Source organism: Pseudomonas sp. I2 (genome assembly GCF_040984075.1).
GTDB lineage: Bacteria > Pseudomonadota > Gammaproteobacteria > Pseudomonadales > Pseudomonadaceae > Aquipseudomonas > Aquipseudomonas guariconensis_B.
Window position 1 is genome coordinate 57,672 of record NZ_JBCGFQ010000011.1, and the last position, 53,878, is coordinate 111,549.

Annotated in this window: 59 protein-coding genes (2 of these 59 only partly in view); 34 read left to right on the plus strand and 25 right to left on the minus strand. The window is 67.6% G+C overall.

The annotated features are described in order from the left end of the window. The 3 genes from WCE05_RS07770 to WCE05_RS07780 form a co-directional block, all read left to right on the plus strand. Window positions 1-20: the 3' end of a hypothetical protein gene (locus WCE05_RS07770; protein ID WP_225787818.1), read on the plus strand. The gene continues 148 nt to the left of window position 1, outside the view; only the last 20 of its 168 coding nucleotides appear in the window; its start codon lies off the left edge, out of view; it ends in the stop codon at window positions 18-20. A 377-nt stretch (window positions 21-397) separates the two neighbouring features. Further along, entirely contained in the window at window positions 398-1,690 is a 1,293-nt protein-coding gene (locus tag WCE05_RS07775; protein WP_368815699.1) for an MFS transporter, read from the plus strand. Window positions 1,691-1,817: 127 nt separating this feature from the next. Next, window positions 1,818-2,144 (plus strand): hypothetical protein, encoded by a 327-nt coding sequence (locus tag WCE05_RS07780; protein WP_368815700.1) that lies wholly within the window; start codon window positions 1,818-1,820, stop codon window positions 2,142-2,144. A 22-nt stretch (window positions 2,145-2,166) separates the two neighbouring features. Here WCE05_RS07780 and WCE05_RS07785 read toward each other — a convergent pair whose 3' ends face one another. Continuing rightward, window positions 2,167-3,099 carry a LysR family transcriptional regulator gene (locus tag WCE05_RS07785; RefSeq protein ID WP_253101441.1) on the minus strand — a complete coding sequence of 311 codons (933 nt, stop codon included), beginning with the start codon at window positions 3,097-3,099 and terminating at the stop codon, window positions 2,167-2,169. A gap of 124 nt (window positions 3,100-3,223) precedes the next feature. Between WCE05_RS07785 and WCE05_RS07790 the strand changes: the two genes are divergently transcribed. Continuing rightward, window positions 3,224-3,493 (plus strand): DUF2790 domain-containing protein, encoded by a 270-nt coding sequence (locus WCE05_RS07790; RefSeq protein ID WP_368815701.1) that lies wholly within the window; start codon window positions 3,224-3,226, stop codon window positions 3,491-3,493. A 19-nt stretch (window positions 3,494-3,512) separates the two neighbouring features. On the opposite strand, the gene WCE05_RS07795 is transcribed toward WCE05_RS07790, so the two are convergent. Further along, complete coding sequence (locus tag WCE05_RS07795) at window positions 3,513-4,208, minus strand: tRNA (adenine(22)-N(1))-methyltransferase TrmK (protein ID WP_368815702.1); 696 nt, start codon at window positions 4,206-4,208, stop codon at window positions 3,513-3,515. A 170-nt stretch (window positions 4,209-4,378) separates the two neighbouring features. Between WCE05_RS07795 and WCE05_RS07800 the strand changes: the two genes are divergently transcribed. The 3 genes from WCE05_RS07800 to WCE05_RS07810 all read left to right on the plus strand — a co-directional run bounded on the left by WCE05_RS07800 (window position 4,379) and on the right by WCE05_RS07810 (window position 7,705). Beyond that, window positions 4,379-4,759, plus strand: coding sequence for a RidA family protein (locus tag WCE05_RS07800; RefSeq protein WP_225787823.1), 381 nt, complete (start codon window positions 4,379-4,381; stop codon window positions 4,757-4,759). 202 nt (window positions 4,760-4,961) lie between these two features. Continuing rightward, a complete protein-coding gene (locus WCE05_RS07805) occupies window positions 4,962-6,962 on the plus strand; it encodes a U32 family peptidase (protein ID WP_368815703.1) in 2,001 nt (666 codons plus the stop codon). 188 nt (window positions 6,963-7,150) lie between these two features. Beyond that, window positions 7,151-7,705: a TetR/AcrR family transcriptional regulator gene (locus WCE05_RS07810; RefSeq protein WP_225787825.1), complete on the plus strand. Its 555-nt coding sequence runs from the start codon at window positions 7,151-7,153 to the stop codon at window positions 7,703-7,705. 110 nt (window positions 7,706-7,815) lie between these two features. Here WCE05_RS07810 and WCE05_RS07815 read toward each other — a convergent pair whose 3' ends face one another. From WCE05_RS07815 to WCE05_RS07835, 5 genes are all read right to left on the minus strand, one after another. Further along, the gene (locus WCE05_RS07815) at window positions 7,816-10,950 is read right to left on the minus strand and encodes a multidrug efflux RND transporter permease subunit (RefSeq protein WP_368815704.1); all 3,135 of its coding nucleotides are present in this window, start codon (window positions 10,948-10,950) and stop codon (window positions 7,816-7,818) included. A gap of 17 nt (window positions 10,951-10,967) precedes the next feature. Beyond that, the gene (locus WCE05_RS07820; RefSeq protein WP_368815705.1) at window positions 10,968-12,107 is read right to left on the minus strand and encodes a MexC family multidrug efflux RND transporter periplasmic adaptor subunit; all 1,140 of its coding nucleotides are present in this window, start codon (window positions 12,105-12,107) and stop codon (window positions 10,968-10,970) included. A 222-nt stretch (window positions 12,108-12,329) separates the two neighbouring features. Then, window positions 12,330-13,712, minus strand: coding sequence for an aspartate aminotransferase family protein (locus WCE05_RS07825; RefSeq protein WP_225787828.1), 1,383 nt, complete (start codon window positions 13,710-13,712; stop codon window positions 12,330-12,332). A 22-nt stretch (window positions 13,713-13,734) separates the two neighbouring features. Beyond that, the gene (locus WCE05_RS07830) at window positions 13,735-15,225 is read right to left on the minus strand and encodes an aldehyde dehydrogenase (RefSeq protein WP_225787829.1); all 1,491 of its coding nucleotides are present in this window, start codon (window positions 15,223-15,225) and stop codon (window positions 13,735-13,737) included. A gap of 68 nt (window positions 15,226-15,293) precedes the next feature. Continuing rightward, the gene (locus WCE05_RS07835) at window positions 15,294-16,142 is read right to left on the minus strand and encodes a LuxR C-terminal-related transcriptional regulator (RefSeq protein ID WP_368815706.1); all 849 of its coding nucleotides are present in this window, start codon (window positions 16,140-16,142) and stop codon (window positions 15,294-15,296) included. A 338-nt stretch (window positions 16,143-16,480) separates the two neighbouring features. Between WCE05_RS07835 and WCE05_RS07840 the strand changes: the two genes are divergently transcribed. From WCE05_RS07840 to WCE05_RS07900, 13 genes are all read left to right on the plus strand, one after another. Next, complete coding sequence (locus WCE05_RS07840) at window positions 16,481-17,551, plus strand: enoyl-CoA hydratase/isomerase family protein (protein WP_253090797.1); 1,071 nt, start codon at window positions 16,481-16,483, stop codon at window positions 17,549-17,551. Window positions 17,552-17,567: 16 nt separating this feature from the next. Continuing rightward, entirely contained in the window at window positions 17,568-18,719 is a 1,152-nt protein-coding gene (locus tag WCE05_RS07845; RefSeq protein ID WP_253080126.1) for an acyl-CoA dehydrogenase family protein, read from the plus strand. Window positions 18,720-19,348: 629 nt separating this feature from the next. Then, window positions 19,349-20,410 (plus strand): 3-deoxy-7-phosphoheptulonate synthase, encoded by a 1,062-nt coding sequence (locus WCE05_RS07850; protein WP_368815707.1) that lies wholly within the window; start codon window positions 19,349-19,351, stop codon window positions 20,408-20,410. A gap of 80 nt (window positions 20,411-20,490) precedes the next feature. Next, on the plus strand, window positions 20,491-20,772 hold the full coding sequence (locus WCE05_RS07855; RefSeq protein ID WP_225787834.1) for a peptidylprolyl isomerase: 282 nt from the start codon (window positions 20,491-20,493) through the stop codon (window positions 20,770-20,772). A gap of 167 nt (window positions 20,773-20,939) precedes the next feature. Further along, on the plus strand, window positions 20,940-22,739 hold the full coding sequence (locus tag WCE05_RS07860) for an extracellular solute-binding protein (protein WP_225787835.1): 1,800 nt from the start codon (window positions 20,940-20,942) through the stop codon (window positions 22,737-22,739). Next, entirely contained in the window at window positions 22,736-23,794 is a 1,059-nt protein-coding gene (locus tag WCE05_RS07865; protein WP_225787836.1) for a microcin C ABC transporter permease YejB, read from the plus strand. The genes WCE05_RS07860 and WCE05_RS07865 overlap by 4 nt, the downstream gene beginning before the upstream one ends. Continuing rightward, entirely contained in the window at window positions 23,794-24,810 is a 1,017-nt protein-coding gene (locus WCE05_RS07870) for an ABC transporter permease (protein WP_225787837.1), read from the plus strand. Before WCE05_RS07865 ends, WCE05_RS07870 begins: the two co-directional genes overlap by 1 nt. 61 nt (window positions 24,811-24,871) lie before the next feature. Continuing rightward, window positions 24,872-26,266, plus strand: coding sequence for a sigma-54-dependent Fis family transcriptional regulator (locus WCE05_RS07875; protein WP_253090798.1), 1,395 nt, complete (start codon window positions 24,872-24,874; stop codon window positions 26,264-26,266). Between the two features lie 292 nt (window positions 26,267-26,558). Continuing rightward, a complete protein-coding gene (locus WCE05_RS07880; protein ID WP_225787839.1) occupies window positions 26,559-27,950 on the plus strand; it encodes a GntP family permease in 1,392 nt (463 codons plus the stop codon). Window positions 27,951-27,962: 12 nt separating this feature from the next. Continuing rightward, entirely contained in the window at window positions 27,963-28,733 is a 771-nt protein-coding gene (hbdH, locus tag WCE05_RS07885) for a 3-hydroxybutyrate dehydrogenase (protein ID WP_368815708.1), read from the plus strand. A 54-nt stretch (window positions 28,734-28,787) separates the two neighbouring features. Continuing rightward, on the plus strand, window positions 28,788-29,267 hold the full coding sequence (gene eco / locus WCE05_RS07890) for a serine protease inhibitor ecotin (protein ID WP_253090799.1): 480 nt from the start codon (window positions 28,788-28,790) through the stop codon (window positions 29,265-29,267). A 79-nt stretch (window positions 29,268-29,346) separates the two neighbouring features. Next, on the plus strand, window positions 29,347-31,305 hold the full coding sequence (locus WCE05_RS07895; protein WP_368815709.1) for an acetoacetate--CoA ligase: 1,959 nt from the start codon (window positions 29,347-29,349) through the stop codon (window positions 31,303-31,305). A 34-nt stretch (window positions 31,306-31,339) separates the two neighbouring features. Further along, window positions 31,340-31,615: a peptidylprolyl isomerase gene (locus WCE05_RS07900; protein WP_225787843.1), complete on the plus strand. Its 276-nt coding sequence runs from the start codon at window positions 31,340-31,342 to the stop codon at window positions 31,613-31,615. Window positions 31,616-31,618: 3 nt separating this feature from the next. Here the strand turns inward: WCE05_RS07900 and WCE05_RS07905 are convergent, their stop codons facing one another. Next, complete coding sequence (locus WCE05_RS07905; protein ID WP_225787844.1) at window positions 31,619-32,242, minus strand: LysE family translocator; 624 nt, start codon at window positions 32,240-32,242, stop codon at window positions 31,619-31,621. 134 nt (window positions 32,243-32,376) lie between these two features. On the opposite strand from WCE05_RS07905, the gene WCE05_RS07910 reads away from it, so the two are divergent. Together WCE05_RS07910 and WCE05_RS07915 are read left to right on the plus strand one after the other, a co-directional pair. Continuing rightward, window positions 32,377-33,198: an AraC family transcriptional regulator gene (locus WCE05_RS07910; RefSeq protein WP_225787845.1), complete on the plus strand. Its 822-nt coding sequence runs from the start codon at window positions 32,377-32,379 to the stop codon at window positions 33,196-33,198. Window positions 33,199-33,352: 154 nt separating this feature from the next. Then, window positions 33,353-33,973 (plus strand): LysE family translocator, encoded by a 621-nt coding sequence (locus WCE05_RS07915; RefSeq protein WP_253080136.1) that lies wholly within the window; start codon window positions 33,353-33,355, stop codon window positions 33,971-33,973. Here WCE05_RS07915 and WCE05_RS07920 read toward each other — a convergent pair. Next, on the minus strand, window positions 33,951-34,646 hold the full coding sequence (locus tag WCE05_RS07920) for a metallophosphoesterase (protein ID WP_253080137.1): 696 nt from the start codon (window positions 34,644-34,646) through the stop codon (window positions 33,951-33,953). The genes WCE05_RS07915 and WCE05_RS07920 overlap by 23 nt on opposite strands. 77 nt (window positions 34,647-34,723) lie before the next feature. Here WCE05_RS07920 and WCE05_RS07925 point away from each other — a divergent pair, with 77 nt between their 5' ends. The 3 genes from WCE05_RS07925 to WCE05_RS07935 all read left to right on the plus strand — a co-directional run bounded on the left by WCE05_RS07925 (window position 34,724) and on the right by WCE05_RS07935 (window position 36,303). Then, entirely contained in the window at window positions 34,724-35,239 is a 516-nt protein-coding gene (locus WCE05_RS07925) for a DUF3016 domain-containing protein (protein WP_225787848.1), read from the plus strand. Window positions 35,240-35,320: 81 nt separating this feature from the next. Next, complete coding sequence (locus WCE05_RS07930) at window positions 35,321-36,064, plus strand: carbon-nitrogen hydrolase family protein (RefSeq protein WP_225787849.1); 744 nt, start codon at window positions 35,321-35,323, stop codon at window positions 36,062-36,064. Next, entirely contained in the window at window positions 36,061-36,303 is a 243-nt protein-coding gene (locus WCE05_RS07935; protein WP_225787850.1) for a hypothetical protein, read from the plus strand. The genes WCE05_RS07930 and WCE05_RS07935 overlap by 4 nt, the downstream gene beginning before the upstream one ends. A gap of 12 nt (window positions 36,304-36,315) precedes the next feature. Here the strand turns inward: WCE05_RS07935 and WCE05_RS07940 are convergent, their stop codons facing one another. The 5 genes from WCE05_RS07940 to WCE05_RS07960 all read right to left on the minus strand — a co-directional run bounded on the left by WCE05_RS07940 (window position 36,316) and on the right by WCE05_RS07960 (window position 38,531). Beyond that, a complete protein-coding gene (locus tag WCE05_RS07940) occupies window positions 36,316-36,816 on the minus strand; it encodes a methylated-DNA--[protein]-cysteine S-methyltransferase (RefSeq protein ID WP_253090805.1) in 501 nt (166 codons plus the stop codon). 158 nt (window positions 36,817-36,974) lie between these two features. After that, a complete protein-coding gene (locus WCE05_RS07945) occupies window positions 36,975-37,301 on the minus strand; it encodes a hypothetical protein (protein WP_368815710.1) in 327 nt (108 codons plus the stop codon). Window positions 37,302-37,435: 134 nt separating this feature from the next. Next, window positions 37,436-37,675, minus strand: coding sequence for a hypothetical protein (locus WCE05_RS07950; protein ID WP_225787853.1), 240 nt, complete (start codon window positions 37,673-37,675; stop codon window positions 37,436-37,438). 143 nt (window positions 37,676-37,818) lie between these two features. After that, window positions 37,819-38,049, minus strand: a complete 231-nt coding sequence (locus WCE05_RS07955) for a metallothionein (protein WP_225787854.1) — start codon at window positions 38,047-38,049, stop codon at window positions 37,819-37,821. 2 nt (window positions 38,050-38,051) lie between these two features. Further along, complete coding sequence (locus WCE05_RS07960) at window positions 38,052-38,531, minus strand: phosphotransferase system, HPr-related protein (protein ID WP_225787855.1); 480 nt, start codon at window positions 38,529-38,531, stop codon at window positions 38,052-38,054. A gap of 162 nt (window positions 38,532-38,693) precedes the next feature. On the opposite strand from WCE05_RS07960, the gene ligD reads away from it, so the two are divergent. The 6 genes from ligD to WCE05_RS07990 are packed head-to-tail and all read left to right on the plus strand — an operon-like array spanning window position 38,694 to window position 44,505. Beyond that, a complete protein-coding gene (ligD, locus tag WCE05_RS07965; protein WP_368815711.1) occupies window positions 38,694-41,189 on the plus strand; it encodes a DNA ligase D in 2,496 nt (831 codons plus the stop codon). Continuing rightward, window positions 41,189-41,437: a hypothetical protein gene (locus tag WCE05_RS07970; RefSeq protein WP_225787857.1), complete on the plus strand. Its 249-nt coding sequence runs from the start codon at window positions 41,189-41,191 to the stop codon at window positions 41,435-41,437. Before ligD ends, WCE05_RS07970 begins: the two co-directional genes overlap by 1 nt. Continuing rightward, on the plus strand, window positions 41,434-42,477 hold the full coding sequence (locus WCE05_RS07975) for an acyl-CoA dehydrogenase family protein (protein WP_225787858.1): 1,044 nt from the start codon (window positions 41,434-41,436) through the stop codon (window positions 42,475-42,477). Before WCE05_RS07970 ends, WCE05_RS07975 begins: the two co-directional genes overlap by 4 nt. Continuing rightward, entirely contained in the window at window positions 42,474-43,229 is a 756-nt protein-coding gene (locus tag WCE05_RS07980) for a PIG-L deacetylase family protein (RefSeq protein ID WP_225787859.1), read from the plus strand. Before WCE05_RS07975 ends, WCE05_RS07980 begins: the two co-directional genes overlap by 4 nt. A gap of 17 nt (window positions 43,230-43,246) precedes the next feature. Next, complete coding sequence (locus tag WCE05_RS07985; protein WP_368815712.1) at window positions 43,247-43,846, plus strand: class I SAM-dependent methyltransferase; 600 nt, start codon at window positions 43,247-43,249, stop codon at window positions 43,844-43,846. Next, entirely contained in the window at window positions 43,843-44,505 is a 663-nt protein-coding gene (locus tag WCE05_RS07990) for a glycosyltransferase family 2 protein (RefSeq protein ID WP_225787861.1), read from the plus strand. The genes WCE05_RS07985 and WCE05_RS07990 overlap by 4 nt, the downstream gene beginning before the upstream one ends. Before the next feature lie 74 nt (window positions 44,506-44,579). On the opposite strand, the gene WCE05_RS07995 is transcribed toward WCE05_RS07990, so the two are convergent. The 3 genes from WCE05_RS07995 to WCE05_RS08005 form a co-directional block, all read right to left on the minus strand. Next, window positions 44,580-45,413 carry a Ku protein gene (locus WCE05_RS07995; RefSeq protein ID WP_368815713.1) on the minus strand — a complete coding sequence of 278 codons (834 nt, stop codon included), beginning with the start codon at window positions 45,411-45,413 and terminating at the stop codon, window positions 44,580-44,582. 10 nt (window positions 45,414-45,423) lie between these two features. Further along, the gene (locus tag WCE05_RS08000; RefSeq protein WP_225787863.1) at window positions 45,424-45,561 is read right to left on the minus strand and encodes a PSPA7_2676 family Cys-rich small protein; all 138 of its coding nucleotides are present in this window, start codon (window positions 45,559-45,561) and stop codon (window positions 45,424-45,426) included. Between the two features lie 82 nt (window positions 45,562-45,643). Next, window positions 45,644-46,549 carry an SDR family oxidoreductase gene (locus WCE05_RS08005; RefSeq protein ID WP_253101412.1) on the minus strand — a complete coding sequence of 302 codons (906 nt, stop codon included), beginning with the start codon at window positions 46,547-46,549 and terminating at the stop codon, window positions 45,644-45,646. Between the two features lie 190 nt (window positions 46,550-46,739). Here WCE05_RS08005 and WCE05_RS08010 point away from each other — a divergent pair, with 190 nt between their 5' ends. The 3 genes from WCE05_RS08010 to WCE05_RS08020 are packed head-to-tail and all read left to right on the plus strand — an operon-like array spanning window position 46,740 to window position 48,214. Next, complete coding sequence (locus WCE05_RS08010) at window positions 46,740-47,243, plus strand: CinA family protein (protein ID WP_225787865.1); 504 nt, start codon at window positions 46,740-46,742, stop codon at window positions 47,241-47,243. Between the two features lie 12 nt (window positions 47,244-47,255). Next, window positions 47,256-47,762: a hypothetical protein gene (locus WCE05_RS08015; protein ID WP_368815714.1), complete on the plus strand. Its 507-nt coding sequence runs from the start codon at window positions 47,256-47,258 to the stop codon at window positions 47,760-47,762. 8 nt (window positions 47,763-47,770) lie between these two features. Next, window positions 47,771-48,214 carry a DUF421 domain-containing protein gene (locus tag WCE05_RS08020; RefSeq protein WP_253080146.1) on the plus strand — a complete coding sequence of 148 codons (444 nt, stop codon included), beginning with the start codon at window positions 47,771-47,773 and terminating at the stop codon, window positions 48,212-48,214. 48 nt (window positions 48,215-48,262) lie between these two features. Here WCE05_RS08020 and WCE05_RS08025 read toward each other — a convergent pair whose 3' ends face one another. From WCE05_RS08025 to WCE05_RS08060, 8 genes are all read right to left on the minus strand, one after another. Then, window positions 48,263-48,496, minus strand: a complete 234-nt coding sequence (locus WCE05_RS08025) for a PLD nuclease N-terminal domain-containing protein (protein ID WP_225787868.1) — start codon at window positions 48,494-48,496, stop codon at window positions 48,263-48,265. A gap of 29 nt (window positions 48,497-48,525) precedes the next feature. Then, window positions 48,526-49,677 carry a carboxylate-amine ligase gene (locus WCE05_RS08030; protein ID WP_368815715.1) on the minus strand — a complete coding sequence of 384 codons (1,152 nt, stop codon included), beginning with the start codon at window positions 49,675-49,677 and terminating at the stop codon, window positions 48,526-48,528. Window positions 49,678-49,684: 7 nt separating this feature from the next. After that, window positions 49,685-50,638 carry a class I SAM-dependent methyltransferase gene (locus WCE05_RS08035; RefSeq protein WP_253090810.1) on the minus strand — a complete coding sequence of 318 codons (954 nt, stop codon included), beginning with the start codon at window positions 50,636-50,638 and terminating at the stop codon, window positions 49,685-49,687. Next, window positions 50,638-51,975 carry an iron-containing redox enzyme family protein gene (locus tag WCE05_RS08040; protein ID WP_368815716.1) on the minus strand — a complete coding sequence of 446 codons (1,338 nt, stop codon included), beginning with the start codon at window positions 51,973-51,975 and terminating at the stop codon, window positions 50,638-50,640. Before WCE05_RS08040 ends, WCE05_RS08035 begins: the two co-directional genes overlap by 1 nt. Window positions 51,976-51,995: 20 nt before the next feature. After that, on the minus strand, window positions 51,996-52,190 hold the full coding sequence (locus WCE05_RS08045) for a hypothetical protein (RefSeq protein ID WP_225787872.1): 195 nt from the start codon (window positions 52,188-52,190) through the stop codon (window positions 51,996-51,998). Between the two features lie 63 nt (window positions 52,191-52,253). After that, entirely contained in the window at window positions 52,254-52,418 is a 165-nt protein-coding gene (locus WCE05_RS08050) for a general stress protein (protein WP_225787873.1), read from the minus strand. A 159-nt stretch (window positions 52,419-52,577) separates the two neighbouring features. Further along, entirely contained in the window at window positions 52,578-53,873 is a 1,296-nt protein-coding gene (locus WCE05_RS08055) for an NTP/NDP exchange transporter (RefSeq protein WP_253090812.1), read from the minus strand. A 4-nt stretch (window positions 53,874-53,877) separates the two neighbouring features. Next, window position 53,878: a 1-nt sliver of an aldo/keto reductase gene (locus WCE05_RS08060; RefSeq protein ID WP_368815717.1), read on the minus strand. Its footprint extends 908 nt past the window's final position; just 1 of its 909 coding nucleotides falls inside the window; the start codon falls outside the window, past its right edge — the gene reads right to left on this strand; its stop codon straddles the right edge of the window (only 1 of its three bases is visible, at window position 53,878).

A 53,878-nucleotide genomic window follows, 5' to 3' on the forward strand; every position in this document is an offset into this window, starting at 1 on the left:
ATCCGGAATCCGGGGCCTGATAGCGTCGGGCCCGTCACCGGTGAATGCGTTGCCCTGACCGGCCCCTTCGTAGGTTTGCCCGCGAAGGGGCCGCCTCGACACCCCACGCACAGGGCTGCGTCGTTTCGCCGCAGGCCCAGGCCCCTTGGGCAAATCCCGCGCAAGGCATAGAATCGCGCCGCCTTTTCACCCGTCGCCTCGTACGGTGGCAACCCGCAGCAACGACAGCGTCCACGCCTGAACACATGATCGCGCATGTGCAACAGGCTCAACCGCCCCGCCCGGCCACCTTCCCCAGGTGCCAGCGGTTGAGTCTTGCCCTGGTCGCATCCTCCCCGGCCAGGCATGCAGGCACGAAAAGGCGCCTATACCGCTTTTCGAATACTTTGAGGTACCTATGTCTGCGCGTCTGCTGGCCATGGCGCTGGCACCCCTGCTCGGGTTGTTCATCGTTGCCCTGGGCAATGGCTTCCTGTCCTCCCTGACCACCCTGCGCCTGGGCGCAGCCGGCGAATCGGCGACGATGATCGGCATCGTCTCGTCGGCCTACTTCATCGGCCTGACCCTCGGGGCGATCTTCAACGACCGGCTGATCCTGCGCATCGGTCACATCCGCGCCTACACCAGCTTCGCCTCGCTGATCGGCGCGACCATCCTCCTGCAGGGCCTGTTCTACGACACCACCTGGTGGTTCGCCTTGCGCCTGGTCAACGGCTGGGCCTCGGTCGGTGTGTTCCTGGTCATCGAGAGCTGGCTGCTGCTGGCCGGCGATGCGAAGATCCGCGGGCGCCTGCTGGCGCTGTACATGATCGCCTTCTACGGCGCCGGCGTGCTCGGCCAGGCGGCCTTGGGCGAGATCACCGGCTGGGGCGACACCGCGCCGTTCATGGTCGCCGGCATGCTGGCCTCGCTGTCGGTGTTGCCGATCGTGATCCTGCCACGGGTGTCGCCGCTGCTGGAGCAGGTCGAGCCGCTCAAGCCCCGCCAGTTGCTGGGGGTGGCACCTACCGGGCTGGTCGGCTGTTTCGGCTCGGGGATCGCCATCGCCGCCGTGTATGCCCTGCTGCCGCTGTACCTGCAGCGCATCGGCCTGGACGTGGGCGAGGTCGGCAACATGATGGCCTGGGTGATCCTCGGCGCGATGCTGCTGCAATACCCGGTGGGGCGTTGGTCCGACCGCAAGGACCGCCAGGACGTGCTGATCGCCCTGGGCGCGCTGTGCACGGTGCTGTCGGTGGTGATCGTGCTGCTGCCGCCTGCTTCGGCGCTGCTGCCGGCCATGCTGTTCCTGCTGGGCGGCGGCGTGTTCGCCCTCTACCCGGTGGCAGTCAGCCATGCCGCCGACCGGGCACCGGCCGATGCGCTGGTGCCGATGATCCAGGGCTTGCTGCTGATCAACTCGCTGGGCTCGGCCCTGAGCCCGCTGGCCATCTCGCCGGTGATGACTTCCTACGGCGAGGCTGGGCTGTTCTGGGCCTTCGCGGTGGTCAACCTGTGCATGGTGACCTTCTTCCTCTGGCGTCGCGGCAAGCGCCCGGCGCCCGAGCACCCCGCCCCGTTCGCCCCGTCGACGACCTTCTCGCCGACCGGTGCCGAACTGCGGGTGACGGAGGACCTGATGCACGCGGCGCAGGAGCATCCGCCGATGGCGGACGCCCTGGGTGGGGAAAACCCTGTGCCGGTCAAGTAGGCTGGGGCTTGGTGTTCCTGGGGCCGCTCTGCGGCCCCAACTGGCATGACCACCCGTCGCCCTGCGGGCACCCCACCCTCACTCCGACAGCCGAACGAATGACGATCATCCCCACAGGAGATTCATCATGGTCCGTATTCGTCCGCTCTCCTTCCTCCTCGCCCTCGGCCTGGGTATCGCCTCCACCGCCAGCCTCGCCGCCACCGACGTGAACGGCACCGGCGCCCAGCCTCAGACCGAACACGCCTCCGGCGACCACTCCAAAGGCAGCACCGCTGGCGAAGGCAGCAGCACCAATACCCCCGGCGGCACCCAGGGCAACGACAGCAGCGACAGCGCTAGCCAGCCCGACGCGGTCGATGGCCGCACGGGTGGCTCGGGCAGTACGGGCGAAGCCACCGGCTCGGGCGCCGGCAGCTCCGGCGGCACCGCCGAGGACCAGGACAGCCGCTAATGGCTAGCGGGCGGGGCGGCGCTCAGCGCCAGTAGCGTGGCTCGTCCACCACCCGCTCGTGCTCCGCGAACAGCAGCGGCAACTGCTCCTTGAGAAAGTCCAGCCAGGTGCGCACCTTGGCATCCAGGTAATGCCGCGACGGATAGATCGCGTAGATCTCCCGCTGACGCAGCCGGTGTGGCGCCAGCAAACGGCACAGGCGCCCCTCCTCGATGGCCAGGCTGGCCGAGTAGTACGGCAGCAGGCCCACCCCCATCCCCAACTCGGTGGCCTTGAGCATGGCATCGGCCACATTGGTGAGGAAGGTGTCCTGGGGCACGATCACGCAGCTCTCCGGCGCCTGGCCGAACGCCCAGTCCTCTTCGAACAACGGGTCCACGGTGCGCAGGCAGATGTGCTGGTGCAGGTCTTCCGGCCGCTTGGGGACCCCGTGGCGGGCCAGGTAGTCCGGCGAGGCGCAGAGGATGCTGTAGATGCTGCCCAGGGGGATGGCGATCAGTTGGGAGTCCGGCAGGCCCTGGCCCATGGTGATCACCACGTCGTGCCCCTCCGCCAGCGGGTCCGGATTGCGCTGGGAGAGGGTCAGCTCCATCACCACTTCGGGGCAGGATGCGTTGTAGCGGGCGACCAGCGGCATCATCAGCAGGCCCAGGCCGTGGGTGCAGTGGAAACGCAGGTGGCCACGGGGCGTGAGGTGGGCGCCACGCGCTTCGTCGACGGCCTCCTCGGTCAGCAGCATGATCTGCCGCGAGCGCTCGAGGAAGCGCTCGCCCGCCTCGCTCATGCGCAGCCGGCGGGTGGTGCGGTGCAACAGGCGCGTCTGCAGTTGGCTTTCCAGCTCCGCGACGATCCGCGACACCTGCGCCGCCGAGATGTCCAGGGCGTTGGCGGCCGCGGCGAAACTGCCGCACTCCACCACCCGGGCAAAGGTTCGCATGGCATGCAGCATATCCATGATTGCGTCGCTCCCTCAGGCCTATTCGTACATTCCGGGCAGGAATCTATCACGAAATAGCCCATTTATTGTGAATGACCAATGAATACATCATTAGTCATACATTCAAGATAAGGAGCCCATCATGAAACGCTCGATCGCTTTCCTTGCCCTGTTCGCCTCCCTTGCCTCGTTCGGGGCCTTTGCCGAGCAGGCCGTCAACCCGCCGGTCACCGCCAGCAGCGAGACCTACGAATACGGCATGCCGCTGGACATCGCCAAGGTCGTTTCCATCACCCCCGCCAACAATGCCGCCGATTGCCAGGTGGGCACCGCGCACATGGTGTATGTCGACCATCAAGGCCAGACCCGCGAGATCGACTACCGGGAAATGGGCAACTGCTCGCAGCTCTGACACCCTGCCGCCCGCCGCTTCACGCCAGTAACTGCTCGATCCACCGCACCTGCATCGCCACTTCCCGCGCCTTCTCCTGCGGCACCGCCTGTCGCGCACGGGCGAAATGCGCCATGACCCGCCGCTTGCGCTTGAGGTTCAGGCCCCATTTGGCGAGGAACGCCGGGCTGCGCTGCTGCATCAGCAAGGGGCCGAAATACAACTCCTGGGGGGAGTACGCCACCGCTGTGCAACGCTCGGCCACGATGATCTCGTAGGTGAATTCGTTTTCCTCCAGCAACTCCTCGCAAAGGATGCGGTAGCCGTTTTCCATCAGCCATTCGCGCAGGGTCCCTTCGCGCACGTTGGGCTGCAGGACCAGGCGCTCCCGACCGCTCAGGCGATGTTTGCCGCGCTCGAGGATCTCGCGGATCTTCTCGCCGCCCATGCCGCAGAGGCTGATGGTGCTGATGCGATCCTGCGGCTCGATGGCCTCCAGGCCGTCGGCCAGGCGCACACTGATCCTGTCGTCCAGGCCGTTCTTGCGCACCTTGCGCTCGGCGGAGCGAAACGGCGTGAGCGCCGCCTCGCCGGCCACGGCGGCCTCGATATGCCCACGTAACATCAAGGCCACGGGCAGGTAGCCATGGTCCGAGCCGATATCGGCCAGGCGCGCTCCGGCCGGCACGTGCGCGGCCACGCGCTCCAGGCGCATCGACAATGTCTGTTCGTTCAACCCTCGCCCCTTCTTCACGACAAGCACCCGGCACGCTCGGCCGGATCGGGCCGCGATTCTGACGGCCAATGCCGTGCATTTCAAATCCTGGCGACCGGGGCCAGCGCTCGACCCGCCCTGGCCGCTCGCGTAGGCTTGCGGGTTTCCTTCCGTTGCAAGGTTCAACCCCCATGGCAAACGCAGATATCACCTTCATCCCCGACACCGACCCGGCGTCCATCTCTTCCGATGTCGCCGACTTCAACGGCCTGCTGGTGACCACCCAGGTCCCCACCCGAGCCGACGGCAGCCTCGAGCTGGGCGGTATCGTCGAGCAGAGCGAATGCACCCTGCAATCGCTCAAGGACGCCCTCGAGCGCGCCGGCAGTTCGATGGACCGGGTGCTGCACCTGACCATCTACCTGACCGACATGGCCGACCGCGCGGCGTTCAACGAGGTCTACCAACGCTTCTTCGCCAAGCCCTGGCCGGTACGCGCTGCCGTCGGCGTGGCGTCGCTGGCCTATGAGGGCATGCGCGTGGAAGTGACCGCGATGGCGGCCAAGGCCTGAATTGCGCGCCTTGTTCGCGGGCAAGCCCGCTCCCTGGTCCGAGTCGATCACCTGTGATGGGGTCGGCAGGATCGTGTGGGAGCCGGCTTGCCGGCGATCGGCTGCGCAGCCGCCGCGGGCCCACCGGGCAGGCCAAGGATGCCGCCGGGCCATTTCGCCGCTACAATGCGCGCCTTGACCGTGACAGCCCGACCATAACGACATGTCCCTTCCAAAGAACCACCTGGAACTGCTCAGCCCTGCCCGTGACGTGGCCATCGCCCGCGAGGCGATCCTGCACGGCGCGGATGCCATCTATATCGGCGGCCCGAGCTTCGGCGCACGCCACAATGCCTGCAACGAAGTCAGCGATATCGCCCAACTGGTGGAGTTCGCCCATCGCTACCACGCGCGGGTATTCACCACCCTCAACACCATCCTCCACGACAACGAGCTCGAACCGGCCCGCCAGCTGATCCAGCAGCTGTACGACGCCGGCGTCGACGCGCTGATCGTCCAGGACCTGGGGGTGATGGAGCTGGACATCCCGCCGATCGAGCTGCACGCCAGCACCCAGACCGACATCCGCACCCTGGAGCGGGCCAGGTTCCTCGACCAGGCCGGTTTCTCGCAGCTGGTCCTGGCCCGCGAGCTGAACCTGCAGCAGATCCGCGCCATCGCCGACGAGACCGAGGCGGCCATCGAGTTCTTCATCCATGGCGCCCTGTGCGTGGCCTTCTCCGGCCAGTGCAACATCTCCCATGCGCAGACCGGCCGCAGCGCCAACCGCGGCGACTGCTCCCAGGCCTGCCGCCTGCCCTACACCCTCAAGGACGACCAAGGCCGCGTGGTCGCCTTCGAAAAGCATCTGCTGTCGATGAAGGACAACAACCAGAGCGCCAACCTGCGCGCCCTGGTGGACGCCGGCGTGCGTTCGTTCAAGATCGAGGGCCGCTACAAGGACATGGGCTACGTGAAGAACATCACCGCCCATTACCGCCAACTGCTCGATGCCATCCTCGACGACCGCCCGGACCTGGCCCGCGCCTCCAGCGGGCGTACCGAGCATTTCTTCGTGCCAGACCCGGACAAGACCTTCCACCGTGGCAGCACCGACTATTTCGTCAGTGCGCGCAAGATCGACATCGGCGCCTTCGACTCGCCGACCTTCACCGGCCTGCCGGTGGGCGTGGTGGAAAAGGTCGGCAAGCGTGACCTGCAGGTGCTCACCGAGGTGCCGCTGACCAACGGCGACGGCCTCAACGTACTGGTCAAGCGCGAGGTGGTGGGTTTTCGTGCCAACATCGCCGAGCCCAGGGGCGAATTCGGGGAAGACGGCCAGAAGCGCTACCGCTACCGCGTCGAGCCCAACGAGATGCCCGAGGGCCTGCACCGCCTGCGCCCGAACCACCCGCTGTCGCGCAACCTGGACCACAACTGGCAGCAGGCGCTGCTGCGCACCTCTGCCGAGCGCCGTGTCGGCGTGGCCTGGAACGCCGTGCTGCGCGAGGCGCGCCTGGAACTGACCGCCACCAGCGAGGAAGGTGTCAGCGTGCAGGTCGCCCTGGACGGCCCGTTCGGCGTGGCCAACAAGCCGCAGCAGGCCCTCGAGCAGTTGCACGACCTGCTCGGCCAACTGGGCACCACCCAGTACCACGCCACCGCCATCGCGCTGGACGCGCCCCAGGCGTACTTCATCCCCAACTCGCAGCTCAAGGCCCTGCGCCGCTCGGCCATCGAGGCGCTGACCGAGGCACGGATCAAGGCCCACCCTCGCGGCCGGCGCAAGGCCGAGACCGACCCACCGCCGGTCTACCCCGAGTCGCACCTGTCGTTCCTGGCCAACGTCTACAACCAGAAGGCCCGCGACTTCTACCAGCGCCATGGGGTGGAGTTGATCGACGCGGCGTTCGAGGCCCACGAGGAACACGGCGAAGTGCCGGTGATGATCACCAAGCACTGCCTGCGTTTCTCCTTCAACCTCTGCCCCAAGCAAGCCAAGGGCGTCACCGGCGTGCGCACCAAGGTCGCGCCGATGCAACTGGTGCATGGCGATGAGGTCCTGACCCTGAAGTTCGACTGCAAGCCCTGCGAGATGCATGTGATCGGCAAGATCAAGGACCACATCCTCGACCTGCCGACCCCGGGCAGCGCCGTGGGCCAGGTGGTCGGGCACATCAGCCCGGAAGACCTGCTCAAGACCATCGTGCGCGCACCGCATTGAGCCGCAGGGTTCTGCGCTGACTGAAAGTGCCTTGTGCATGGGGCTGGGTAATCCCCAGCCCCATGCCTGCGTTTTTGGCCAGGCACGGAACCAGAATGTCTCAAATGACACCTTTCTTGCCCGAATGAGTTGAAGCTACCCGCAATTTCTGCACAATGCGATGAATGCGAGCAACGCGAGGCCTCCCGATGCACCCCACGCCCCACGACGAACGCCTGCTCAAGGCATTGGCCCATGCCCTCGTCGTCCACCCCCGGGCCACCCTGAAGGCGCTGGCCGAAGCGGCCGGCGTCAGCAAGGCCACCCTGCACCGTTTCTGCGGCACCCGCGACAACCTGGTGAACATGCTCGAGCACCACGGCGAGCAGGTACTCAACGAGGTCATCGGCAAGGCCGACCTGGAGCACGCCGATCCGCTGGCGGGGCTGCGCCACCTGATCGCCGAACACCTCAAGCACCGCGAGATGCTGGTGTTCCTGATGTTCCAGTACCGCCCGGACACGCTGCTTGGCGGCGACAACCAGCGCTGGCGTGCCTACACCCAGGCGATGGACGCTTTCTTCCTGCGTGCCCAGCAGTTGGGGGCACTGCGCATCGACATCAGCGCGGCGGTGTTCACCGAGATGTTCCTCAGCATGATCTACGGCATGGTCGATGCCGAGCGGCGCGGGCGGGCGGCCAGTGCCAACTCGGCGCAGGCGCTGGAGCAATTGTTCCTGCAAGGGGCGCAAGCCAGGGCTTGATGGTGGGCATGGGGCTGCTTTGCAGCCCCAAAGACTGCCAGGCACAAAAAAGGCCCCTGAACACCAGGTCCAGGGGCCGAAGCGGTTGGATTTCCCAACCAAAGGAGCCGTTACGGGTGCTCGATCTCGGTCGCACGCTCGCTTTGCACACCCCTGCGCCTTAGCAGCGACAATACCCAGACAAAGCAGATAGGCACGAACACCACTCCCAGCAAGGTGGCGCTGAGCATGCCGCCGATCACCCCGGTGCCGATCGCCCGCTGGCTGGCCGCGCCGGCCCCGGTGGCGATGGCCAGGGGCACCACGCCGAGGATGAACGCCATGGAGGTCATGACGATTGGCCGCAAACGCAGGCGTGCAGCCTCGATGGCCGCCTCGCGCAGGCCACGGCCCTGCTCCCGCAGCGCCTTGGCGAACTCGACGATGAGGATGGCGTTCTTCGCCGCCAGGCCGATGATGGTGATCAGGCCGACCTTGAAGTACACATCGTTGGGCAGGCCGGTGGCCATCACCGCCAACACCGAGCCCAGGGCGCCGATCGGCACGATCAGCATCACCGTCAGCGGGATCGACCAACTCTCGTACAGCGCCACCAACAACAGGAACACCACCAGGATGGCCAGGGCGAACAACTGGCTGGCCTGGCCGCTGGAGACCTTCTCCTGGTACGACAGGCCCGTCCAAGCGTAGCCGATGCCCTCCGGCAACTCGCCGACCAGACGCTCCAGCTCGGCCATCGCCTGGCCGGTGCTGTAGCCCGGCGCCGCGTCGCCGGTGATGCGGATCGCCGGGTAGCCGTTGTAGCGCACGATCTGCACCGGCCCCTCCTCCCAACGGGTACTGACGAAGGCACTGAACGGCACCTGCTGGCCATCGGCATTGGGGGCATAGAGGCGCAGCACGCTTTCCGGGGTCATGCGCTCGCCCTGCTCGGCCTGCACCACCACCCGCTGCTGGCGGCCGGCGTTGCTGAAGTCGTTGATCACTTGGGAGCCGAAGGCGGCGGACAGCGTGCTGTTGATGGTTTCGAAGGTCACGCCCAGGGTGCGGGCCTTCTCCCGGTCGATCTCCAGCCGCAGTTGCGGTGCCTCGGCCAGGCCTTCCATCATCGCGTAGAGGATCACCGGGTTGCCGTTGGCCTGCGCCAGCAAGCGGTCACGCGCCGCCAGCAGGGCCTCGCGGCCAAGCCCGCCACGGTCCAACAGGCGCAGGGAGAAGCCGCCGGCATTGCCCAGGCCATCGATCGGCGGTGGGTTGACCGCGGTGATGGTGCCGTCGCCGTGCCCGGCGAAGTGCGCATTGACCGCCGCCGCCTCGGCGTCCGCCGATTGCTCGGCACTGCGTTCGGACCAGTCCTTGAAGGTCGGGAAGGCCAATGCGGCGTTCTCGCCCATGCCGGAGAAACTGAAACCGCTGACCAGGAAAGCCGACGCCAACGCCTCGCGCGACATAAGGAATTGCTCCAGGGCCTGGCCGGTGGCGTCGGTTCGCACGCGGCTGGCGCCCGGCGGCAACTGCACGTCGACGATGGCATAGCCCTGGTCCTCCACCGGCACGAACGACTCCGGCAGGCGCAGGTAGAAGTAGCCGAGCATGGCGACGATCCCGGCATAGACCAACATGTAGCGCCCGGCGCGCTTGACCAGCGCGCTGTTCATGCCCGAGTAGCGTTCGGTCAGCCGGGCAAACCCACGGTTGAAGGCGCCGAAGAAGCCGCGCTTCTCATGGTGGCCCTGGGGGATCGGCTTGAGCAGCGTGGCGCACAACGCCGGGGTGAAGGTCAGGGCCAGGAACCCGGAGAACAGGATCGACACCGCCAGGGACAGGGAGAACTGCTGGTAGATCACGCCCACCGAGCCAGACATGAACGCCAGCGGCAGGAACACCGCCGCCAACACCAGGGTGATGCCGATGATCGCCCCGGACACCTGCCCCATCGCCTTGATGGTCGCGGCCCCTGGTGCCAGGCCCTCCTCGGCCATGATCCGCTCGACGTTCTCCACCACCACGATGGCGTCGTCCACCAGGATGCCGATAGCCAGGACCATGCCGAACATGGTCATCATGTTCACCGAGAACCCCAGCAGCTTCATGACCATCAAGGTACCGAGCAGGCACACCGGCACCACGATCGACGGGATCAAGGTGTAGCGGATGTTCTGCAGGAACAGGAACATCACCAGGAACACCAGGACCATGGCTTCGATCAAGGTATGGATGACCTTCTCGATGGCCACGTCGACAAAGCGCGAGGTGTCGTAGGGCACGGAATACTCGACGCCCTCGGGGAAGAACGCCGACAGCTCGGCCAGGCGCTCCTTGACCAGCGCGGCGGTCTGCAGGGCGTTGGCGCCCGGCGCCAGTTGCACCGCACCGGCCACCGCCGGCTTGCCATCGAGGCGCGAGGAGAAGTTGTAGCTCTCCAGGCCGACCTCCAGGCGCGCCACATCGGCCAGGCGCACCTGGGAGCCGTCCGGGTTGGCGCGCAGGACGATGCGGCCGAAGGCCTCGGGGTCGTCCAGGGTGCCGTGCACCGCCAGGGTCGCGGTCAGTTCCTGCTCGCTGCTGCCGGGTGCGCTGCCGAAGCTGCCGGCGGGCACTTGCACGTTCTGCCCACGGATGGCGTTGCCCACGTCGTCGATGGACAGGCCATAGCCCACCAGCTTCTGCGGATCGACCCATACGCGCATGGCCGCTTCCGAGGAGAAGAACTGCAGCTTGCCGACGCCCGGCACCCGGCGCAGCTCGTTGTTGATGTTGCGCGCGGCGTAGTCGCCCAAGGCTGTGGTGTCGCTGCGACCGGCGCCCTCCTTGTAGCTCAGCGCATAGACCAGCAAGAAGCCCGCGCTGGTCTGTTCCACCTCGATACCCTGGGTGGTCACGGCCTGCGGCATGCGTGCCTCGGCCTTCTTCAGGCGGTTCTGCACGTCGACCTGGGCCAGCTCCGGATCGGTGCCGGGCTCGAAGGTCACCACCACCTCGGCGATGCCATTGGCGTTGTTGGTGGATTCGAAGTACAGCAGGTGCTTGGCGCCGTTGAGCGACTCCTCGATGATGCTGGTCACCGACTCCACGAGCACTTTCGCCGAAGCGCCAGGGTAGGTGGCGGTGATGGTGATCTGTGGCGGCGCCACGTTGGGGTACTGGGCCACCGGCAACGACGGGATCACCAGCAAGCCCGCCAGGGAAATGAACAACGCCACGACCCAGGCGAAGTTCGGCCGTTCGATGAAGAACCTGGACATCTGTGCTTACCCCCGCCTCACCGCGCCGCGGCCTGTTGTACCTGGGCCGGCGACACCGGCATGCCCGGCGCAAGACCGGCCGGGCTGCCGACGATGACCTGGTCGCCCGGGCGCAGGCCCTCGGTGATCTGCCAGCGGGCGCCGTGCATGGCGCCGGTGCGCACCTCGCGCGCCTCGGCCAGGCCGTCGGTCCCCACCAGCATGACCCGTGCCTCGCCATCGCTGCCGCGCCGCACGGCGCGTTGTGGCACGAGGATGGCCTGGTGGTCGGTGCCCTGCGGGGTGCGCACGCGCACATACATGCCGGGCAGGAGAATACCGTCGGCATTGTCGAAGCGCCCCCGCAGGATCACCTGGCCGGTACCACGGTCCACCGCCACGTCGGTGAACAGCAGCGAGCCCTGGCGCTCATAGTCGGTGCCCTCGACCCGCACGCTGAGCGCCTGGTCGTCGCCCGCGGCGAGCACACCGTCCTTGAGCGCCTGGCGCAAGCGCAGGGCCTCGGCGGCCGGCTGGGTGAAATCGACGTAGATCGGATCGAGCTGCTGGATGCGCGCCATCAGCGTGGCATCGCCCTGCCCGACCAGCGCCCCTTCGGTGACCAGGGCACGGCCGATACGTCCGGAGATCGGTGCCTTGACCGTGGCGTAGCCCAGGTTCAGGCGCGCGCTTTCGACATCCGCCTGGGCCGAGCGCACCGTGGCCTGGGCGCTGTGCAGGTCGGCGCTGGCCGTGTCGAAGTCCTGCTGGCTGACCGCCTGGATCTTCACCAGTGGCGCGTAGCGGCGCGCCCTGGCCTGGGCCTCGAGCATGACCGAGCGTGCCCGCGCCAGCTCGCCTTCGGCGCGCGACAGGGCCGCCTTGAACGGTGCCGGGTCGATCTGGAACAGCACGTCCCCGGCCTTGACGTCGGCCCCTTCCTCGAAGCGCTTGTGCAGGACGATGCCGGCCACCCGGGCGCGGACTTCCGCCACCCGCATCGGTTCGACCCGGCCTGGCAAGGTCGAGGCCAGGGCCAGCGGCTCGCTGGCCACCGTGACGGTTTCCACCGGATAGGCCACTTCCGCCGCCGGTGGCGTTTCGGCCTGGTCGCAGCCGGCCAGGACGACCGTCATGGCCAGGCAGCCGGCCATCCCTATTGCACGCAAATTGCTCATGATTCACCCGAGCCTTCGATAAAAACGGCCCGAATGATATGGGTGAAACCTCAATGAGTCAATTTTGTCTCATTTGATATATTTGTGAAGAATTGTGAAGACTGGGCTGCTTTGCAGCCCATCGCCGGCAAGCCGGCTTCCAGCAGAGATAGCGCTCAACTTCAGGGTGGCGCTATATCTGGGAGCCGGCTTGTCGGCGATGGCCCGCCAAACGGCCCCTTCTTACAGCAGCCCCAGCCCCCGCGCGGTACGGTCCACGGCGATCCGGGTCTTCTCCACCAGCTCATCGATATCGCCGCGGCTGGCCACCAGCGCCGGCGCCATGATCATCCGCCCCAGGGTCGAGCGAATGATCACCCCTTCCTCGAAGCCATAGGTCCGGCACTGCCAGGCCAGGTCGTTCTCGTTGGCGTAGCGCTTGCGGGTGGCCTTGTCCTCGGCGAACTGCAACGCCGCCACCAGCCCGGTGCCCTGGATCTCGCCGATCAGCGGATGTTCGCCGAACACCTCGCGCAGGCAACGCTGCAGGTAGGGGCCGGTATCGTCCTTGACCCGGCGCACGATGCCTTCGTCGCGCAAGGCCTTGAGGTTGGCGATGGCCACCGCCGCCGCCACCGGGTGGCCGGAATAGGTCAGGCCGTGGGCGAACACCCCGCCCCGCTCCACCAGCGCCTCGGCGATGCGCTTGCTCAGCACCAGCCCGCCCATGGGCACGTAGCCGGAGGTCAGGCCCTTGGCGATGGACAGGGTGTCCGGCTCGAAGCCAAAGTGCTGGTGGGCGAACCATTCGCCGGTACGGCCGAAGCCGCCGATCACCTCGTCGGCGCACAGCAGCACGTCATACTGGCGGCAGATGCGCTGGATCTCGGGCCAGTAGCTTTCCGGCGGGAAGATCATGCCACCGGCGCCCTGGAACGGCTCGGCGATGAAGCCGGCGACATTCTCGGCGCCCAGCTCGAGGATCTTCTCCTCCAGTTGCAAAGCACAGCGGCGACCGAACTCGGCCGGGCTCAGGTCGCCCCCTTCGGCGTACCAGTACGGCTCGTCGATGTGCGCAACGTCAGGGATCAAGCCACCCATCTCGTGCATGAACTTCATTCCGCCCAGCGCAGTGGCCGCCAGGGTCGAGCCGTGGTAGCCGTTCCAGCGGCCGATCATGATCTTCTTGCTCGGCTGGCCAACCACCTGCCAGTAGCGGCGCACGGTACGGATCAGCACCTCGTTGGATTCGGAGCCCGAGTTGGTGTAGATCGCGTGGCTGTAGTGCCCCGGCAGCAGGCTGAACAGCAGTTCGGACAGTTCGATCACCGCCGGGTGAGTGGTGTGGAAGAACATGTTGTAGTACGGCAACTGGTCCATTTGCGCGGCAGCGGCGGCGGTCAGGTCCTTGCGGCCGTAGCCGAGCTGGGTGCACCACAGGCCGGACATGCCGTCCAGGTAGCGCTTGCCGTCGTTGTCCCACAGGTGCAGGCCCTCGCCACGGACGATGACCCGTGGGCCTTCGGCGTTGAGCGCCTTCTGGTCGAGGAAGGCATGGATGTGGTGGGCGGCGTCGGCGGACTGGTAGTCACGGGTTTCGCGTTGAGGCTGGAAAGAAGCGTTCATTGTTGTTCTCCGTGGAGGGGTATCAGCGCAGTTGGAACCAGGTGGTCTTCAGTTGGGTGTATTTGTCGAAGGCGTGCAGCGAGAGGTCGCGACCGAAGCCGGACTGGCGGCCGCCGCCGAAGGGCACCGCCACGTCCAGGGCATCGACGGTGTTGACCGACACGGTGCCGGCCTTCAGGCGCCGAGCCACGCGATGGGCACGGTTGAGGTCGTCGCTCCACACCGAGGCGGCCAGGCCGTAGACGCTGTCGTTAGCCTGGCGCACGGCTTCGTCCTCGTCGTCGAAGGCGCTGATCGCCAGCACCGGGCCGAAGATCTCCTCGCGGGCCAGGGCCATGCCCGGCTGCACGTCGCTGAACACGGTCGGGGCGATGAAGTTGTCCGAGCCGTTGATACGCAGGCGCTCACCGCCGCACAGCAGGCGTGCACCGTCGGCCCTGGCCTGTTCGATGGCGGCGCAGATACGGGCGCTCTGCCCGGCATCGACGATGGCCCCGGCGCGGCTGGCCGGGTCCAGCGGGTCGCCCGGCAGCCAGTCGCGGGCCTTGGCCAGCAGGCGCTCGACGAATGCGTCGTGGATCGAGCGCTGCACGTACAGCCGGGAGTTGGCCGAGCACACCTCGCCCTGGTTGAAGAAGATGCCGAAGGCCGCCTTTTCGGCCGCCAGGTCCAGGTCGCGGCAGTCGTCGAACACCAGGTTCGGGCTCTTGCCGCCGCATTCCAGCCACACCTGCTTGAGGTTGGATTGCGCCGAATACTGCATGAAGTACTTGCCCACCTGGGTGGAGCCGGTGAACACCAGGCAATCCACGTCCGGGTGCAGGCCCAGCGCACGCCCGGCCTGCTCGCCCAGGCCGGGTACCACGTTCAGCACGCCCTCGGGCAGCCCGGCCTCCAGGGCCAGCTCGGCCAGGCGCAGGGCCGAGAACGGCGATTGCTCGGCCGGCTTGAGCACCACGCTGTTGCCGGCGGCCAGCGCCGGGGCGACCTTCCAGGCGGCCATGTCCAGCGGAAAGTTCCACGGCACCACCGCGCCGACCACACCCAGGGCCTCACGGGTGATGGTGGCCAGGGCATCGGCAGCGGTGGGCGCCACCTGGTCGTAGAGCTTGTCCAGCGCCTCGCCGTACCAGGCGAAGACATTGGCCGCGCCGGGCACGTCGATGTTGTAGGCATCCATCACCGGCTTGCCCATGTTCAGCGAATCGAGCAGCGCCAGTTCCTCGCGGTGGGCCAGCATCAGCTCGGCCAGGCGCAGCAGTACGCGCTTGCGCGCCGTCGGTGCCATGCGCGCCCAAGGCCCCTGTTCGAAGGCGCGACGGGCCACGCGCACCGCCTGGTCGATCTCCGCCTCGCCGCAGGCGGCGACCTGGGCCAGTAGCTGGTTGGTCGCCGGGTTGATCGCCTCGAAGGTGACGCCCGAGCGGGCGGCCACGGGGCGGCCGTCGATCAGGGCCGTGTCGATGAAGCTTTGCCGTGCAGCACGCTGCTGCCAATCGCTCAATGTATGCACGCAGGACTCCCTACCGGCCGCCGTGGCGGCCGGTCGTTGTGGTGGTTCGGGTAAGGTGATGCGGTGGCTCAGCGCCTTCGCAGGTAACTTTCCAGCGGGTCCTTGCTCAAGCCTTCCTGGGCCTGGGCCAGGGCGTCGATGAACAAGGAGAACAGCTCGGACTGCTTGGCGATGTCCAGCTTGGTGTAGAGGTTCTTGCGGTGGGTCTTGACCGTGTCTTCGCTGATGCCCAGGCGCTCGGCCAGGGAGCGGGTCGAGTGGCCGCGCAGCAGGTACTGGGCGACGCGACACTCGCGCTCGGTCAGCAAGGACGAACCGAAGTTGTTCAGCGCCGCGTTGATCTGCCGGCCCAGGGCGCTTTCGAAGCGCCAACCCAACGCGTCGGCATCCAGGTGCCCCCAGTGCCGCTGCACCACCGCCTGCACCCAGGGGGCCACGCACTTGAGATCGCCGACCTGCTGGCTGGCCAGGCGCCGGGTGCTGCCCAGGGCCACAGCGATGGACAGGTGCGCACCGAGGGGGACGATGTAGTTGAGTTCGTCCTCCAGGTGTGCGTGCTGGTAGAACGACAGGTAGTACTCGCTGCGCTTGAAATGGTCGGGGGCGACATCGCTCAGGCGATAGCAACCGGGTGCGATGCCGTCCATGCAGGCGCGGTAGAACGGGCACAGCAGGTAGTAGCCGTCGAGGTACTTCTGCACATTGCCCTCGGGCAGCCAGGGCCCTTCTTCGTCCTTCTCGAACAGCGCCGAAGGCAGCCCCTTGCGTGGGTAGAGGAAGACGGTGATGGCCTGGGAGGGGGCCAGGCAGTTGAGCGCGGCGAACAGGGCCTCGACGAAGCCGGGCGTACCGATGGCATCGATGACACGGGCCATCTGCGCGTACCAGTCGGGCGATTTCAGCCGGTCTTTGCTCATGTTCTTGTTCCCCGCCAGGGTTATCGTGGCCAGGATTGTTTCACGCAGCGCACGGCTCGACCATCACCCTTCAGGGTGAGCCGGCGCAGGCCGCTCCGATCGAACGGAGCAGCCTGCCATCCCGATGGCCTATCCACGAAAGTAGTACCTTGTTCGCCCGTGTCACAGGGCTAAAGTGGCAATACCCGGTCCGGAGGCGGCACCCATAAGGCAAAAATGCAGGAACACCCTGCAGATTTGCCGATTGTGCCGCGCAAATTCGCATGCCAGGATCCTGCGATCCTCCAGCGAACTCCAGACTTCACTTGGAAAATCAATAACAAAGCAGGGAGAACGCGATGACCGCGCACGCTCAAACCTCGGCAACGGAGCATGTCCTGGCCGAAGTTCGCAACCACATTGGCCACCTCACCCTCAACCGCCCCGCCGGCCTCAATGCCCTGACCCTCGACATGGTGCGCAGCCTGCGGCAGCACTTCGACCACTGGGCGCAGGATCCGCAGGTGCATGCCGTGGTGCTGCGCGGCGAAGGCCCCAAGGGCTTCTGCGCCGGTGGCGACATCCGCTCGCTGCACGACAGCTTCAAGGCCGGCAATGCCTTGCACAGCACCTTCTTCGTCGAGGAATACGCCCTGGACCTGTGCATCCACCGCTACCGCAAGCCGGTGCTGGTGCTGATGGACGGCTTCACCCTGGGCGGCGGCATGGGCCTGGCCCAGGGCGCCGACCTGCGCGTGGTCACCGAACGCAGCCGCCTGGGCATGCCGGAGGTGGCCATCGGCTACTTCCCCGACGTAGGCGGCAGCTACTTCCTCTCGCGCCTGCCAGGGGAGCTGGGTACCTACCTCGGGGTCAGCGGTACCCAGGTCCAGGCTGCCGATGCGTTGTACTGCGGCCTGGCCGACTGGTACCTGCCCAGCGAGAAGATCACCGCCCTGGATGCCGCCCTCGACCGCCTGAGCTTCAGCGACCATCCGCTCAAGGACTTGCAGGGGCTGCTCGCCAAGCTCGGCACCCAGGTGCTGGACGATGCGCCCCTGGCCAAGCTGCGCCCGGTGATCGACCACTTCTTCGCCCTGCCCGACCTGCCCAGCATCATCGAGCAACTGCGCGCCGTGAGCATCGGCGACAGCCATCCCTGGGCCCTGGCCACTGCCGACCAGCTGGAAAGCCGCTCGCCCCTGGCCATGGCGGTTACCCTGGAGATGCTGCGCCGTGGCCGGCACCTGGGCCTGGAGGAGTGCTTCGCCATGGAACTGCACCTGGATCGCCAGTGGTTCGCGCATGGCGACATCATCGAGGGCGTGCGCGCCCTGATCATCGACAAGGACAAGCAGCCACGCTGGAACCCGCCGACCCTCGCCGGGCTGACGCGCCAGCGGGTCGAACAATTCTTCGAAGGCCTGTGAGCCGGGGAGTACACAGATGCAAGACGTGGAACTGAGCGAAGAACAGATCATGATCCGCGACATGGCCCGGGACTTCGCCCGTGGCGAGATCGCGCCCCATGCCCAGGCCTGGGAGAAGGCCGGCTGGATCGACGATGGCGTGGTGCGCAAGATGGGTGAGCTGGGCCTGCTCGGCATGATCGTGCCGGAGGACTTCGGCGGTAGCTACACCGACTATGTCGCCTACGCCCTGGCGGTGGAGGAAATCGCGGCAGGCGATGGTGCCACCGGTGCCCTGATGAGCATCCACAACTCGGTGGGTTGCGGCCCACTGCTGGCCTACGGCACACCCGAGCAGCAGCAGGCCTGGCTGCCACGCCTGGCCAGTGGCGAGGTGATCGGCTGTTTCTGCCTGACCGAGCCCCAGGCCGGCTCCGAGGCCCACAACCTGCGGACCCGCGCCGAGCTGGTGGATGGCCACTGGGTGATCAACGGGGCCAAGCAGTTCGTCAGCAATGCCCGCCGCGCGGGGCTGGCTATCGTCTTCGCGGTCACTGACCCGGAGCTGGGCAAGAAGGGCCTGTCGGCCTTCCTGGTACCCACCGACAACCCGGGCTTCAAGGTCGACCGCAGCGAGCACAAGATGGGCATCCGCGCCTCCGACACCTGCGCGGTGACCCTGGACGACTGCCGCATCCCCGCCGCCAACCTGCTCGGCGAGCGCGGCAAGGGCCTGGCCATCGCCCTGTCCAACCTCGAGGGTGGGCGCATCGGCATCGCCGCCCAGGCGCTGGGGATCGCCCGTGCCGCGTTCGAGGCGGCCTTGGCCTACGCCCGCGATCGCGTGCAGTTCGGCAAGCCGATCGCCGAGCACCAGAGCATCGCCAACCTGTTGGCCGACATGCAGGTCCAGGTCAATGCCGCACGCTTGCTGATCCTGCATGCCGCGCGCCTGCGCAGTGCCGGCAAGCCATGCCTGTCCGAGGCGTCCCAGGCCAAGCTGTTCGCCTCTGAGATGGCCGAGCGGGTGTGTTCCATGGCGATCCAGGTGCATGGCGGGTATGGCTACCTGGAGGACTATCCGGTGGAGCGCTACTACCGGGACGCGCGGATCACCCAGATCTACGAAGGCTCGAGCGAGATCCAGCGGATGCTGATCGCGCGGGAGCTGAAGCACTACCCGCTTTAACCGAGCTGCAAGCTACAAGCTGATCGGCGCAGAATGTCAGGGCTGTGCTCGGCTCGTACAGGCGCCGTCTGCTTTTTCTTGCAGCTTGCAGCTGCCAATCAACGCCATAGCATTTATCCATTGAACGCAACGCTAAAGGTGCAGTAAGCTCGGGACCATTCACTGGAGAGCATCATGACCCACAGCCTTCGCAACCACGCCAACCACACCGGTCGCACCCCGCGCCCAGTGCTGGCCGTTGCCGGTCGCCAGGTCGTTGCCAGCTTTTATTTTGGGTATTGGTTTAGCCACTAGGCGCCGCTGATACCCACACGGCGCCCACCTTCGAGGGGCCGCCGAACACGAGAATACTCAAACCCCCGGTCGGCCCCCCGACTGGGGGTTTTGCGTTTCCAGGGCCTGAAAAAACACCGATTCATACCGAGGACAGATCCATGAACTACGCCACCTACTCCTACGCCGACACCTACGCCTGGCGATTTAGCCAATCCCGTTCGGGCCAGCCTGCCGCCTCCGTTCGGTCGACCACTGGTGGCAACGCTGTGCACAGCACTCCGAATATTTGTCGAACACCTCGATAGGGCCGACCGCGCGGGCCCGAACCCGCCGTCCGCCCAGGGAAAAACGCCATGCAATCCTCTTCGCTCGCCCTGCCCCTGAACCAGCCCCAGGCTGCCAACACCGCCGTCAGCCAGCGTCTGCCCAGCCCCCACCTGCTCAAGCAGCAGATGCCACTCGCCAACGAACTCGCCCAGCAGGTCCACGCCCAGCGCCAGGCCATCCGCGCCATCCTCGAAGGCCGCGACCCACGTCTGCTGGTGATCGTCGGCCCGTGTTCGATCCACGACCCACGCTCGGCCCTGGAATACGCCGACTGCCTTGCCCAGCTCAGCCGTGAGGTCGACGACAAGCTGCTGCTGGTGATGCGCGCCTATGTCGAGAAACCCCGCACCACGGTCGGCTGGAAAGGCCTGGCATACGATCCGCACCTGGACGGCAGCGACGACATGCACGCCGGCATCGCCCTGTCCCGCGGGCTGATGCTGGGCATGCTCGAGCGCGGCCTGCCGGTCGCCACCGAACTGCTGCAGCCGATGGCCGCTGGCTACTTCGACGACCTGCTCGGCTGGGCCGCCATTGGCGCGCGCACCACCGAGTCGCAGATCCACCGCGAGATGGTCAGCGGCCTGGCGCTGCCGGTCGGCTTCAAGAACGGCACCGACGGCGGCGTGGGTATCGCCTGCGACGCCATGCGCAGCGCCGCCCACCCGCATCGCCATTTCGGCATGGATGCCCAGGGCTACCCAGCGATCATCGAGACCCTGGGCAACCCCGATACCCACCTGGTGCTGCGCGGCGGCCACCAGGGCCCGAACCACGATGCGGCGAGCATCGCCCAGGCGCGCCAGGGCCTGGTCAAGGCCGGGCTGGCGGCGCGGATCATGGTCGATTGCAGCCACGCCAACAGCGGCAAGGACCCGGCGCGCCAGCCAGCGGTGTTCGAGGATGTGCTGGGCCAGCGCCTGGCGGGCGATCGCTCGATCGTCGGGGTGATGCTCGAGAGCCATCTGTTCGACGGCTGCCAAGCCCTGGGCAAGGGCCCGTTGAAGTATGGCGTGTCGATCACCGACGGCTGCCTGGGCTGGCGTTCGACCGAGGCGCTGCTGCGCCAGGCTGCGGAACGCTTGTAGGTATCTTGTGGCAAGCCTTGCGAGACATTTCGCGGACAAGTGCGCTAGGCTTGCCTTTTTCACCCAAGGAGTAGTTTCCCATGGCCCGAGCCACTGCCCGCCACATCCTGGTCAGCACCGAAGAGAAGTGCAACGAACTGAAAGCGCAGATCGAAGCGGGTGCCGACTTCGCCGAAGTCGCCAAAGCCAACTCCACCTGCCCGTCCAGCCGCCAGGGCGGCGACCTGGGCTCGTTCGGCCCGGGCCAGATGGTCCGCGAGTTCGACACCGTCGTGTTCAGCGCCCCGCTCAACACCGTGCAAGGCCCGGTCAAGACCCAGTTCGGCTACCACCTGTTGGAAGTGACCAGCCGCCAGGACTGATTCACCGTTGCCGGTGCTGTCTCCCGTGGGGGCGGGCTCGCTCCCATGCCGGCCAGCCAAGCGGCCATCTGGGGCTGCTTCGCGCCCCATCGCCGGCAAGCCGGCGATGGGCTGCAGGGCAGGCGCAATGCTGCTTGCGGCTCCTGACCTGCCTTGCACTGCTGTGCATGGCCATCACCGCCCAGGCCACGCCCAGCCACGCCCTCACCGTCTATGGCCAAGCCCCGCGCTACCCCGAATCCTTCCGCCACTTCGACTACGTCAACCCCGACGCCCCCAAGGGCGGCAGCCTGCGTCGTTCGGCGGTGGAGATCGGCCAGTTCGACCACATCCTGCCGTACATCGACCAAGGCATCGGCGTCAGCGAGGTCGATGGCTGGCTCTATGCGCCGTTGGCGGTGCGTGCCTATGACGAGCCCTACACCGTCTACGGCCTGATCGCCCGACGCATGGAGCGCGGCCCCGGCGATGCCTGGCTGCGCCTGGAGATCGACCCGCGCGCCACCTTCGCCGATGGCAAGCCGGTGCGCGCCGAGGACGTGCGCTTCACCTTCGAGCTGCTGATGAGCAAGGGCAGCCTCAAGTTCCGCACCCAGTTCGCCGACGTCGCCAAGGTGACCGTCGAAAACCCACGGCAGGTGCGCTTCGACTTCAGGCAGCCCCATGGCCGCACCCTGCCCCTGGACCTGGCCAGCCTGCCGGTGCTGCCCGAACACGACTGGCAGACGCGCGACTTCGCCAGCGGTGCCGGCTTCGACAAGCCGGTGGGCAGTGGCCCCTACCGCATCGGGCGGATCGACAACGGCCGCAGCATCACCTTCGAACGCGATCCCCACTGGTGGGCCAAGGACCTGCCGGTCAACCGTGGGCGCTACAACTTCGAGCGCATCCGCATCGAATACTTCGGCGACACCGAGGTGGCGCGCCAGGTCCTGCGCGGCGGTGGCTACGACTACAACCGCGAATTCTCCGCCACCGCCTATACCATCGGCTACAACGGCGCAGCCCTCGACGACGGCCGCCTGCAACGCGCCCACCTCGGCCCGGCCAAGCCGCAGAACGCCCAGGGCTTCGTGTTCAATCTCGGCAAGCCGCTGTTCCAGGACCGCCGCGTACGCCAGGCCTTGGCCATGCTCTGGGACTTCGAGTGGAGCAACCGGCAGATGATGCGCAACCTGTACATCCGCCAGCAGAGCGTGTTCTCCAATACCCCGTTGGCCGCCCGCGCGCTGCCCGACGCCGAGGAACTCAAGCTGCTCGAACCGCTGCGTGGCCAGGTGCCCGAAGAGGTCTTCGAGCAGGTGTTCACGGCGCCGGTCACCGACGGTTCGGGCATTATCCGCCCTCAGCAGCTGCAGGCCCTGGCGCTGCTGCAGTCCGCCGGTTGGCGGCCCGAGGGCGATCGCTTGGTCAACGCCCAAGGCGAGCCCCTGAGCTTCACCTTCCTCAACGGCCAGGCCGGGCTGGAACGCCTGGTGCTGCCCTGGAAGCGCAACCTGGCGCAGATCGGCATCACCCTGAACATTCGCAACGTCGACTCGGCCCAGTACATCAACCGCCTGATGGCCCGCGACTACGACATGATCGTCACCGGCTACCCGGTCACCCTGTCGCCGGGCGCCGAGCTGTACAATTACTTCGGCTCGGCGGCAGCCACCGACCCTGGCTCGAACAACCTGATGGTGCTGCGCGACCCGGCCGTGGACAGGCTCCTCGATGGCCTGGTCCGCGCCGACAGCCAGGCCGCCATGCTGCGTCACGCCCGCGCTCTGGATCGGGTGCTGCAGTGGAACTACTACTGGATCCCCAACTACTATCCGCCGGGCAGCTCGACGGTCTGGTGGAACCGCTTCGGCCTGCCCAAGGTGCAGGCCGCCTATGACGAGGGCCTGGACACCTGGTGGGAAGTCAGCCCGACGGCGCTGACCAACCAGCAGATGGCCGAACGCCGGAAGACTGCGCCATGACCGCCTACATCCTGCGCCGCCTGCTGCTGATCGTGCCGACCCTGCTGGCGATCCTGCTGGTCAACTTCGCCATCGTCCAGGCCGCACCGGGTGGCCCGGTGGAGCAGGCGGTGGCGCGCCTGCAAGGCATCGGCGGCGGCGCACCCGGCGCGCGCAGCGAAGCCGTGCACGGCGAGTCCCGGGCCAGCCGCGGCCTGGACCCGAAACTGATCGCGCAGATCGAACGCCAGTACGGCTTCGACAAGTCCGCCCCCGAGCGCCTGTGGCTGATGCTCGGCCAATACGCACGGCTGGACTTCGGCAAGAGCTTCTTCCGTGGTGCCAAGGTCACCGACCTGATCCTGGAGAAACTGCCGGTGACCCTGTCGCTGGGCTTCTGGGCCACGCTCATCACCTACCTGGTGTCCATCCCCCTGGGCATCCGCAAAGCGGTGCACCATGGCAGCCGCTTCGACGCCTGGAGCAGCGCGCTGATCGTGATCGGCTATGCCCTGCCCTCGTTCCTGTTCGCCCTGTTGCTGATCGTGCTGTTCGCCGGTGGCACCTCGCTGAACTGGTTCCCGGTGCGCGGTCTGGTCTCGGACAACTTCGACCAGCTGAGCCTGCTGGGCAAGCTCGCCGACTACTTCTGGCACCTGGTGCTGCCGGTCGGCGCCCTGGTGATCGGCGGCTTCGCCACCCTCACCCTGCTGACCAAGAACGCCTTCCTCGATGAGATATCCCGCCAGTACGTGGTCACCGCCCGGGCCAAGGGCCTGAGCGAGCGCCGGGTGCTGTATGGCCATGTGCTGCGCAATGCCATGCTGCTGGTGGTGGCCGGCCTGCCCCAGGCGCTGATCACGGTGTTCTTCGCCGGCTCCCTGCTGATCGAAGTGATCTTCTCCCTCGACGGCCTGGGACGCATGAGTTACGAAGCAGCGGTATCGCGGGATTATCCGGTGGTGTTCGGCACCTTGTTCATCTTCACCCTGGCGGGGCTGTTGATCCGCCTGCTCGGCGATCTGGCCTACACCCTGCTCGATCCGCGCATCGACTTCGACACGAGGGCGCACTGATGCTGTCGCCCATCGCCCGCCGTCGCCTGCAGCGCTTTCGGCGCAACCGTCGGGGCTGGATCTCGCTGTGGCTGTTCGCCGGCCTGCTGCTGTTGAGCCTCGGCGCGGAGCTGGTGGCCAACGACAAGCCGCTGTTGCTGTCGTACCAGGGCGAGCTCTACACCCCGGCGCTCAAGCGCTACACCGAGCAGCAGTTCGGCGGGCAGTTGCCGTTCCAGCCAGACTACCGCAGTGTCTACGTGCGTCAGTTGATCGAGGGCCAGGGGGGCTGGATGCTGTTCGCGCCGATCCCGTTCAGCGCCGACACGCCCAACTACGACCTGCAGGTGCCCACGCCCAGCCCGCCGAGCGCGAGCAACTGGCTGGGCACCGACGACCAGGGCCGCGACGTGCTAGCGCGGGTGCTGTACGGCACACGGGTGTCGCTGCTGTTCGCCTTCGCCCTGACCGTGGTGAGCGTGTTGATCGGCGTCACCGCCGGCGCCCTGCAGGGCTACCATGGCGGCTGGGTCGACCTGCTCGGCCAGCGCTTGCTGGAGGTGTGGTCGGGGCTGCCGGTGCTGTACCTGCTGATCATCCTCAGCGGCTTCGTCGAGCCGGATTTCTGGTGGTTGCTGGGGATCATGGCGCTGTTCTCCTGGCTGGCGCTGGTGGATGTGGTGCGCGCCGAGTTCCTCCGGGGGCGCAACCTGGAGTACGTCAAGGCCGCCCGCGCCCTGGGGCTGGCGGATGGCCAGGTGATGCTGCGGCACATCCTGCCCAATGCCATGAACGCCACGCTGACCTATGTGCCATTCATGCTCACCGGCGCCATCACCACCCTCACCGCCCTGGACTTCCTGGGCTTCGGCATGCCGGCCGGCAGCGCTTCGCTGGGCGAGTTGGTGACCCAGGGCAAGCAGCACCTGGAAGCGCCGTGGCTGGGGTTCACCGCTTTCTTTGCCCTGGCGCTGATCTTGTCGTTGCTGGTGTTCATCGGCGATGCGATGCGCGAGGCGTTCGATCCACGGGGGTAGGTTGTCAGTGCCCCACAGACCACACTCATCATCCAGCCTCTGCCATCCACAGGCCCACCTCATGCACGAAAGCGACAGCCTCAAGGACTACCCCCAGGTACGGCAACTGGCGATCCGCTCGCTGTTCGAGATCATCGAACAGTCCAGCGAGGGCACGGTGATCGTCGACCGCCAGGCACGCATCGTCTGGATGAACGAGCGCTACGCCCGGCGTTTCGGCCTGGCCGACGCCGCCAGTGCCATCGGCCAGCCCTGCGAGGCGGTGATCCCCGGCAGCCTGATGCGCGAGGTGGTCAGCAACGGCCGGCCGATCCTGCTCGACATGCTCGACACGGCCAACGAGCCGCTGGTGGTCATGCGCCTGCCGATCCACGACGACCAGGGCACGCTGATCGGCGCCATCGGCTTCGCCCTGTTCGACGAGCTGCGCAGCCTCTCGCCCCTGCTCAAGCGCTATTCGAGCATGCAGCAGGAACTGGCCTCGACGCGCTCGCAGTTGCGCGCCCGACAGGCCAAGTACAGCTTCGCCCAGTTCGTCGGCAGCAGTGCCGCCAGCCTCGAGGCCAAGCGCCGGGCCCGGCGTGGCGCGGGTAGCGACTCGCCAGTGTTGCTGCTGGGCGAGACCGGTACCGGCAAGGAACTGCTGGCCCATGCCATCCACGCCGCCTCGCCACGGGCGCACAAGGCGTTCGTCAGCGTCAACAGCGCGGCGATCCCGGAGACCTTGCTGGAGGCCGAGTTCTTCGGCACCGCACCCGGCGCCTTCACCGGCGCCGACCGCAAGGGCCGCAGCGGCAAGCTGCAACTGGCCGAAGGCGGCACGCTGTTTCTCGACGAGATCGGTGACATGCCCCTGGCCCTGCAGAGCAAGCTGTTGCGCGTGCTGCAGGAGAAGGAGTACGAGCCGGTAGGCTCCAACCAGATGCTGCGCAGCGATGTACGGATCATCGCCGCCACCTCTATCGACCTGCAGGCCGCCATGGCCCGTGGCAGCTTCCGCGCCGACCTGTACTACCGCCTCAACGTGCTGCCGATCCAGGTACCGCCGCTGCGCGAGCGCCTCGAGGACCTGCCGGCCCTGTGCGAGGCGATCCTCGCCGAACTGGGCAGCCAGTACGAACTGGAGCCCGAGGCCCTGGCGTTACTGGGCCGGCATGCGTGGCCTGGGAACATCCGCGAGCTGCGCAACGTGCTGGAGCGGGCGACCTTGCTGGCCGACCAGCCACGGCTGACAGCCGCCGACCTGCGCTCGGCGCTCGGGCCGTTGAGCCCGCTGGAGCCGGTTGAGCCTGTTCGGCTGGGCTACCGGGAAGCCTGTGAAGCGTTCGAGCGCACGTTGATTGCCGAGGCATTGGCAGGGTGTGCCGGGAATGTGCCGCAGGCTGCGAAGTTGCTGGGGTTGGGGCGTTCTACGCTGTACAAGAAGATGGTGGCGCTGGGGGTTTCGTCTCAATAGAGAGACGTTCGTCTCCAAATAGAGACCGGGCCGGATCTTGGGGGCGCTTAACGCCCCATCGCCGGCAAGCCGGCTTCCACAGGGGTCGAGCCGGCCACAAAGGATGCGGTTTGCAGGGCCCTGTGGAGGCGGGCTTGCCCGCGAAGCAGGCGACTCCGGTCTCCAATCAGAGACACACCTTTCGGCGAATCAGTAAAAATCCTTTTAAATCATATAGTTAATTAATTGGCACGATTCCCGCTATCTCCCGGCCACCGATAAAAACAAGACCCACTCCAGGAGATCTTCCCCGATGACCGTGCTCATCGCCCTCGCCGCCTTGGCCCTGCTGATGCTGGCCGCCTACCGTGGCTACAGCGTGATCCTCTTCGCCCCCATCGCCGCCCTCGGCGCTGTCCTGCTCACCGACCCGTCCGCCGTGGCGCCCGCCTTCACCGGGGTGTTCATGGAAAAGATGGTCGGTTTCATCAAGCTGTACTTCCCGGTGTTCCTGCTCGGCGCGGTATTCGGCAAGCTCATCGAACTGTCGGGCTTCTCGCGCTCGATCGTCGCCGCCGCCATCCGTCTACTCGGCACTCGCCAGGCCATGCTGGTGATCGTGCTGGTCTGCGCGCTGCTCACCTATGGCGGCGTCTCGCTGTTCGTGGTGGTGTTCGCGGTGTACCCGTTCGCCGCCGAGATGTTCCGCCAGAGCGACATCCCCAAGCGCCTGATCCCGGCGACCATCGCCCTGGGTGCGTTCTCCTTCACCATGGACGCCCTGCCCGGCACCCCGCAGATCCAGAACATCATCCCCAGCACCTTCTTCAACACCACCGCCTGGGCCGCGCCCTGGCTGGGGCTGATCGGCACGTTGTTCGTGTTCTGCACCGGCATGCTCTACCTGCAACGCCAGCGCAACAAGGCCCAGCGGGCCGGCGAAGGCTACGGCAAGAACCTGCGCAACGAACCCGAGACCGCCGAAGACCTAGCCCTGCCCAACCCCTGGCTGGCCCTCTCGCCGCTGATCCTGGTGGGCGTGATGAACCTGCTGTTCACCCACTGGATCCCCCAGTGGTACGGCGCCAGCCACACCCTGCAGTTACCGGGCATGAGCGCGCCGGTGCAGAGCGACGTGGCCAAGCTGACCGCCATCTGGGCAGTACAGGCGGCGCTGCTGGTGGGCATCCTGATGGTGCTGGTGTGCGCCTTCGGCAGCATCCGCCAGCGCCTGGCCGACGGCACCCGCAGCGCGGTCGGCGGCGCCTTGCTGGCGGCGATGAACACCGCCTCGGAATACGGCTTCGGTGCGGTGATCGCCTCGCTGCCGGGCTTTTTGGTGCTGGCCGATGCCTTGCGCGGCATCCCCAACCCGCTGGTCAACGAGGCGATCACCGTGACCCTGCTGGCGGGCATCACCGGCTCCGCCTCCGGTGGCATGAGCATCGCCCTGGCAGCCATGAGCGACAGTTTCATCGCCGCCGCCAATGCCGCGGGCATTCCCCTCGAAGTGCTGCACCGGGTGGCGGCCATGGCCAGCGGCGGCATGGACACCCTGCCGCACAACGGCGCGGTGATCACCCTGCTGGCCGTGACCGGGCTGACCCACCGCGAGGCCTACAAGGACATTTTCGGCATTACCCTGATCAAGACCCTGGCGGTATTCGTGGTCATCGCCACCTTCTACGCCACCGGCATCGTCTAAGGAGCTTCCTGCATGACACTCAAAGGCAAGACCGCACTCGTCACCGGTTCCACCAGTGGCATCGGCCTGGGCATCGCCCAGGTGCTGGCCGCGGCGGGCGCGAACATCCTGCTCAACGGCTTCGGTGACCCGGCCCCAGCGCTCGCCGACATCGCCCGCCACGGCGTCAAGGTCGCCCACCACCCGGCGGACCTGTCCGAGCTGGCCCAGATCGAGGCGCTGTTCGCCCTCGCCGAGCGCGAGTTCGGCGGTATCGACATCCTGGTCAACAACGCGGGCATCCAGCACGTGGCGCCGGTGGAGCAGTTCCCGGTCGAGACCTGGGACAAGATCATCGCCCTCAACCTCTCGGCGGTGTTCCATGGCACCCGCCTGGCGCTGCCCGGCATGCGGGCGCGCAACTGGGGGCGGATCGTCAACATCGCTTCGGTGCATGGCCTGGTCGGCTCCACCGGCAAGGCCGCCTACGTGGCGGCCAAGCATGGGGTGGTGGGCCTGACCAAGGTGGTCGGCCTGGAAACCGCCACCAGCAACGTCACCTGCAACGCCATTTGCCCAGGCTGGGTACTCACGCCGCTGGTGCAGAAACAGATCGACGACCGCGCCGCGGCCAGCGGCGATGCGCAGCAGGCACAGCGTGAGCTGTTGGCCGAAAAACAGCCCTCGCTGGACTTCGTGACACCCCAGCACCTCGGCGAACTGATATTGTTCCTCTGCAGCGAGGCCGGAAGCCAGGTCCGCGGCGCCGCCTGGAACGTCGATGGCGGCTGGCTGGCCCAATAAGGGCCGGCCGGGGCCTGGCACGGTCTTGCATCCGTTTATCTGCAAGGAGGCCCCATGCGCCCAATCCCATTCACCGCAATCCTTTCCCTGACCCTGGCCAGCGCCGTACCGGCGATGGCCGCCGAACTCAAGGACGTCGCGCCCTATCCCGATGCAGAAAAAGGCTTCACCCGCCAGGTCATCCACTTGCCGGCACAAACCGACGAGTCAGCGCACCAGTTGGAGATCCTGGCCGGCAAGACCCTGATGGTCGACTGCAACCGCCAGCGCCTGGCCGGCAGCCTCCAGGAGCACACCCTGGAAGGCTGGGGCTACAGCTACTACCGCCTGGAAAAGGTCGGCGGTCCGGCCACCACCCTGATGGCCTGCCCCGACGGCAAGCAGACCGAGGCCTTCGTGCCGGTGGTCGGCGAGGGTTTCATGCTGCGCTACAACAGCAAGCTGCCCGTGGTGGTGTACGTGCCGGAGGGCGTCGAGGTGCGCTATCGGGTGTGGTCGGCGTCGGAGGATGTGCAAAAGGCTAAAGTTGAATAAGCGCGAGCATCCGGCCATTTAGGGGCGCTTGACCGACTAGCATTAGGGCAAGCCCTGCGATTGCATTGGAGGTTTCGGCATGAACGATGTGCTCTGGCGCCCCACCACGGCGCAGGTCGAGGCCAGCCGGATGGATGCCTTCCGCCGCCGGGTCAACCTGCGGTTCAACCTCCAGCTCAACGACTATGCCGCGCTGCACCGCTGGAGCGTCGAGCAGCGCCCGGCCTTCTGGCAGGCCCTCGCCGAGTATTTTCACGTCAACTGGCACACACCTGCGACCCAGGTCCTGGACGAAGGCCCAGGCATGCCCGAGGCTCAGTGGTTCGTCGGGGCCACCCTGAACTACGCCGAACACCTGCTGCACCGGCGCGATGACCGCCCGGCGCTGGTCGCCGTGCGCGAGGACGGCACCCGCCAGGTACTCACCCACGCCCAGCTGGCCGCCCAGGTCGCCGGGCTGCAGAAGGCGCTCCAGGCAGCGGGCATCCAGGTCGGCGACCGGGTCGCGGCGGTGATGCCCAACACCTGGGAAACCCTGGTGGCCATGCTCGCCTGCAGCAGCCTCGGGGCGATCTGGTCCAGCTCGTCGCCGGAGTTCGGCCTGCACGGGATCATCGACCGCTTCGGCCAGATCGCGCCGAAACTGCTGATCGCCTGTGCCGGTTACCAGTACGCCGGCAAGACCATCGACCAGGTGGAGAAGATCAACCAGGTCACCGCCCAGTTGCCCGGCCTGGAACACCTGCTGGTCGTGCCCCATACCCGTACGCAGACACGTCCCGAGGAGTTCCACGCGCCGCGTGTCAGCCTGTGGCAGGACTTTTTCCAGGCCGGCGGCGAACCGCGCTTCGTGGCGCTGCCCTTCGACCATCCGCTGTACATCCTCTATTCGAGCGGTACCACCGGCGTGCCCAAGTGCATCGTCCACCGTGCGGGCGGGGTGCTGCTGCAGCACTTGAAGGAACACGGCCTGCACAACGACCTCAAGGCCAACGACGTGCTGTTCTACTACACCACCTGCGGTTGGATGATGTGGAACTGGCTGGCCAGCGGCCTGGCGGTCGGCGCCACCCTGGTGCTGTACGACGGCTCGCCCTTCCATCCCGGCCCCGAGCGCCTGCTCGATTTGATCGACGCCGAAGGCATCCAGGCCTTCGGCACCAGCGCCAAATACCTGGCCGCCCTTGAGCAGGAAGGCCTGGAACCGGCCCGCAGCCACCGCCTCGGCAGCCTGCGCCTGCTCATGTCCACCGGCTCGCCGCTGTCGCCCCACAGCTACGACTATGTCTACGGCAGGATCAAGGCCGACCTGTGCCTGGCCTCGATGTCCGGCGGTACCGACATCGTTTCCTGCTTCGTGCTCGGCAACCCGCTGCTGCCGGTGCGCCGTGGCGAGATCCAGTGCAAGGGGCTGGGCATGGCGGTCGAGGTGTGGAACGAGCACGGCCAGCCGGTGACCGGCGAGAAAGGCGAGCTGGTCTGTACCCGCAACTTCCCTTGCATGCCGCTGGGCTTCTGGGGCGACCAGGACGGCAGCCGCTACCGCGATGCCTATTTCAGCCAGTACCCCGGCATCTGGGCCCAGGGCGACTATGCCGAGGAGCGTCCGAGCGGCGGCTGGGTGATCCATGGCCGCTCCGACGCCGTGCTCAACCCCGGCGGCGTGCGCATCGGCACGGCGGAGATCTACCGGCAGGTGGAAAAGGTCGAGCAGGTGCTGGAAAGCGTGGCCATCGGCCAGGACTGGAAGGGCGACGTGCGCGTGGTCCTGTTCGTCCGCCTGCGCGAGGGCCTGCAGCTCGACGATGCGTTGCGCCAGCGCATCCGCCAGGTCATCCGCCAGTACACCACACCGCGCCACGTGCCGGCGGTGATCGTCCAGGTCAGCGACATCCCGCGCACCATCAGCGGCAAGCTGGTGGAGCTGGCGATCCGCAACGTGGTCCATGGCTTGCCGGTGAACAATACCGATGCCCTGGCCAACCCCGAGGCCCTGGAACAGTTCCGCGACCGCGCGGAGCTGCGCGATCAGGCATAATGGCGCCCTTTTTCGCCCGAAGCACAGGTACCCCATGAAAGCTCAAGCCCGCCACATCCTGGTCAAGACCGCTGCCGAAGCCGAACAGCTCAAGCAACGCCTCGCCAAGGGCGAGGCCTTCGACGTGCTGGCGAAGAAGTTCTCCACCTGCCCGTCGGCCAAGCGTGGCGGCGACCTGGGCGAGGTGCGCCCCGGCCAGTTGGTGGGCGCCATCGACCAAGTGATCTTCAAGAAGGCCTTGCGCGTGGTGCACGGCCCGATCAAGACCAAGTTCGGCTACCACCTGGTGCAGACCTTCTACCGCGACTGACCCTCAGCGCCGCGCCGCCAACAGCCCCAGCCCGGCACAACCGAGCAGCGACGCGCTGACCCGGTTGAACAACCGGCGTGGCCTCGGGCGGCTGAACCAGCGCTGCAGATAAGCGCCCAGGCCGGAATAGAGGGCGATGGCGGCCCACTCCAGCAGCAGGAACAGCACGCCCAGCCAGAGGAACTGCTCGCTTACCGGCGTAGCGCTGCCGACGGACACGAACTGCGGCAGGAAGGCGGTGAAGATCAGGATGGCTTTCGGATTGCCCGCCGCCACCCAGAACTCCTGGCGCGCCAGGCGCCAGGTGCCCCGTGGATGGTCACCAGCCACCACGGCTTCGCCCACTGGCGCGCGCCACAATTGCCAGGCGATGTAGAACAGGTAGGCGGCGCCCACCACCTTGATCGCCAGGAACAGGTATTCGCTGGTGTGCAGCACCACCGCCAGGCCCATGGCGGCCAGGGCGATCATGCCGCTGAAGGCGAGGATCCGCCCGCCGCCGGCGACACAGGCAGTGCGCAGGCCATAGCGGCTGGCGTTGTGCAGGGACAGCAGGTTGTTGGGCCCCGGCGCCATGTTCAGGGCGAAGCAGGCGGGGATGAATAGCAGCAGGCTCGACAGGTCCATCATCGTTCTCCATGGAAACGACAGCAGCCTCGCGTTGGGCACCCTCCACGTCAAGCACAGTCGTGCAGCGAATGGCCGTAACAGTGGCTTCGGGGCTAGACTGCACGTCCCGGCAACCGGCAAGCAGGCCCCTCATGCCCTCGACCCACAGCGAACTCTGGCGCGACCCGGCCCTGCCCTTCGTGGAAAGCCGCCGCGCCTGCCACAGCCGGGCCTGCTACAAGGCCCACAGCCACCCGACCTTCTCCATCGGCGCGGTCGACGCCGGCGCCAGCCATTTCAGTGGCGCCGGTGCCGGCCGGCAGCGCCTCACACCCGGCACCCTGGTGCTGGTGCCGGCGCAGCGGGTGCATGCCTGCAACCCCGAACCGGGCCGGGCCTGGAGCTACCAGATGCTGCACCTGGATGCCGACTGGCTGCGCCGCCTGCGGCTGGAGTCGGGGGTGGCAGCGGGCGAACCGGGGGCGCCAGCACGTATCACCCGCTCGGCGGCGTTGTATCGTCAGTTCTGCCGGCTCAACGCGCTGCTTTTTTCCGCTGCCAGCCCGGCGGAAAAGGAAGCGGCGCTGGTGGCGTTCATCGGTGACCATGACTTCGCCGCCTGCCCCACCCTCGACGCCGCACCGGTGCCGGCGCAGGACCTGCAGGCCCTGCGCGGCCTGATCGAGCGTATCCAGGTGGACAGCCAGGCGGACCTGAGCCTCGCCCGGCTGGCGGAGCTGGCCGGCCTGGGTCGTTACCAGCTGATCCGCACCTTCCGGGCCGCCACGGGGATGACGCCTCATGCGTACTTGCTCAATGCCCGGATCAACCAGGCCCGCGAGCTGCTGCGCCAGGGCCTGGCGCTGGCGGATGTCGCCTATCGCTTGGGGTTCGCTGACCAGAGCCATTTCCAGCGGGTGTTCAAGGCCCATGCGGGGGTGACGCCAGGACATTATCGGCAGGGCGTCAGTTAACAGCGTAGGGGGTTGGCAATTGCTGGGGCGCGAGGCAGCCCCAAAGAAGGAACTGCACCGGCAATGTCCCCTACCCCGCAATAATCTTCAATACGCCACTGGGCCCCCAGCGACAGACTGCGGCTTTCGTCCCTTGCCACAGAAGCCCGCCCCCATGGAGCAGTTCCTGATCGTCGCCACCGTCCACTTCCTCGCCCTGCTGTCCCCCGGCCCCGACTTCTTCCTGGTCGCCCGCACCTCGGCCACTGCCGGCTGGCGCGTGGCCAGCGGTGCCTGCCTGGGCATCGCCCTGGCCAATGGCCTGTTCATCGGCGCCGCCTTCACAGGCATGTCGGCCCTGCATGACGGCACCGCCCTGTTCATTGCCCTGCAACTGGCCGGCTGCGCCTACCTGCTGTACATCGGTGCGCTGTTCCTACGGCACGCGGGCCACAGCAACCTGGTACCCGCCGCCGAGCGCCGCGCCCAGGCAGCCCACGGCTGGCTGCAGAGCCTGGGCATGGGCTTCGCCTCCGGCATCCTCAACCCGAAGAACGCCCTGTTCTACGCCAGCCTGGCGAGCATGGTCGCCAGCAGCAGCGCGGCCTGGAAACTGGCCTACGGCAGCTGGATGTTCGCCATCGTCCTGCTCTGGGACTTGCTGGTGGCCGTTGCCATCGGCAACCAGCGGGTGCTGCGTCGCTTCGCCCGGGCCCTGCCCTGGCTGGAACGGGCATCGGGCGCCATGTTGATGTTGCTCGCAGCCGCCGTGCTCATGCACCTGCTACTGGGCTGACCAGCTCCAGGGAGTCCAGTGCCATCAGGCTGAAGAATCCGCTGCTCCAACCGCCAGTGTCCAGGTGCCAGACATTGCCCAGGCGCTTGGCCCGCACCACCGGCGTGTGCCCCACCAACAGGGCCCGCAGCCCCTCGACCGGCTGGGTATCGCCTTCGCGCAGGCGACGTCGCGACCACTGGCAGACCTCACGCACCGCGGGGTCGTCCGCCGCCTGCAAGCGCGCGCGCAGCGTCGGCCAGTCGGCGAACGGGCTGTCGGCATGCAGCAGGCCGACCAGCCCGTCGGCGGTCTGCACCTCCATGCCGATAGGCATGGAGGCAAATCCCTCGACATAACGCTGCTGGTCGGCCCTGGGCAGGTCGAGGAACCAACCGCCACCGGCGGCGCGGTACATGTCCAGGTCGAGCCGGCCGCCGCGCAGGTGATTGATCGCCAGCGCCTCGTGGTTGCCCTGTACCGCGTAGAACCAGGGGCGGGCCAGCCAGTCCAGGGCCTGCAGGCTGTCCGGGCCGCGGTCCACCAGGTCGCCGACGCTGAACAGCCGGTCGACCTCGGGGTCGAAGCCCAGCGTGTCCAGGCACTGCCGCAGGCGGGCGAAATGGCCATGGATATCGCCCACCGCCAGGTCGCGTCCCCTTGTATTGGCGGCTACCCGCCTGAAACGGTTCATGGCATCGATCCTCTGCTAGCTGGCCAGCGTCAGGCGTAGAATAGAGGGGCAAAGCAGTCCGCCACCGGAGGTGCATCATGCGTACCGCCCTCGCTTGTACCGTGCTGATGGTGCTGGCATTCGACAGCATGGCACAAGGCACCCCGACCGCGCAGGTCGAGGTCCGTTTCGACCATCCCGAGAAATTCCGCGATGCCAGCCTCGATAGCCAGGGCTACGAGCGTGGCGCCGATGCCTACGTCATGAAAAGCCTGACCCAGCACCTGCAGAAGCTCGGCCAGCGCTACCTGCAGCCTGGCCAGCAGCTGCGCATCGCCATCAGCGACATCGACCTGGCCGGCCGCTACGAGCCCTGGCACGGCCGCGCCTACGACGTGCGCTTCATGCGCGAGATCACCTGGCCGAGCATCGACCTGAGCTACACCCTGAGCCAGCCTGGGCAGCCGGATCGCCAGGCCCAGGAGCGGGTCAGCGACAAGATGTACCTCAGCCGCCCGGGCCGCCAGGCCAGCAGCAGCGACCGCCTGTATGCGGAAAAGGCCATGCTCGACGACTGGTTCCGCCAACGCTTCGCGCCGCTTCCGGCCTCCTGAGCCCGACGCGATGGCCGCTGGTGCAGGCGACCCGGCCGGGGGTATCCTCTGCCGTTCGCCTTCACCAGGGATGGAAGCACCATGAAGCTATGCGCCGTACAACTGGCCAGCCGCAAGGGCGATCTGCCAGGCAACCTGCGCCGTCACCTGCACTGCATCGAGCGCGCCGTCGAGTTGGGCGCGCAGTTGGTGGCCTTTCCCGAACTGTCCCTGACGGGCTACGAACCCTCCCTCGCCCGCCAACTGGCGCACCCCGCCGATTCGGCGTTGCTCGATCCCCTGCAAGCCTTGTGCGATCGCCATGGCGTCAACGTGGCGGTCGGGCTGCCGCTACCGGCGGCAGATGGGGTGCACATCGGCCTGCCGATCCTGCGCCCGCACGCGCCGCGCCTGGCCTATGCCAAGCAGCGCCTGCACAGCGATGAACTGCCCTTTTTCGTCGCAGGCGACCGTCCCCTGGTCTTTCCCCTCGGCGACCGGCATGTCGCGCCGGCGATCTGCTACGAGTCGATGTTCTTCGAGCATGCCGAACAGGCCAGGTCGATGGGCGCAGACATCTACCTGGCCAGCGTGGCCAAGACCGCCAAGGGGATCGAAGAAGGGTTCACGCACTATCCCGAGGTGGCCCGGCGCCTTGGCATGCCGGTGTTGCTGGCCAACTGCGTCGGCCCGGCAGACACTTTCGTCGGCGCTGGCCATTGCGCCGCCTGGGACGATCGGGGGCGATTGCTGGCAGCGCTGGATGGGCACGCGCAGGGGTTGCTCCTGCTGGACACCTCGCTGGCCAGCGCCCAAGCCCTGCCACTGGATGACCTGCCAGCATGAAATACCTGCTGACGACCTTGGCCAGCTATGCCTGCACCTATTACCTGACCGGCCTGCTGATCCGCGGGCGCCTGGCCGACATCGCCGAGGGGCTGCGCCACCGCCCGGACGCCCCGCCGCCTGGCCAGTACCTGCGTGAGGTGGAGCAGCACGCCCGGCGTGCCCATCGGCGCTACAGCCTGGCGGCCGGTACCCTGGTGGCGGCGCTGGCCTGCCTGCTGCTGGCCTGGCTGGAGTGAAGCCGTCGGCGACTAGAAGTCCAGCGCCAGGCTCTGCCGCCCCTCCAGGGCGAGCAAGTACTGCTTGGCCGGCAGGCCACCGGCAAAACCGGTGAGGCTGCCCGAGGCGCCGATCACCCGGTGACACGGGGCGATGATCGAGATCGGGTTGCGCCCATTGGCCGCGCCGACCGCCCGCACGGCGCTGGGGCTGCCGATCTGCCGGGCGATCTCGCTGTAGCTGCGTGTTTCGCCGAAGGGGATGGTCAACAGCGCCGCCCACACCTGACGCTGGAAGTCGGTGCCGGCGAAGTCCAGGTCCAGTTCGAAGCGCTGACGCTGGCCGGCGAAGTACTCGCCCAACTGGCGGGCGGTTTCCACCAGCACGGGGTGGCTATCGTCCCGGTGCAGCCCGCCCAGGCGCACCCGGTTCTCCCGCTCCGCCTCCCACAGCACGGCAGCCAGCCGCTCGCCCCGCGCCACCAGCGTCAAGGTGCCGACGGGCGATTGCATCAGGGTGAAGGCGCAGGACATGACGGACTCCTCGGCAAGAAACGATTCCGAGGGACTGTACGCGTAACACCGTCAGATTGCATAGTCACTGCCCCAGCGCTTCCAGTGACAGCGGTGACAGTGGTTCGGGCGGCAGTTGCGACTGAAAGCATCGCACCCCGCCGCCCGGCAGAAGGTTCCTACCTACCAGTGCAGGCAACGGCCACCTCGACATTGGCCGGGGACCTCGACGTCTGCAGCGCAGCATCGTTGACGATCCGCCTGGCGCGCCCGACGCCCCAGGCCAGGGCCCGGGTCATCGACTCGCCCGGACGGGAGTCGAACGCCTCCTCGTGCATCGCCATGCCGGATGGCGCATAGACGCCGATGAACATCTGCGTGGCGCCTGTACGCGACAGTCTCACCCGCACATCGATGCAGGTACCGTCGTCGAGTGTCTCGTCGTGTGTCCGATGATGAAGGGTCGGGTCTGCCCAAGACCAGTAAACGTCACCGCGAATTCTCATGCCGCCTCCTACGACTTTAGTCTTATACGTGTCGGTAGTGGCACCATAGCGCAAGGCCAGCAGGACGCAACCGCCGTTGGCCGGCCCGAGCGCGGAATCGGACGGTCGGGCGAGGGCCAGGTGTTGGCCAGCCGCTAGTCGGGTTTGGGCCTGGCCTTGTCGCGCGCGCAGGTGCCAGGGTACGACTCGACCCACTTGCGTTCCTGGCTCACCGCGCGAGGGTCATCGTCTTCCCTGCCACCGCCCTCCTCCTCGTTCATCAGCGGATCGTCGTCAGGGTCGGGTATATCGGGCCGTTCTGGGTCGATCGGGCCGTCAGGTGGTGTCGGGGCGTTCGGGTGCATGCCGCCTTGTTGCCTCGAGTCAGGGGTCATCGTCGTCTCCCTCGGGAAAGTCGCTGTCATCACACCTGGTTGGATGAAAGGCGCCGGGGGCCCGTTCGTTTTATCTGACGCCATTGGTCGGTCGAGCAGTTGGGGCCGCTTTGCAGCCCCAAACGCACCAGCCCCCAGGTACATCACGGCGATATCGGGTCGCTCGCCGGAAAGGTCTCGTCCAGCGCATTGTCCACGTTGGCTTCCCTTGGCTGCACCGCTTCGCCACACTTGCAGTCGGCCATGCGGCACGGCTCGCCGTTGCGGTGGCCGGTGGCGCAGGCCTCGCAGCAGTACGCCTTGCCATCCTGCAACAGGGCATTGGCGTCCACCGTGCAGGAACAATGGTTACAGGCACAACGTTGCTCGCTCATGCTCAGCTCCTTTCTCGATCATCGTCATCCCCTTCCACCGGCGATACCCGGTCGGTCCAGGGTTCGCCGTCGAGGGGCGCGGAGCGGGCCAGCTCGGCCTCGTCCAGGCCGATGCCGCCGCCGATCTCGTGCTCCTCGACCCGGCGCAGGGTCTTGTCCGCCGGCCCTCCGCTGCCGCCCGGCTCACGGGGGTCGCGGGCGCCGCTCTGGTCATGGAGGGTGTCGGGGCTCAGGTCGTCGAGGGTGACGTTGTCCTCGTGCAAGCTGTCGCTCAGGACCTCGCCACCGCTCATGCCGCTTTCGGCCACCCGCCGCGGCGGGTAGTCCTGGGCCACCTCCTGGGCCGGGCGCTCATCGCCGGCCCGTCCCTCGCGCTCGTCGTGACGGTCGCTGAAGTCCAGTTCGCGGACGCTGCCCATGCGGTCCTCGGTATCGTCGATCTCGGCCTGTGGCCGGTGTTTCGGGTCGTCTGGCTGGGGCATCACGGCTCTCCGTCAGGTGGGTTCATCTGGTCGACTGCCGACGCGGGGCAATGATTCAGAGTTTCTGCTGGATGGCGGCACCAGCCGCCTCGAAAATTTGAACTCTCCCCGCCAGCGCTCCCTCCCACCTCTAGAGACCCGCGAACCGTCCCGGAGCCCGCCATGGCCAAGCCCCTGCAGGAGTACCAGCGCAAACGCGACTTCGACGCCACGCCCGAGCCGTCCGGCAAGCGTCGCCACGGGCAGCAGGCCCACGCACTGCAGTACTGCATCCAGAAGCACGACGCCAGCCACCTGCACTACGACTTCCGCCTGGAACTGGACGGCACCCTCAAGAGCTGGGCCATCCCCAAGGGCCCCTCCCTCGACCCCACGGTGCGCCGCCTGGCGGTGCACGTGGAGGACCACCCGCTGGACTACGCCGATTTCGAAGGGCACATCCCCGAAGGCCACTACGGCGCCGGCGACGTGATCGTCTGGGACCGCGGTGTCTGGCAGCCGGAGGGCGACCCCCACGCCGCCTACGCCAAGGGCAAGCTGCGCTTTCGCCTGCAGGGCGAGAAGCTGGCCGGTGCGTGGAACCTGTTCCGTACCCACCTGGCTGGCAAGAAGGAGCAATGGCTGCTGGTCAAGTCCCACGATGGCGCGGCGCGCAGCGAGGCCGACTACTGCATCGTCGAGGCCGAGCCCGACAGTGTCCTCAGCGAACGCACCCTGGTGCCTCGTCGAGCCAAGGCCAGCGCCGCCAGCGAACGCCCCGCCAGCCCCCGCAAGCGCCCCGGCAAGGCCGAGCTGCCAGCACTGCTGCAACCGCAACTGGCCACGCTGGTCGACGCCCCGCCCGCCGGCGACTGGCGCTACGAGGTCAAGTTCGACGGCTACCGCATCCTCGCCCGGGTCGACGGCGACGACGTGCGCCTGTTCACCCGCAACGGCCATGACTGGAGTGCCCGAATGCCGCGCCAGGTGGCCGCCCTGGGCAAACTCAAGCTGGCCTGCGCCTGGCTCGACGGCGAGGTGGTGGTGCCCGGCGAACACGGCATGGCCGACTTCCAGGCCTTGCAGAACGCCTTCGACACCGAGCACGACGAACGCATCATCTACTACCTCTTCGACCTGCCATTCCTCGGCGGCCAGGACCTACGCCAGGTACCCCTGGAGAAACGCCGGGAGACGCTGCGCCAGTTGCTGGACGGGCACGAGTCGGACCTGCTCAGGTACTCCGCCGACTTCGAGCAGCCGGTCCATGCCCTGCTCGACAGCGCCTGCCGCCTGCAGCTCGAGGGCCTGATCGGCAAGCGCGCCGGCAGCCCCTACCGAGGCCGGCGCAGCAGCGACTGGATCAAGCTCAAGTGCAAGCAACGCCAGGAGTTCGTGATCGTCGGCTATACCGACCCGAAGGGCTGCCGCGCCGGCCTCGGCGCCCTGCTGCTGGCCCTGCACGACAACGACAGCGGCGCGCTGCGCTATGCCGGCAAGGTCGGCACCGGTTTCAGCACCACCACCCTGCACAGCCTGCAGGCGCGCCTCGCCCCCCTGGAGATCGCCAAGCCGGCCCTGGCCAGGCCGCCGACCGGCGCCGAGGCCCGCGGCGTGCACTGGCTGCAGCCACGGCTGCTGGCCGAAGTGGCCTACGCCCAGATGACCCGCGACGGCGTGGTGCGCCACGCGGTGTTCCATGGCCTGCGCGACGACAAGCCGGCCACCGCCATCGACCTGGAGCGCGCCATGCCCAAGAGCCAAGTGTCGAAAAGCAGCACCTGGGCCTGCGGGCCGACGATACCCGGCAACCTGCGCCTGACCCACCCCGACCGGGTGATCGACGCCACCTGCGGCGTGACCAAACGCCAGGTGGCCGAGTACTACGCCGAGGTCGCCGACTGGATCCTGCCGCAGCTCGAGCACCGCCCCGTCGCCCTGGTACGCGCCCCCGACGGCCTCGGCGGCGAGCTGTTCTTCCAGAAGAACGCCGGCCAGTTGCACATCCCTGGCGTGGTCAGCTACAGCAAGGCGCAGGCCGGCCAGGCGGCGATGATCCTCAACAGCGCCGAGAGCCTGCTGGGCGCGGTGCAGATGAACATGCTCGAACTGCACACCTGGAACGGCACCGACAAGGACTTCGACCGGCCCGACCGCTTCGTCCTCGACCTCGACCCCGACCCGGCGTTGCCCTGGAAGGCCATGCTCGAAGCCACCCAGCTGACCCTCACCCTGCTCGATGAGCTGGGCCTGAAGGTGTTCCTCAAGACCAGCGGCGGCAAGGGCATCCACCTGGTGGTACCACTGACCCGCCGCGCCGATTGGGACGAGGTGAAGGACTTCAGCCACGCCGTCGTCGACCACTTGGCCGGGCTGTTCCCCGACCGTCTGAGCGCGGTGTCCGGGCCGAAGAACCGAATCGGGCGGATCTTCATCGACTACCTGCGCAACGGCAAGGGCGCCACCACCGTCAGCGCCTATTCTCTGCGGGCCCGCGAGGGCCTGCCGGTGTCGGTGCCGATCTGGCGGGAAGAGCTGGCCCAGCTCAAGGGCGCCAACCAATGGCACATCGGCAATGTGCGCGAGCGCTTGGCCGAGGTCGACGACCCGTGGGCCGACTTCGGCAAGACCCGCCAATCGATCACCGCGCGCATGCGCAAGCGACTGGGGCTGGGCTGATGGAGCGGCTGATCGACCTGCTGCAGTGGCCGGCGATGGTGCTGACCGTACTGGCCGCCTGGTGCATTGGCTCGCGTCAGCCCCGGCGGCGGCGGATCGGGTTCTGCTGCTTCATCAGCAGCAACGTGCTGTGGGTGATCTGGGGCTGGCACGTGCAGGCGTGGGCCTTGATCGTCCTGCAGTTCTGCCTGTGCGCCATGAACCTGCGTGGCTGGAAGAAGAACACCCCGGTGGAGCATACCCCATGAGCATCGTCCAGGACTTCGACCTGACCCATCTCGACCGCCTGTTGCGCACGTTCACCGAACGGCCCCAGGCGCTGAACCTCGACACTCAGCTGCTGGCGCTGATGCAGGCGTTGCAGGCCGATCACCTCGACCTGCTGCCACTGCCCGGCCAGGGCCATACCCTGCAGCGCTGGCAGACCCTGGCCCGCATCGCTGGCTGCGACCTGGCCTTGGCCAAGCTCTACGAGGGCCATACCGATGCCCTGGCGATCCTCGCCGAATGCGCCGCGCCGCACCTGGTGGGCGACGGCATCTGGGGAGTGTGGGCCGCCGAGCCGCCGGATGCCCGCGCACGCATCGTCGCACGTGACGGCGAGCGGGTGCGCCTCGGCGGGCGCAAGGCCTGGTGCTCCGGCGCCTTGCAGATCGACCGGGCGTTGATCACCGCCTGGGCCGACGACACGCAGCCACAGTTGGTGGCCATCGAGCTGTCGCACCCCAGCCAGCGCATCCAGGCAGACCGTTGGCAGGCGGTGGGCATGGCCACCACCACCAGTGTCGAGATCGCATTCGACGACAGCCCCGGCATCGCCGTCGGTCGCCCAGGCCAGTACCTGTCGCGCCCGGGGTTCTGGCACGGTGGGGCCGGCATCGCTGCCTGCTGGTACGGCGCCGCCGAGGCCTTGGCCGACTACCTGCGCGAGCAGTGCCGCAAGCCACGCCCCGATGTCCACGCCGAGGCTCATCTGGGGGCGGTGGACGCCGCGCTGTTCGGCGCCCGCGCCGCCCTGCGCGAATGCGCCGCCTGGATCGACCGGCAGCCGACCGCCGATGCCAGCTTCGAAGTCCGCCGCACCCGCGCCCAGGTGGAGCAGGCGGTCGAGCAGGTGATCCGTCACGTGGGCCGTGCGCTAGGGGCCACGCCCTTCTGTCGCAGCAGCCATTTCGCCCGGCTCAGCGCCGACTTGCCGGTGTACCTGCGCCAGAGCCACGCCGAGCGTGACCTGGCAGCGCTCGGGCAACAGCTGGCCCAGGTGCCGGCAGGTGCGTGGCAGCTATGAGCGAGAATCGCATCCAGGCCAGCCGCGGCACGCCCTGGAGCGCCTGGCAGCACTCGGCGCACCTGGCCCGGGCCAGTTGGATCAGCCCCGATCAGCTATGCCCGCCGGGCCGGCGCCTGGTCTTGGTGGCGCCGCACCCGGACGACGAGGTTCTCATGGCCGGCGGGCTGCTGGCGGGCTTTCACGGCCGAGAACAGGACCTGCTGCTGATCTCGGTCAGCGATGGCGAGGCCAGCCACCCCGGGTCCGCGCACTGGACCGAGCATCGCCTGCGGCGCCAGCGGCCGCTGGAGAGCCGCCACGCCCTGCAACACTTGGAGCTGGACCTCAACCAACTGCAATGGCACCGGCTCAACCTCAAGGACGGTGCCGTGGCCCGCGACGAGGCGTTCCTGGTCAACCACCTGGGCCAGGCGCTCAAGCCCGGCGACCTGCTGCTGACCACCTGGCGCGGCGACGGTCATGCCGATCACGAGGCGGTCGGCCGCGCCGCGGCCCAGGCCGCCCGAGCCCGCCAGGCGCAGTTGGCCGAGGTACCGGTATGGGCCTGGCACTGGGCTCAACCCGACGATCCCCGCCTGCCCTGGCCCCGCGCCCACCGCCTGCAACTGGACGAGACGCGCCTGGCGCGCAAACGCCTGGCCATCGCCGCCCATGCCAGCCAGCTGGCGCCGGACCAGGGGCGCCCGCCGGTGCTCCCGTCCAGCCTGCTGGAATGCCTGCTGCAACCTTTCGAACTGGTGCTGCTTTGAATGGAAACGGAGTTGCCATGACCCTCGATGCACAGTATTTCGCTGAGCTGTACGCCACCAACGACGATCCCTGGGCCTTCCGCACCCGCTGGTACGAGCGGCGCAAGCGCGCGCTGGCGATGGCCTGCCTGCCGCGCCAGTGCTACCCGCGCATCTTCGAGCCAGCCTGCGCCAACGGCGAACTGAGCGTTCAACTGGCCGAGCGCTGCGCCAGCCTGCTCTGCCAGGACATCGACAGCACCGCCGTGAGCCTCGCCCGCGAGCGCCTGGCCGGCGTGGCACATGCCAGCGTCGAGCAGGGCCGGCTGCCGGCGGACTGGCCCGCCGGGCGCTTCGACCTGATCGTCCTCAGCGAGATCGGCTATTACCTGGCCCCGGCCGAGTGGCTGCACGTGATCGAGCGGGCCGTGGCCAGCCTGAGCGACGACGGCGGCCTGCTGGCCTGCCACTGGCGCCATCCGATCGCCGGCTGCCCCCAGGACGGTGACCAGGTGCATGCGCTGATGGCCCACCACCTGCCACTGTATCCGCTGTTGCGCCACGAGGAAGCGGACTTCGTGCTGGCGTACTGGTCGTGCCGGCCCAACGTGCTCGACCTGGACGAGACCTGCCCATGATCGCGGTGATCATTCCCGCCCACAACGAAGCCCGCTGGCTCGGCCGATGCCTTGCGGCGGTCAAGGCCGCTGCGGTCCAGGCCCGGTGCGCCGGGCACTGCGTCGAGGTGCTGGTGGTGCTGGACCGCTGCAGCGACGCCAGCGCCGCCATTGCCCGTCGCCATGGCGTGCAGACCCTGGCGGTGGAAGCCGGCAACGTCGGCATCGCCCGCCGCGTCGGGGCGGCGCTGATGCTCGAACGCGGGGCTCGCTGGCTGGCCTTCACCGACGCCGACAGCCGGGTGCCACTGCACTGGCTGCTGTCGCAGGTGCAGTTCGCCGCCGATGCAGTGTGCGGCACGGTGCACGTCGAACGCTGGCAGCCATGGCAGAAGGCGGCCCTGCGCGAGTTGTACCGCAGCCGTTACGAGGCGCGCGAGGGGCACCGCCATGTGCATGGCGCCAACCTTGGCGTGTGTGCCCGCGCCTATGAGCGGGTGGGAGGTTTCCTGCCGTTGCCGACCCATGAGGATGTCCACCTGGTGCGGGCGCTGGAAGCCAGTGGTGCGCAGATCGTCTGGACGGCGCGGCACAGCGTGGCGACCAGTAGTCGCCGGGGCAGTCGGGCGCGGGATGGGTTCGGGGACTACTTGGCGGGGCTGGAGACTTCGCTGTCGTAGCGGCTTGCCGGCGATGGGCTGCGCAGCAGCCCCATGACTCCCAAGCCTCCCCGACCGGCCAGCCTACATTGCCATCACGACGCCTTGCGCGAGCGCTTGGCCGTCTTCTTCGGCGCGCCGCCCTTGCCCCCCAGGCTGCGCTTGAGCAACTCGGTGAGGTCGATGATGTCGGCTCCCTTCTCCGCCGCGCCTTCGCCCTTCTCCACCACGCTGATCTTGCCCTTGCTGGCCTTCTCCTGCACCAGGTCGAGAATGGTCTGGCGGAAGGCGTCGTGGTACTCCCCGGGTGTCCACGGCCCGCTCATGTCCTCCACCAGGCGACGGGCCATGTCCAGTTCGCGCTTGTCGACCTTGGCCTCGGTCACGCTCTTGTCCAGCTCCAGCGTTTCCAGGCCGCGCACCTCCTCGGGCCAGCGCAGGGTGATCAGCACCAGCGTCTCCTCCAGCGGGCGCAGCAGTGCCAGGTGCTGGCGGGTGTGCAGCACCACCGTGGCCAGAGCCACCTTGCCGGTGCTCTGCAGGGTTTCTCGCAACAGGGCGTAGACCTTGCCGCCCCGGCGATCGGGGCTCAGGTAATACGGGGTGTCGAAATGCTGCAGAGGGATCTCGCTCGCCTCGACGAAGGAAAAGATGTCGATGGTCTGGGTCGCTTCCGGGCGCGCCTCGCGGATCTCCTGCTCGCTGATGATCACGTAGCGGCCTTTCTCGTATGCCACGCCCTTGACGATATCGTCCTTGTCGATTTCCTTGCCGGTGATCTTGTTCACCCGCTTGTAGCCCACCGGCTCCATGCTGCGCTTGTCGAGCCAGTCGAAATCCACCCGTTCGCTGCGTACCGCGGTGTTGAGGGAGACGGGGATATGCACGAGGCCGAAGCTGATCGCGCCCTTCCAGATTGCCCGGGCCATGGCAGTGCTCCTAAGGTTCGAACGGCGCGCCGTGCCGGCAGTAGCGCAAGGTGCCGCAACGCTCGCAGCACTGGCATTGCAGCCCGGCGACTTCACAGGTCAGCGTGGCGCGCCACTGGCAACCACGCAACAGGCAGACAAGGCTCATCGACCACCTCCTGGGGCCCGGAAAACGCAGGCCCCTCCCTTGCAGTGACTACGCAGCATCCCGAAGGTTTACCCGCCCTGCTCTACGGCAGCGGGTTGCCACCGGTGACACCGAAGACCTCGCCGGTGATGTAGCTCGACTCCTGGGACGCCAGCAGCACGTACAGCGGCGCGCATTCAGCCGGCTGGCCGGGGCGCTTCATCGGGCTCTGTGCGCCGAACGAAGGGATCTTCTCCGGCGGCTGGCCGCCACTGGGCTGCAGCACGGTCCAGATCGGCCCCGGGGCCACGGCATTGACCCGGATGCCGCGCTCGACCACCTGCTTGGCCAGAGCCTTGGTGAAGGCGACGATGGCGGCCTTGGTGGTGGCGTAGTCGAGCAGGGTCGCCGAGGGCTGGTAGGACTGGATCGACGCGGTGTTGATGATGGTCGCCCCGGCCGGCATCAGCGGCACGGCGGCCTGGCACAGCCAGAACATCGCATAAATGTTGGTCTTCATCGTGTGGTCGAACTGTTCGTGGCTGATCTGGCCGATGTCCTTGCGTGCCACCTGCTTGCCGGCGACGTTGACCAGGATGTCCAGGCCGCCCAGCTGCTCGTGGCCCTGGTCCACCAGTTGCGCACAGAACGCTTCGTCCTTTAGATCGCCAGGGATGGCGATGGCCCGGCGCCCTTCGGCCTCGATCAGCTTGATCACCTCGCGGGCGTCGGGCTGCTCCATGGGCATGTAGTTGAGCACGATGTCGGCGCCCTCGCGGGCGAAGGCGATGGCCACGGCGCGGCCGATGCCCGAGTCGGCGCCGGTGATCAGCGCCTTGCGCCCGGCCAGGCGGCCGAAACCTTTGTAGGTGTCTTCACCGTGGTCGGGCTTGGGTTGCATGTTCACGTCCAGCCCCGGTTCCGCCTGGCCCTGGGCGGGAAACGGCGGATGCGGGTACTGGGTCAGGGGGTTCTGCATGCTGAACTGGTCGCGGGGTCTGTTGGGCATGGGGGCCTCCTGCTGGCGCTGTCTGATGGGCCCGTCGCTAGGCTGAACGACGTCACCTTTTTTTCGAGGCAGGCACGCGGCGAAGGTTTGTTTCGCGGGGCGGCGTTGCCGACGGGTGGTTGCCACAGGCGCGCTGAACCAATTGCCGCGTCCAGGCGTCCACCACAAAAGTTCGAGCGAGGCGCAATCGATGCAAGAAGATCCTGTCCAGGTCGTGCTGGACTACCTGAAGCGACACGACCTGGTGTTGACCACCGCCGAGTCCTGTACCGCCGGGCGCATGGTCGCTTTGCTGGCCGAGAAGCCTGGCACCGGCGAGGTGCTGGAAAGCGGCTACGTGGTCTATTCGCCCAAGGCCAAGCAGCGCCTGCTCGGCGTCAGCCCCCTGACCATCGAGCGCTATGGCCTGACCAGCGAGGCCGTGGCCTGGGAAATGGCCCTCGGCGCCCTCAAGGACAGCACCGCCACTGTCGCCATCGCCACCACCGGCGTGGCCGGGCCCGACGGTGCCGCTGGCATCGCGCCGGGCACCCTGTGCTTCGCCTGGGCTTTCGCCGGCGAGCCGCTGGCGGTGTTCACCCGCAGCCAGCGCTTCTTCGGCGATCGCCCCGAGGTGCTGCGCCAGGGCGCGCTGTACGGCCTGACGCGGCTGGAGCACTACCACCAACGCTGGCTGCGCGGCGAGCGGGCCTGACAGGAGCGCGACATGACGGATGACGAACAGGCCTCGCGTCGGTATCCCGTGCACGAAGACATGCACCTGCAGCGCCGCGTGTGGCGTTTCGAGCGGGCCGGCTGGTATACCCTGCTGGTACTGGTCGTGGCGGCACTGGCCGGGCTGTTCGGCAATGGCCCGCTCAGCCAGGGCGAGGTGGAGAGCGCGGACCGCCGGGTGCGGGTGGAATACCAGCGCTTCAGCCGCAGCGGTGCGGTCGACAGCCTGCGCATCCGCATCCAAGGCACGGCCGGGGAGCCGCTGCAGGTGCTGCTCGGCGGTTCGCTGTTCCGTGAAGCGAGCATCGAGACGCTGCAGCCCGAGCCGCTGGCATCGCTGTCCCAGGGCCGGGCCCTGTTGCTGCGAGTGGGGACCGGCGCGGATGGCGTGGCCACCCTGTACCTGACCCTGCGCGCCGACACCGTCGGCACGCTTGATGGCCTGGTCAGGGCCGGGCCGACCAGCGCCGTGCGCTTTTCCACCTTCGTCTACCCCTAGGAGCTGCCATGGACTCGATCCTTCGCGCCGCCGGCATGTATGTCGCCCTGATGCTGCTGTTTCGCATCGCCGGCCGGCGCTCGCTGGCCGACCTGACCACCTTCGACTTCGTGCTGCTGTTGATCATTGGCGAGGCGACCCAGCAGGCCTTGCTGGGCGAAGACTTTTCCTTCACCAACGCGATGCTGGTGATCGCCACGCTGATCGTGCTGGATGTCGGGCTGTCGCTGGCCAAGCTGCGCTCTGTGCGCCTGGCCCGGCTGCTCGACGGCCATGCCACGCTGGTGGTGGAACACGGGCGCTTCCTGCACGGGCGCATGCGCCGGGCACGGCTGACCGAGGACGATATCCTCGAGTCGGCGCGTGACAGCCAGGGGGTCGAGACGGTGGAGCAGATCAGGTATGCGATCGTCGAGCGCAACGGCAAGATTTCGATCGTCAAGGAGCAGTGAGGGGGCCGCTTCGCGTCCCGAGCTCAGAAAGCCCTCTGGATTTACACCTCACCCTTTGCTGTGTTCCGGCGAGGTCGGCCCGGTGCCAGGCTTGATCCCGCGAGGACCGAAGATGCCCCAGATGATCAGCCCCAGCACCGGCAAGGCGACCAGTACCAGGGCCCAGAGAATTTTGGTCGCATCGGACTTCTCGCTGCGAAACACGCTGACGATGGCCCACAGGTCCACCAGCAGGATGATCACCGCGACCGCTATCCAGAAATAGATCGTCAACTCACCCATGGCGCTTACCTCCTCGGGTTCGAAAGTGTTCAGGCCTGCCCCTGCGCGCTGGCCGGGGGCAGGCCGTTTTCCTGGCCCTGCGCCAGCACCTGGTCGACCACCGCCCGCACGGCCTGGCGGTGGTCGAGGCCGGCACCCTGGGCCTGCGCCAGGCAGTCGAGTTGCTGGTCGGCACTGGTGCCTTCGCGCAGGATGCGCTGGGCCTGGATGAAGGCGCGTTCGGCATCGGCGGAGTCGACCGGGACCTGCGCCTGCAACTGCGCCAGCCACCCCTCGGCGCTCACCGGCTGTTCGTCGTGGACACCGATGAACTGGCCGTGGCGGCCGTGGCGCTTGGCTCGCCAGTAGTTTTCCTCGGTGATCCAGCGGACCTCCCGCGACAGCGGCGCCGGAGCGTAATGGGGTTGCGCGCAGCTTTCCACCAGGTGGCGGAACAGGCCGGCGATGCACAGGGCATCCTCCAGGCGCGGGCAGGCGTCGCAAATGCGCAGCTCCACCGTGGGGAAGCGTCGCGACGGCCGGATCGCCCACCAGAAGTCGCCATCCCTGGCCAGTGAGCCGGTACGCTCCAGCAACGCCCGGTAGCGCTGGTAGGCGGCCCAGTCGGCCAAGGGCTCCGGCAGCCCGATGTGCGGCCACTCGCCACTGATCACCCGGCGATAACTCATGTAGCCGGTGACCTGGCCACCCCACAGCGGCGACGACGTGCTCAGCACCAGCAGCAGCGGCAGCCAGTACAGCAGCCGGTTGATCAGCTGCATGCGGTCGCAGCCCGGCGGCACGCCCACGTGCACGTGCAACCCGGACAGCAGGCTGCGCCGCGCCACGTGCTGGTAGTCATCGAAGACCTGGCGGTAGTGCGGGGTGGTCCGGGCTCGCTGGCGCAACCACTGCGCGCAGGGGTGGCTGGCGGCGCAGTACAGGCCCACGCCCTCCGCGGCCAGGGCATCGCCCAGGCGCTGGCGGCTGTCGCAAAAGAACTGGCGTGCCTCGTGCAGGTTGCCGAACACCGGCGAGGCGACTTCGATCTGGCTGCGGAACATTTCCTCGGCGAAGTATTCGCCCATCACCTCGCGACAGCGTCGGGCCACGGCCAGGGACGGCGTGGCCAGCACGCGGCCGTTGGCCAGCTCCACGAGGAGGTACTCTTCCTCGATACCGAACATGCAAGGCCGGTACATGGCCGCATCATCCGCTGCGGGTGACGCTGAACGCCACGGCAGCGATGCGCTCGACCTGCTGGTAGCCCGGCTCGAGCAGTTGCTCGCCGAACACGTCCGGGTCCACTTCCCGGTACACCCAGCTCCACTGTGGCCCGGCCAGGCGCAGGCGGATGGCGTCGAGCAAGGCGTCGCGCCCCTCGACGATGGCCACGCCGGTATAGAGCAGCAAGGTGCCGCCCGGGGCCAGGCGCTGGCAGGCCTGTTCGACGATGCGCAGCGACAGCTGCGCGCCCAGCGCCCCTCCGCCGTGGCGATAGACCCGTTGGCCGGCATCGAGCATGTAGGGCGGGTTGGCCACGATCAGGTCGAAGGTACCGCTGACGCCGTCGAGCAAGTCGCTCGGTTCCACCGAAACATTGCCCACCCCTGCCAGGGCGGCATTGATGGCGGTGTAGCGCAGGGCCAGAGGGTTGATGTCCAGCGCGCTGACCTGCGCATGCGGTGCGGCACGGGCGATGATCAACGCACCGATGCCAGTACCGCAGCCGATGTCGACGGCGTGCTGGACACGGGAGGGGCTGCGCTGCAGGTGGTCGTGGATGACCTGGGCGAAACGGTAGCTGTCGGGGCCGAAGAACACCGCGTCGCTGGCCTCGGTGGGAAAGGCCGAGTGCACCAGCAACAGGTCGTCCAGGTTCGACCAGCGCACCTTGGCGCGCAACCGTTCGCCCGCCTCCTCCAGGACCTGGGCGGTACGCAGTTGCTCGAGCTCGTCGAGCGACAGCAAGGAGGGCGGGAACGGCCGGCTCCAGCCGAACACGTCACGCAGGGTACGGGCGCGCTCGGCGCCTTCGCGGGCGTTGTTGCGCGCGTGGGTCGCCGGGGTCACGCAGGTGAAGCGGTAGCCGTCGGCGCGCAGGCGCCGGCCCAGCTGCAGCAGGGCCTGGTCGGCCTGGGTCTGTTCCTGGTTCAGCAGCATCAGTGAGGTTCCTCCTGGGCAAGGCCGGTCGCATGGGCGTAGGCGCGGGTGGCGCGCAGGCCTTCGGGCAAGGCGTGCCGGTTGCCGGCCATGCGCTGGATCAGAGCCTCGAGGGGCAGCGCCCTGGCGTGGGCGTCGTCCCGCTCGCCTGGGGCCATCTCGGCCTGCCAACTGCCCGGCGCCACCCGGGATACCCTGGCGCCTGGCCAGTCGCCGGCGATCCAGTCGTGCCAGAGTTGCTTCTCGTAGGCGCTGAACACCCCGAACATGGCGGCGTTGGGGCCTTCGATCAGGCTCCACAGGCGGCTGCGCGCCGGGTCCTGGCCACGGCATACCCAACCTTGGCGCTGCAAGGCCTGGAGAAACCCGGGCATGGCCTCGGCCGTGGACAGCCACTGGTTGATCGTGCGGCCCTGCAGGCGGCAGTGGTCGGCGTGCATGAGCCGGCCGAAGGCGCGCTTGCGCTCCAGAGCCGCGAGCAGTTCGCCCTCGAGGTCGAAACTGGCGATCAGGCTGGGTGTGTCGATACCCAGGGCGTTGAGCCGATAACCGCGCCGGACTCGTTGGTAGAACGCCTCGCCACCCGCTTGCGGCCATAGCTGGCGTAACGTCTGGAGCGACTTGCGGGCATGACCGCTGGCGGCATTGTCGATGGTCACGTGCAGTTGGAAGTAGTGGCCGTCGATGCCCAGCTCGGCCAACTCCTGGGTAGTGATCAGCAGGTGCAGCGGTGGCTGCTCATAACCAAAATTGTAGCCGATCACTTCGGCGAGAAAGCGGTCGCCGTGCTGCCCCAAGGCCAGTTGCAAGGCCCCTTGCAGGTAGCGTCCGTCGTCCAGGGGCAGTGGCTCGAGGCAGCCCAGCCGGCTGAGCAGGCGCTGGTAGATCAGCACATGGTTGCAACGCGGGTCGCCGTCACCGAGTTCCTCGAGGAAAGTGCGGATCAGGCCGTGGTAACGCGGGTCGCGCCAGTGCCGCAGGGTGCCATGCAGCCAGGCGCCATCGACCGCCTTGGTGGGGGCCACCTGCTGCAGGAACCACAGGGCCTGGGCGCGGTTGGCGAAGTAGCGGCGCGACGCGCCCTGGCGTCGCGCTGCCAGGTAGGCGGCATAGTCCTGGGCGACACGCTCGGCGTGTTCGCCGACCCAGGCCTCCAGTTGCCAGGGTGAGGTCGGCAGGTCATCGCGCAGGCCGTCAACGCGGGCCAGTTGCCCGGCGAGCCACTGTTCAGCGTCTCTGCATTGCCCGGCCAACAGCGCTTGGTAGCGTCGCGCCAGGCTGTCGTCGGCGGACGGGGCCAGCGCCGTGCTGGCGGCCTCTTGAGTCATGAGCCTCATGCCTGGGTCCCCTCGCCCGCTCAGTTATCCTGGTCCCGCGGCGGCATCGGCTGCGGTTCGGGCGTCGGCTGAGTGGCCGGCGCGTCGGGCTGCTGCATCTGCAGCGATGGCTTGCTCGGGTCGGCGTCCTTGGCCGGATGGTCGTTGTCACGGTCGAAACAGCCGCCGAGCAGCGTCAGGCTGCCCAGCAGGCAGATCAGTGGAGCCATGCGCATGGGATGTCCTCCTGCGCTGGAACGTGAGCGCAGTGCCAGGAGGCCCGGCACTGCGGGATGCCGCTACGAGCGACCGCCCTTGCGGCCCGACTCGCTCGACCGGCCAGCGCCGGAATGCTGGCCGCCCTTGCGACCGGCTTCGGAGGCTTTCTGGCGGTCATTGGCGAAGTTGCCCGGGTTCTTCGATCCACCCTGGCTGCCGGTCCTGCTGTTCTCTTTGTTGGCCATGGTTGCTACCTCGTGTGGCTTGGGATGCACGGCCGTGTGCCGTACATAGCTTGGGAGTACGGCGGCAAGGCGGGATTCGCTCGATTCCGCTATCCGCCGGACCGGTGGCGTTAAATAAGCGGCCGGCGCTTATTGGTGCGCCAGACTTACAAAGACTGCCTAGCCTTGCCGTGGATCGCCTCCAGCCTCCTCCAGCACCCGTTGCCGTCGGCCCAGCCAGCCGCCGGTCACTCCCCAGCCCAAGGCGATCAGCGCGCCGATCAGCATGGCCAGTTGCGGATGCTCGCCGATCACGTCCAGCCCGCGCTTGACCCAGCCGCTCAAGGCATCGCCACCTCGGTAGACCACCGTGTCGATGAAGTTCTTGGCCTTGTACTTGTCCTCGGCCGGCAGCACGGTGAACAGCATTTCCCGCCCGGGCCGGACCAGTGCGTATTCGCCGGCCCGGCGCACCACCATCACCACCACGAACACCGCGAACACCGGTGCCAGGGCCAGCCACAGGAAACCGACGGCCATCACCAGCGGCACCACCACCAGCAGCACGCCTACGCCCAGGCGCCGGGCCAGGCGGCCGGTGACGAACACCTGGGTGAGGATCGCCAGGGCCTGAACCACCGTGTCGATCAGGCCGAACACCTGGGTCTGGCGGGTGCGGTCGGTGAAGGTCTCGCTGACGATGCGCGCCTGCTCGAAGTACAGGAAGGTGCTGACGCTGGCCAGCAGCACCACGAACAGGGCGATGCCCAGCAGGTAGGGCGAGCGCAGCACCGCCGTGGCACCGGCGAAGGGGTTGCCGCCCAGCGGCCGCGACGGCGGGTGCTCGGCCAGGGCCGGCAACGGATGGCGGTCGCGCCAGTGCTGCAGGTAGCCGGCCGCCGCGATGCTGCCGAGCAGGAACAATCCGGCCAGCAGCAACAGCCCGGCATGGCCCAGCGGTGCCACCAGCAGCGTGCCGAGCAACGGGCCGCTCAGGCCACCGAGGCTGGCACCGGCGGCCAGCAGGCCGAACAGGCGCTTGCCCTGGGCGCTGGTGAACAAGTCGGCGAGCACGCTCCAGGCCAGGGAAATGGCCAGCAGGTTGAACACCGACAGCCAGATGTAGAACGCCCGTGCGTTCCACAGGTCGTCGGGATCGCGGGCGAACAGCAGGGCGAACAGCCACAGGTTGCTGACGAAGAAGCCGTAGGTCCAGGGCAGGATGCGCCGGCGCCTGACCCGCGAGGCCAGCCAGCCGAACAGCGGCAGGCATGCCAGGGTGACCACGAAGGTGCCGGTGAACAACCATTGCAGGTTCTCCACCCCACCGGCCACGCCCATGGTCTCGCGCACCGGGCGCAACATGAAATAGCCGGTGAACAGCAGGTAGAACAAGGCCAGCCCGGCGACCACCGCCGGGCCTTCGCCAGGCTGGATGTTCAGCCCCTGGTCCAGGCGCCGCCGCCAGCCGTCCATGGCGT

What these genes read in the sequence shown, in the direction of transcription:
- WCE05_RS07775 (WP_368815699.1), top strand. Translation starts at nt 398, where the DNA reads ATGTCTGCGCGTCTGCTGGCCATGGCGCTGGCACCCCTGCTCGGGTTG.
- WCE05_RS07925 (WP_225787848.1), top strand. Translation starts at nt 34,724, where the DNA reads ATGCGTACCGCCCTCGCTTGTACCGTGCTGATGGTGCTGGCATTCGAC.
- WCE05_RS07785 (WP_253101441.1), bottom strand. Translation starts at nt 3,099, where the DNA reads ATGGATATGCTGCATGCCATGCGAACCTTTGCCCGGGTGGTGGAGTGC.
- WCE05_RS07955 (WP_225787854.1), bottom strand. Translation starts at nt 38,049, where the DNA reads ATGAGCGAGCAACGTTGTGCCTGTAACCATTGTTCCTGCACGGTGGAC.
- WCE05_RS07780 (WP_368815700.1), top strand. Translation starts at nt 1,818, where the DNA reads ATGGTCCGTATTCGTCCGCTCTCCTTCCTCCTCGCCCTCGGCCTGGGT.
- WCE05_RS08005 (WP_253101412.1), bottom strand. Translation starts at nt 46,549, where the DNA reads ATGCCCAACAGACCCCGCGACCAGTTCAGCATGCAGAACCCCCTGACC.
- WCE05_RS07870 (WP_225787837.1), top strand. Translation starts at nt 23,794, where the DNA reads ATGCTGTCGCCCATCGCCCGCCGTCGCCTGCAGCGCTTTCGGCGCAAC.
- WCE05_RS07860 (WP_225787835.1), top strand. Translation starts at nt 20,940, where the DNA reads ATGGCCATCACCGCCCAGGCCACGCCCAGCCACGCCCTCACCGTCTAT.
- WCE05_RS07990 (WP_225787861.1), top strand. Translation starts at nt 43,843, where the DNA reads ATGATCGCGGTGATCATTCCCGCCCACAACGAAGCCCGCTGGCTCGGC.
- WCE05_RS07805 (WP_368815703.1), top strand. Translation starts at nt 4,962, where the DNA reads ATGTCCCTTCCAAAGAACCACCTGGAACTGCTCAGCCCTGCCCGTGAC.
- WCE05_RS07800 (WP_225787823.1), top strand. Translation starts at nt 4,379, where the DNA reads ATGGCAAACGCAGATATCACCTTCATCCCCGACACCGACCCGGCGTCC.
- WCE05_RS07950 (WP_225787853.1), bottom strand. Translation starts at nt 37,675, where the DNA reads ATGACCCCTGACTCGAGGCAACAAGGCGGCATGCACCCGAACGCCCCG.
- WCE05_RS07940 (WP_253090805.1), bottom strand. Translation starts at nt 36,816, where the DNA reads ATGTCCTGCGCCTTCACCCTGATGCAATCGCCCGTCGGCACCTTGACG.
- WCE05_RS08025 (WP_225787868.1), bottom strand. Translation starts at nt 48,496, where the DNA reads ATGGGTGAGTTGACGATCTATTTCTGGATAGCGGTCGCGGTGATCATC.
- WCE05_RS08015 (WP_368815714.1), top strand. Translation starts at nt 47,256, where the DNA reads ATGACGGATGACGAACAGGCCTCGCGTCGGTATCCCGTGCACGAAGAC.
- WCE05_RS07935 (WP_225787850.1), top strand. Translation starts at nt 36,061, where the DNA reads ATGAAATACCTGCTGACGACCTTGGCCAGCTATGCCTGCACCTATTAC.
- WCE05_RS07920 (WP_253080137.1), bottom strand. Translation starts at nt 34,646, where the DNA reads ATGAACCGTTTCAGGCGGGTAGCCGCCAATACAAGGGGACGCGACCTG.
- WCE05_RS07840 (WP_253090797.1), top strand. Translation starts at nt 16,481, where the DNA reads ATGACCGCGCACGCTCAAACCTCGGCAACGGAGCATGTCCTGGCCGAA.
- WCE05_RS07845 (WP_253080126.1), top strand. Translation starts at nt 17,568, where the DNA reads ATGCAAGACGTGGAACTGAGCGAAGAACAGATCATGATCCGCGACATG.
- WCE05_RS07850 (WP_368815707.1), top strand. Translation starts at nt 19,349, where the DNA reads ATGCAATCCTCTTCGCTCGCCCTGCCCCTGAACCAGCCCCAGGCTGCC.
- WCE05_RS08055 (WP_253090812.1), bottom strand. Translation starts at nt 53,873, where the DNA reads ATGGACGGCTGGCGGCGGCGCCTGGACCAGGGGCTGAACATCCAGCCT.
- WCE05_RS07880 (WP_225787839.1), top strand. Translation starts at nt 26,559, where the DNA reads ATGACCGTGCTCATCGCCCTCGCCGCCTTGGCCCTGCTGATGCTGGCC.
- WCE05_RS08035 (WP_253090810.1), bottom strand. Translation starts at nt 50,638, where the DNA reads ATGCTGCTGAACCAGGAACAGACCCAGGCCGACCAGGCCCTGCTGCAG.
- ligD (WP_368815711.1), top strand. Translation starts at nt 38,694, where the DNA reads ATGGCCAAGCCCCTGCAGGAGTACCAGCGCAAACGCGACTTCGACGCC.
- WCE05_RS08050 (WP_225787873.1), bottom strand. Translation starts at nt 52,418, where the DNA reads ATGGCCAACAAAGAGAACAGCAGGACCGGCAGCCAGGGTGGATCGAAG.
- WCE05_RS07910 (WP_225787845.1), top strand. Translation starts at nt 32,377, where the DNA reads ATGCCCTCGACCCACAGCGAACTCTGGCGCGACCCGGCCCTGCCCTTC.
- WCE05_RS07945 (WP_368815710.1), bottom strand. Translation starts at nt 37,301, where the DNA reads ATGAGAATTCGCGGTGACGTTTACTGGTCTTGGGCAGACCCGACCCTT.
- WCE05_RS07905 (WP_225787844.1), bottom strand. Translation starts at nt 32,242, where the DNA reads ATGGACCTGTCGAGCCTGCTGCTATTCATCCCCGCCTGCTTCGCCCTG.
- WCE05_RS08000 (WP_225787863.1), bottom strand. Translation starts at nt 45,561, where the DNA reads ATGAGCCTTGTCTGCCTGTTGCGTGGTTGCCAGTGGCGCGCCACGCTG.
- WCE05_RS07855 (WP_225787834.1), top strand. Translation starts at nt 20,491, where the DNA reads ATGGCCCGAGCCACTGCCCGCCACATCCTGGTCAGCACCGAAGAGAAG.
- WCE05_RS07975 (WP_225787858.1), top strand. Translation starts at nt 41,434, where the DNA reads ATGAGCATCGTCCAGGACTTCGACCTGACCCATCTCGACCGCCTGTTG.
- WCE05_RS07815 (WP_368815704.1), bottom strand. Translation starts at nt 10,950, where the DNA reads ATGTCCAGGTTCTTCATCGAACGGCCGAACTTCGCCTGGGTCGTGGCG.
- WCE05_RS07820 (WP_368815705.1), bottom strand. Translation starts at nt 12,107, where the DNA reads ATGAGCAATTTGCGTGCAATAGGGATGGCCGGCTGCCTGGCCATGACG.
- WCE05_RS07915 (WP_253080136.1), top strand. Translation starts at nt 33,353, where the DNA reads ATGGAGCAGTTCCTGATCGTCGCCACCGTCCACTTCCTCGCCCTGCTG.
- WCE05_RS07825 (WP_225787828.1), bottom strand. Translation starts at nt 13,712, where the DNA reads ATGAACGCTTCTTTCCAGCCTCAACGCGAAACCCGTGACTACCAGTCC.
- WCE05_RS08040 (WP_368815716.1), bottom strand. Translation starts at nt 51,975, where the DNA reads ATGAGGCTCATGACTCAAGAGGCCGCCAGCACGGCGCTGGCCCCGTCC.
- WCE05_RS08020 (WP_253080146.1), top strand. Translation starts at nt 47,771, where the DNA reads ATGGACTCGATCCTTCGCGCCGCCGGCATGTATGTCGCCCTGATGCTG.
- WCE05_RS07985 (WP_368815712.1), top strand. Translation starts at nt 43,247, where the DNA reads ATGACCCTCGATGCACAGTATTTCGCTGAGCTGTACGCCACCAACGAC.
- WCE05_RS07790 (WP_368815701.1), top strand. Translation starts at nt 3,224, where the DNA reads ATGAAACGCTCGATCGCTTTCCTTGCCCTGTTCGCCTCCCTTGCCTCG.
- WCE05_RS08045 (WP_225787872.1), bottom strand. Translation starts at nt 52,190, where the DNA reads ATGCGCATGGCTCCACTGATCTGCCTGCTGGGCAGCCTGACGCTGCTC.
- WCE05_RS07900 (WP_225787843.1), top strand. Translation starts at nt 31,340, where the DNA reads ATGAAAGCTCAAGCCCGCCACATCCTGGTCAAGACCGCTGCCGAAGCC.
- WCE05_RS08010 (WP_225787865.1), top strand. Translation starts at nt 46,740, where the DNA reads ATGCAAGAAGATCCTGTCCAGGTCGTGCTGGACTACCTGAAGCGACAC.
- hbdH (WP_368815708.1), top strand. Translation starts at nt 27,963, where the DNA reads ATGACACTCAAAGGCAAGACCGCACTCGTCACCGGTTCCACCAGTGGC.
- WCE05_RS07865 (WP_225787836.1), top strand. Translation starts at nt 22,736, where the DNA reads ATGACCGCCTACATCCTGCGCCGCCTGCTGCTGATCGTGCCGACCCTG.
- eco (WP_253090799.1), top strand. Translation starts at nt 28,788, where the DNA reads ATGCGCCCAATCCCATTCACCGCAATCCTTTCCCTGACCCTGGCCAGC.
- WCE05_RS08030 (WP_368815715.1), bottom strand. Translation starts at nt 49,677, where the DNA reads ATGTACCGGCCTTGCATGTTCGGTATCGAGGAAGAGTACCTCCTCGTG.
- WCE05_RS07810 (WP_225787825.1), top strand. Translation starts at nt 7,151, where the DNA reads ATGCACCCCACGCCCCACGACGAACGCCTGCTCAAGGCATTGGCCCAT.
- WCE05_RS07930 (WP_225787849.1), top strand. Translation starts at nt 35,321, where the DNA reads ATGAAGCTATGCGCCGTACAACTGGCCAGCCGCAAGGGCGATCTGCCA.
- WCE05_RS07875 (WP_253090798.1), top strand. Translation starts at nt 24,872, where the DNA reads ATGCACGAAAGCGACAGCCTCAAGGACTACCCCCAGGTACGGCAACTG.
- WCE05_RS07960 (WP_225787855.1), bottom strand. Translation starts at nt 38,531, where the DNA reads ATGCCCCAGCCAGACGACCCGAAACACCGGCCACAGGCCGAGATCGAC.
- WCE05_RS07835 (WP_368815706.1), bottom strand. Translation starts at nt 16,142, where the DNA reads ATGAGCAAAGACCGGCTGAAATCGCCCGACTGGTACGCGCAGATGGCC.
- WCE05_RS07980 (WP_225787859.1), top strand. Translation starts at nt 42,474, where the DNA reads ATGAGCGAGAATCGCATCCAGGCCAGCCGCGGCACGCCCTGGAGCGCC.
- WCE05_RS07995 (WP_368815713.1), bottom strand. Translation starts at nt 45,413, where the DNA reads ATGGCCCGGGCAATCTGGAAGGGCGCGATCAGCTTCGGCCTCGTGCAT.
- WCE05_RS07895 (WP_368815709.1), top strand. Translation starts at nt 29,347, where the DNA reads ATGAACGATGTGCTCTGGCGCCCCACCACGGCGCAGGTCGAGGCCAGC.
- WCE05_RS07970 (WP_225787857.1), top strand. Translation starts at nt 41,189, where the DNA reads ATGGAGCGGCTGATCGACCTGCTGCAGTGGCCGGCGATGGTGCTGACC.